Annotated in this window: 50 protein-coding genes (1 of these 50 cut by a window edge); 44 read left to right on the top strand and 6 right to left on the bottom strand. The window is 35.0% G+C overall.

Features of this window, described 5'->3' with window-relative positions; translation table 11 throughout:
• From BUB90_RS05885 to BUB90_RS23420, 12 genes are all read left to right on the top strand, one after another.
• Window positions 1-833, top strand: the 3' portion of a protein-coding gene (locus BUB90_RS05885) for an RsmB/NOP family class I SAM-dependent RNA methyltransferase (RefSeq protein ID WP_073284485.1). It extends 640 nt beyond the left edge of the window; only the last 833 of its 1,473 coding nucleotides appear in the window; its start codon lies off the left edge, out of view; the stop codon is at window positions 831-833.
• Window positions 833-1,546, top strand: coding sequence for a pseudouridine synthase (locus BUB90_RS05880; protein ID WP_073284482.1), 714 nt, complete (start codon window positions 833-835; stop codon window positions 1,544-1,546). Before BUB90_RS05885 ends, BUB90_RS05880 begins: the two co-directional genes overlap by 1 nt.
• A 332-nt stretch (window positions 1,547-1,878) precedes the next feature.
• Window positions 1,879-2,547, top strand: a complete 669-nt coding sequence (locus BUB90_RS05875; RefSeq protein ID WP_073284479.1) for an HAD family hydrolase — start codon at window positions 1,879-1,881, stop codon at window positions 2,545-2,547.
• Window positions 2,548-2,625: 78 nt separating this feature from the next.
• A complete protein-coding gene (locus BUB90_RS05870) occupies window positions 2,626-4,602 on the top strand; it encodes a YgiQ family radical SAM protein (protein ID WP_073284475.1) in 1,977 nt (658 codons plus the stop codon).
• Window positions 4,603-4,723: 121 nt separating this feature from the next.
• Window positions 4,724-5,320: a hypothetical protein gene (locus BUB90_RS05865; protein ID WP_073284471.1), complete on the top strand. Its 597-nt coding sequence runs from the start codon at window positions 4,724-4,726 to the stop codon at window positions 5,318-5,320.
• Between the two features lie 26 nt (window positions 5,321-5,346).
• The gene (locus tag BUB90_RS05860; RefSeq protein ID WP_073284468.1) at window positions 5,347-6,306 is read left to right on the top strand and encodes an RluA family pseudouridine synthase; all 960 of its coding nucleotides are present in this window, start codon (window positions 5,347-5,349) and stop codon (window positions 6,304-6,306) included.
• Between the two features lie 102 nt (window positions 6,307-6,408).
• Window positions 6,409-6,960, top strand: coding sequence for an ECF-type riboflavin transporter substrate-binding protein (locus BUB90_RS23220; protein ID WP_139241707.1), 552 nt, complete (start codon window positions 6,409-6,411; stop codon window positions 6,958-6,960).
• Window positions 6,961-6,963: 3 nt separating this feature from the next.
• A complete protein-coding gene (locus BUB90_RS05855) occupies window positions 6,964-8,700 on the top strand; it encodes an ABC transporter ATP-binding protein (RefSeq protein ID WP_139241706.1) in 1,737 nt (578 codons plus the stop codon).
• Window positions 8,693-9,517, top strand: a complete 825-nt coding sequence (locus BUB90_RS05850; protein WP_073284465.1) for an energy-coupling factor transporter transmembrane component T family protein — start codon at window positions 8,693-8,695, stop codon at window positions 9,515-9,517. The genes BUB90_RS05855 and BUB90_RS05850 overlap by 8 nt, the downstream gene beginning before the upstream one ends.
• 182 nt (window positions 9,518-9,699) lie before the next feature.
• Window positions 9,700-10,713, top strand: coding sequence for a hypothetical protein (locus tag BUB90_RS05845; RefSeq protein ID WP_139241705.1), 1,014 nt, complete (start codon window positions 9,700-9,702; stop codon window positions 10,711-10,713).
• Between the two features lie 24 nt (window positions 10,714-10,737).
• Complete coding sequence (locus BUB90_RS23425) at window positions 10,738-10,911, top strand: hypothetical protein (protein ID WP_170865444.1); 174 nt, start codon at window positions 10,738-10,740, stop codon at window positions 10,909-10,911.
• Between the two features lie 65 nt (window positions 10,912-10,976).
• Entirely contained in the window at window positions 10,977-11,144 is a 168-nt protein-coding gene (locus BUB90_RS23420; protein WP_170865443.1) for a hypothetical protein, read from the top strand.
• Between the two features lie 194 nt (window positions 11,145-11,338).
• On the opposite strand, the gene BUB90_RS05840 is transcribed toward BUB90_RS23420, so the two are convergent.
• Window positions 11,339-12,145, bottom strand: coding sequence for a hypothetical protein (locus BUB90_RS05840; RefSeq protein WP_073284459.1), 807 nt, complete (start codon window positions 12,143-12,145; stop codon window positions 11,339-11,341).
• Between the two features lie 203 nt (window positions 12,146-12,348).
• Complete coding sequence (locus BUB90_RS05835) at window positions 12,349-12,555, bottom strand: hypothetical protein (protein ID WP_073284456.1); 207 nt, start codon at window positions 12,553-12,555, stop codon at window positions 12,349-12,351.
• Window positions 12,556-12,911: 356 nt separating this feature from the next.
• Between BUB90_RS05835 and BUB90_RS05830 the strand changes: the two genes are divergently transcribed.
• The 4 genes from BUB90_RS05830 to BUB90_RS05815 all read left to right on the top strand — a co-directional run bounded on the left by BUB90_RS05830 (window position 12,912) and on the right by BUB90_RS05815 (window position 17,316).
• Window positions 12,912-13,442 carry a Holliday junction resolvase RecU gene (locus BUB90_RS05830; protein ID WP_073284932.1) on the top strand — a complete coding sequence of 177 codons (531 nt, stop codon included), beginning with the start codon at window positions 12,912-12,914 and terminating at the stop codon, window positions 13,440-13,442.
• Between the two features lie 139 nt (window positions 13,443-13,581).
• Window positions 13,582-15,018: a DEAD/DEAH box helicase gene (locus BUB90_RS05825; protein WP_073284453.1), complete on the top strand. Its 1,437-nt coding sequence runs from the start codon at window positions 13,582-13,584 to the stop codon at window positions 15,016-15,018.
• Between the two features lie 122 nt (window positions 15,019-15,140).
• Window positions 15,141-16,682, top strand: a complete 1,542-nt coding sequence (locus tag BUB90_RS05820; RefSeq protein ID WP_073284450.1) for a methyl-accepting chemotaxis protein — start codon at window positions 15,141-15,143, stop codon at window positions 16,680-16,682.
• 22 nt (window positions 16,683-16,704) lie between these two features.
• Window positions 16,705-17,316 carry an NUDIX hydrolase gene (locus BUB90_RS05815; protein WP_073284446.1) on the top strand — a complete coding sequence of 204 codons (612 nt, stop codon included), beginning with the start codon at window positions 16,705-16,707 and terminating at the stop codon, window positions 17,314-17,316.
• 85 nt (window positions 17,317-17,401) lie between these two features.
• Here BUB90_RS05815 and BUB90_RS05810 read toward each other — a convergent pair whose 3' ends face one another.
• Both BUB90_RS05810 and BUB90_RS05805 read right to left on the bottom strand, forming a co-directional pair.
• On the bottom strand, window positions 17,402-18,772 hold the full coding sequence (locus tag BUB90_RS05810; protein ID WP_073284444.1) for an MATE family efflux transporter: 1,371 nt from the start codon (window positions 18,770-18,772) through the stop codon (window positions 17,402-17,404).
• A 77-nt stretch (window positions 18,773-18,849) separates the two neighbouring features.
• Window positions 18,850-20,472 (bottom strand): glycoside hydrolase family 5 protein, encoded by a 1,623-nt coding sequence (locus tag BUB90_RS05805; protein WP_073284442.1) that lies wholly within the window; start codon window positions 20,470-20,472, stop codon window positions 18,850-18,852.
• A 204-nt stretch (window positions 20,473-20,676) separates the two neighbouring features.
• On the opposite strand from BUB90_RS05805, the gene BUB90_RS05800 reads away from it, so the two are divergent.
• Together BUB90_RS05800 and BUB90_RS05795 are read left to right on the top strand one after the other, a co-directional pair.
• Window positions 20,677-21,555 (top strand): AraC family transcriptional regulator, encoded by an 879-nt coding sequence (locus tag BUB90_RS05800; RefSeq protein WP_170865442.1) that lies wholly within the window; start codon window positions 20,677-20,679, stop codon window positions 21,553-21,555.
• Between the two features lie 244 nt (window positions 21,556-21,799).
• On the top strand, window positions 21,800-23,404 hold the full coding sequence (locus BUB90_RS05795; protein WP_084139117.1) for a YARHG domain-containing protein: 1,605 nt from the start codon (window positions 21,800-21,802) through the stop codon (window positions 23,402-23,404).
• A gap of 196 nt (window positions 23,405-23,600) precedes the next feature.
• Here the strand turns inward: BUB90_RS05795 and BUB90_RS05790 are convergent, their stop codons facing one another.
• Window positions 23,601-23,804, bottom strand: a complete 204-nt coding sequence (locus BUB90_RS05790; RefSeq protein WP_073284435.1) for a heavy-metal-associated domain-containing protein — start codon at window positions 23,802-23,804, stop codon at window positions 23,601-23,603.
• 265 nt (window positions 23,805-24,069) lie between these two features.
• On the opposite strand from BUB90_RS05790, the gene hisZ reads away from it, so the two are divergent.
• The 10 genes from hisZ (at window position 24,070) to trpS (ending at window position 37,106) form a co-directional block, all read left to right on the top strand.
• Window positions 24,070-25,329, top strand: coding sequence for an ATP phosphoribosyltransferase regulatory subunit (hisZ, locus tag BUB90_RS05785; RefSeq protein WP_073284432.1), 1,260 nt, complete (start codon window positions 24,070-24,072; stop codon window positions 25,327-25,329).
• 21 nt (window positions 25,330-25,350) lie between these two features.
• Window positions 25,351-25,989 (top strand): ATP phosphoribosyltransferase, encoded by a 639-nt coding sequence (hisG, locus tag BUB90_RS05780; protein ID WP_073284429.1) that lies wholly within the window; start codon window positions 25,351-25,353, stop codon window positions 25,987-25,989.
• 211 nt (window positions 25,990-26,200) lie between these two features.
• On the top strand, window positions 26,201-27,493 hold the full coding sequence (gene hisD / locus BUB90_RS05775) for a histidinol dehydrogenase (RefSeq protein ID WP_073284425.1): 1,293 nt from the start codon (window positions 26,201-26,203) through the stop codon (window positions 27,491-27,493).
• Between the two features lie 20 nt (window positions 27,494-27,513).
• Entirely contained in the window at window positions 27,514-28,104 is a 591-nt protein-coding gene (gene hisB, locus BUB90_RS05770; protein WP_170865441.1) for an imidazoleglycerol-phosphate dehydratase HisB, read from the top strand.
• Window positions 28,105-28,182: 78 nt separating this feature from the next.
• A complete protein-coding gene (hisA, locus tag BUB90_RS05765; protein ID WP_073284422.1) occupies window positions 28,183-28,905 on the top strand; it encodes a 1-(5-phosphoribosyl)-5-[(5-phosphoribosylamino)methylideneamino]imidazole-4-carboxamide isomerase in 723 nt (240 codons plus the stop codon).
• 101 nt (window positions 28,906-29,006) lie between these two features.
• Entirely contained in the window at window positions 29,007-30,269 is a 1,263-nt protein-coding gene (hisIE, locus tag BUB90_RS05760) for a bifunctional phosphoribosyl-AMP cyclohydrolase/phosphoribosyl-ATP diphosphatase HisIE (protein ID WP_073284419.1), read from the top strand.
• Window positions 30,270-30,389: 120 nt separating this feature from the next.
• Entirely contained in the window at window positions 30,390-30,512 is a 123-nt protein-coding gene (locus tag BUB90_RS24090; protein WP_278277262.1) for a hypothetical protein, read from the top strand.
• A 263-nt stretch (window positions 30,513-30,775) separates the two neighbouring features.
• The gene (locus tag BUB90_RS05755; protein ID WP_073284416.1) at window positions 30,776-31,666 is read left to right on the top strand and encodes a metallophosphoesterase; all 891 of its coding nucleotides are present in this window, start codon (window positions 30,776-30,778) and stop codon (window positions 31,664-31,666) included.
• Window positions 31,667-31,998: 332 nt separating this feature from the next.
• On the top strand, window positions 31,999-35,703 hold the full coding sequence (locus tag BUB90_RS05750; protein WP_073284412.1) for an InlB B-repeat-containing protein: 3,705 nt from the start codon (window positions 31,999-32,001) through the stop codon (window positions 35,701-35,703).
• 317 nt (window positions 35,704-36,020) lie between these two features.
• Window positions 36,021-37,106, top strand: a complete 1,086-nt coding sequence (gene trpS / locus BUB90_RS05745; protein ID WP_073284409.1) for a tryptophan--tRNA ligase — start codon at window positions 36,021-36,023, stop codon at window positions 37,104-37,106.
• Window positions 37,107-37,297: 191 nt separating this feature from the next.
• Here trpS and BUB90_RS05740 read toward each other — a convergent pair whose 3' ends face one another.
• Window positions 37,298-38,305, bottom strand: a complete 1,008-nt coding sequence (locus BUB90_RS05740) for a LacI family DNA-binding transcriptional regulator (RefSeq protein WP_073284404.1) — start codon at window positions 38,303-38,305, stop codon at window positions 37,298-37,300.
• A gap of 249 nt (window positions 38,306-38,554) precedes the next feature.
• Between BUB90_RS05740 and BUB90_RS05735 the strand changes: the two genes are divergently transcribed.
• The 16 genes from BUB90_RS05735 to proB all read left to right on the top strand — a co-directional run bounded on the left by BUB90_RS05735 (window position 38,555) and on the right by proB (window position 57,622).
• A complete protein-coding gene (locus BUB90_RS05735) occupies window positions 38,555-39,880 on the top strand; it encodes an extracellular solute-binding protein (protein WP_073284401.1) in 1,326 nt (441 codons plus the stop codon).
• A gap of 66 nt (window positions 39,881-39,946) precedes the next feature.
• Window positions 39,947-40,834, top strand: coding sequence for a carbohydrate ABC transporter permease (locus BUB90_RS05730; protein ID WP_073284397.1), 888 nt, complete (start codon window positions 39,947-39,949; stop codon window positions 40,832-40,834).
• Complete coding sequence (locus BUB90_RS05725) at window positions 40,835-41,680, top strand: sugar ABC transporter permease (protein WP_073284394.1); 846 nt, start codon at window positions 40,835-40,837, stop codon at window positions 41,678-41,680.
• 25 nt (window positions 41,681-41,705) lie between these two features.
• The gene (locus tag BUB90_RS05720) at window positions 41,706-43,523 is read left to right on the top strand and encodes a glycoside hydrolase family 13 protein (protein WP_073284391.1); all 1,818 of its coding nucleotides are present in this window, start codon (window positions 41,706-41,708) and stop codon (window positions 43,521-43,523) included.
• Between the two features lie 164 nt (window positions 43,524-43,687).
• Complete coding sequence (gene alaS / locus BUB90_RS05715; protein WP_073284387.1) at window positions 43,688-46,342, top strand: alanine--tRNA ligase; 2,655 nt, start codon at window positions 43,688-43,690, stop codon at window positions 46,340-46,342.
• Between the two features lie 127 nt (window positions 46,343-46,469).
• Window positions 46,470-46,646 (top strand): 30S ribosomal protein S21, encoded by a 177-nt coding sequence (gene rpsU, locus BUB90_RS05710; RefSeq protein WP_033166800.1) that lies wholly within the window; start codon window positions 46,470-46,472, stop codon window positions 46,644-46,646.
• 306 nt (window positions 46,647-46,952) lie between these two features.
• The gene (locus tag BUB90_RS23060) at window positions 46,953-47,321 is read left to right on the top strand and encodes a YabP/YqfC family sporulation protein (protein WP_084139116.1); all 369 of its coding nucleotides are present in this window, start codon (window positions 46,953-46,955) and stop codon (window positions 47,319-47,321) included.
• 15 nt (window positions 47,322-47,336) lie between these two features.
• Window positions 47,337-48,578 carry a sporulation protein YqfD gene (gene yqfD, locus BUB90_RS05700; RefSeq protein ID WP_073284383.1) on the top strand — a complete coding sequence of 414 codons (1,242 nt, stop codon included), beginning with the start codon at window positions 47,337-47,339 and terminating at the stop codon, window positions 48,576-48,578.
• Window positions 48,553-49,626, top strand: coding sequence for a PhoH family protein (locus tag BUB90_RS05695; protein WP_073284380.1), 1,074 nt, complete (start codon window positions 48,553-48,555; stop codon window positions 49,624-49,626). The genes yqfD and BUB90_RS05695 overlap by 26 nt, the downstream gene beginning before the upstream one ends.
• A gap of 3 nt (window positions 49,627-49,629) precedes the next feature.
• Window positions 49,630-50,133 (top strand): rRNA maturation RNase YbeY, encoded by a 504-nt coding sequence (gene ybeY / locus BUB90_RS05690; RefSeq protein ID WP_073284377.1) that lies wholly within the window; start codon window positions 49,630-49,632, stop codon window positions 50,131-50,133.
• 4 nt (window positions 50,134-50,137) lie between these two features.
• A complete protein-coding gene (locus BUB90_RS05685; protein ID WP_073284372.1) occupies window positions 50,138-51,241 on the top strand; it encodes a DUF3048 domain-containing protein in 1,104 nt (367 codons plus the stop codon).
• Window positions 51,242-51,264: 23 nt separating this feature from the next.
• A complete protein-coding gene (locus BUB90_RS05680; protein ID WP_073284368.1) occupies window positions 51,265-52,911 on the top strand; it encodes a putative polysaccharide biosynthesis protein in 1,647 nt (548 codons plus the stop codon).
• A 78-nt stretch (window positions 52,912-52,989) separates the two neighbouring features.
• A complete protein-coding gene (locus tag BUB90_RS05675; RefSeq protein ID WP_073284365.1) occupies window positions 52,990-53,616 on the top strand; it encodes a BofC C-terminal domain-containing protein in 627 nt (208 codons plus the stop codon).
• Window positions 53,617-53,661: 45 nt separating this feature from the next.
• Window positions 53,662-54,960: a BaiN/RdsA family NAD(P)/FAD-dependent oxidoreductase gene (locus tag BUB90_RS05670; protein ID WP_242952488.1), complete on the top strand. Its 1,299-nt coding sequence runs from the start codon at window positions 53,662-53,664 to the stop codon at window positions 54,958-54,960.
• A gap of 27 nt (window positions 54,961-54,987) precedes the next feature.
• The gene (locus BUB90_RS05665) at window positions 54,988-56,574 is read left to right on the top strand and encodes an NAD(P)/FAD-dependent oxidoreductase (protein WP_073284362.1); all 1,587 of its coding nucleotides are present in this window, start codon (window positions 54,988-54,990) and stop codon (window positions 56,572-56,574) included.
• Between the two features lie 190 nt (window positions 56,575-56,764).
• Window positions 56,765-57,622: a glutamate 5-kinase gene (gene proB / locus BUB90_RS05660; protein ID WP_073284358.1), complete on the top strand. Its 858-nt coding sequence runs from the start codon at window positions 56,765-56,767 to the stop codon at window positions 57,620-57,622.
• Window positions 57,623-57,671 lie beyond the last annotated feature (49 nt).

Below are 57,671 nucleotides of genomic sequence, written 5' to 3'. Positions count from 1 at the left end.
TTTATGCCGCAGATATGCTAAAACCAGGTGGATATATGGTGTATTCTACATGTACCTTCTCACCTGAAGAGAATGAAGGAACAATTCGTTATCTGTTAGAGAACCGTGAAGGTTTTACAGTTGAACCGATAGAACGAGTAGAGGGGCTAGGCTATGGACATCCAGAATGGATTGGTAGCGATGATGAACAACTTAAGAATTGTATCCGTGTATGGCCTCATAAGGTAGAGGGCGAAGGACATTTTGTAGTATTATTAAAGAAAAGTGCCGATGTGGGAACTATTTCTTATACGGGATATCCGTTTAAGAAGGTGGATCTATCTGCCGAAGCCGAAGATTTTTTAAAACAATTAGACATTGATTTTGATCCAGATCGATTTGAACTTCGTGATGAAAGATTGTATTATTTACCAAAAGGTCTTCCTAATCTGAAGGGTCTTCGTATTCTTCGTCTAGGTCTATATCTTGGTGATATGAAGAAAAACCGTTTTGAGCCAAGCCAAGCACTTGCCAATGCGTTGAAGATTAGTGATTATACGAATATATTGAATATCTTTAGTGATAGTAAAGATGCTGTGAAATATCTAAAATGTGAAACACTTGATATGTCGGAAAATTATATTACTTGTAAAAACAGAGAAGAATATGATATACTAGTTGCCGCTAAGAAAGCAGGTAAGGAAGATATGAAAAACTGTTCTGGTATTCTATTAGAGAAGAAAAAGAAAAATACTTGGTTCTTAGTATGTGTAGACGGATATCCCCTAGGCTGGGCGAAATACAGCAATAATGGCATGAAGAACAAATATCTTGCCGGTTGGAGATGGATGTAATGAAGGAATTAATGCGTTTGGATAAATACTTAGCAGATATGGGAGTAGGAACTCGCAGTGAAGTGAAAGTACTTATCAAAAAAAGAAGAGTACAAGTAGGTAATGAAGTTGTTAATGACCCGAATCGTAAGATTGCGATAGGAGTGGACTCTGTACGTGTTGATGGTAGAGAGGTTTCCTATGTTCATTACGAGTATTATATGTTGAACAAGCCTGCAGGGGTATTGTCTGCAACGGAAGATAAGCATGCAAAGACAGTAATTGATTTAATAGAAACATCAAAGAGAAAAGATTTATTCCCAGTAGGAAGATTAGATAAAGATACAGAAGGTTTACTTTTGATTACCAATGATGGCGGTTTAGCGCATTCGCTATTAAGTCCTAAAAAACATGTAGACAAAGAGTATTATGCAAAAGTTGAAGGTGTTGTTACTAATGAAGATGTAGAAGCTTTTGCGAAAGGGCTACAAGTGGATGAAGACTTTAAAGCAATGCCTGCTAAATTAACAATATTGTCACAAGGTGAATTTAGTGAGATTACTCTTATAATACAAGAAGGTAAATTTCATCAAGTTAAGAGAATGTTTGAAGCTATGGGGAAAAAGGTAGTGTATCTAAAGCGTTTGTCGATGGGATCGCTACAACTTGATGAATCTTTGCAACCTGGGGAATATCGAGAGGTTACACAAGAAGAACTTGCGTTATTGAAGTAATTAGGCCTGTAGACAATTGTGAAACTCAATTTATATTTATCAAAGCTTCTTGGCTAACATACTATAACACAAAACACACTTTACACCTAAGTACTTCTTTATGTGTACTGTGAGTTTATACAGTAGATACGGAACCGCCATCGATTCGGCATCCTGCCTCAGCTCAGGCTGGCTCGGCATCCATGCCTCACCTTCCTTGGCTATTATGTACACATAAGAAGTACTAGAGGTGTTTCGTTATCGTTTCTTTGTTATAGTACGTTTGCCATGAAGCGGTTGATATTTTAAGAGTTTCGCAATTGCCGGGTAAGTGTATAGAATAGGAGAGAATAATGTTAAACAATATAAAAGCAGTTATATTTGATTTAGATGGTACCTTAGTTGATTCCATGTGGATGTGGAGAGAGATCGATGTAGAGTACCTTAGTCAATTTGATATTGAAGTTCCAAGTGATTTACAACAAGCTGTGGAGGGAATGAGTTTTTCTGAGACAGCACAGTATTTCAAAGAGCGTTTTAATTTACCAGATCCTGTAGAAGTAATTAAAATGGAATGGAATAAAATGGCGTGGGATAAATATGGGAATGAAGTACCTCTTAAGAAAGGGGTTATAGAATTTCTTGAGGAATTACGTAGTAGAGGGATTAAAACCGGTATTGCAACAAGCAATTCAAAAGAATTGGTGGAACATGTATTAAAGAGTTTGAATATTACAGAATATTTTGATTCTGTACGTACTTCTTGTGAAGCGAAAAAAGGGAAACCAGCACCTGATATCTATCTTTTAGTAGCAGATGATTTGCAAGTAGATCCAAAGGATTGTCTAGTATTTGAGGATTTAGCTCTTGGAATTATGGCTGGTAAAGGCGCTGGTATGCGAGTGTGTACCGTGTTTGATCCGTATTCCGAAGACGACAGAGATAGAAAACGTAAGCTTGCGGATTATTATATCGATACTTATTTTGATATATTTGAAGACAAAGTAGAGAAACTTGCATAAAAACACATTGATATGTTTGTCGCTAGTATAAAGAGTTATACAATTCCCTATGAATTGTTATATATAGAAAGGTATGTCATGATAAGAGATTATTTACCAATATCCAAAGAGGATATGAAGAATAGAGGAATAGAGCAACTAGATTTTGTTTATGTTACAGGGGATGCCTATGTAGACCATCCATCCTTTGGTCCTGCAATTATTAGTAGGGTTCTTGAAGCGAATGGATATCAAGTTGGTATCATTGCACAACCAGATTGGAAAGAGGAAGAGAGTATTCAGATACTTGGAAAACCTCGTCTAGGTTTCTTGGTAAGTGCAGGTAATATGGATACCATGGTTAATCATTATACAGTTGCGAAGAAACATCGTAAAATGGATGCCTATTCACCAGGTGGTGTAATGGGTAAACGACCAGATCGTGCGACGATTGTATATTGTAATTTAATCCGTAAAGTATACAAGGATATTCCAATTGTTACAGGCGGAATTGAGGCGAGCCTTAGAAGACTTGCTCATTATGATTATTGGAGCGATAAAGTAAAACGCTCGATTCTTCTTGATTCAGGCGCAGATATCATATCCTATGGTATGGGAGAGCGTTCAATCGTTGAAATTGCAGAAGCGCTTGCAAGTGGGATTGCTGTATCGGACATTACATTCATTCCAGGAACGGTGTATAAGGCAAAGAATTTGGATTCTGTATATGATGCAGTCATATTACCAGATTACCAAAGTATCTTAGCAAGTAAAGAGGAATTCGCAAGAAGTTTCTATAAGCAGTACTGTAATACGGACCCATTTACAGCAAAACCATTGGTTGAGAAATACAAAGAGAATGAATATGTTGTACAAAACCCACCAGCAAAGCCACTTAACCAGGCGGAGATGGACCGTGTCTATGCGTTACCTTTTATGCGTGATTACCACCCGAGTTATGAAGCGCAGGGTGGAATACCTGCAATAGAAGAATTAAAATTCAGTTTAGTAAGTAATCGAGGATGTTTCGGTGGTTGTAGTTTCTGTGCTCTAACATTTCATCAAGGAAGAATGATTCAAACTAGAAGTCATGAATCAATTCTACAAGAAGCGCAGCATCTAATATGGGATAAGGACTTCAAAGGCTATATTAATGATGTTGGTGGTCCTACTGCTAACTTTAGACATACTGCTTGCGAGAAGCAGAAGACAAAAGGTGTTTGTGTTAATAAGCAATGTCTATTCCCTACGCCATGTAAGAATCTTAAGATTGATCACTCAGATTACTTAATATTATTAAAGAAGTTAAGAGAATTACCGAATGTTAAGAAGGTATTCATACGTTCTGGTATCCGTTTTGATTATCTGATTAATGATAAAGACCATACATTTATGAAGGAATTGTGTGAACATCATGTAAGCGGACAGTTAAAGGTAGCGCCTGAGCATATTAGTGATAGCGTGCTAAAACTTATGGGTAAACCATCAAACGATGTATATGAAAGATTTATTAAAGCATACAAAAAGACAAACGATGAGGTTGGCAAGAAGCAATTTGTCGTTCCTTATCTTATGTCATCTCATCCCGGTTCTACTATGAAAGAAGCGGTAGCTCTTGCGGAATACCTACGGGATCTTGGTTATATGCCAGAACAGGTACAAGACTTTTATCCAACTCCATCGACTATATCAACTTGTATGTATTATACAGAGTTAGACCCAAGAACAATGGAGAAGGTATATGTACCAAAGAATCCACATGAGAAAGCAATGCAGCGAGCATTAATTCAATATCGTAATCCAAAGAACTATGAACTTGTTGTAGAGGCATTACAAAAAGCTGGACGTACGGATTTAATTGGATTTGATAAAAACTGTTTAATACGCCCAAGAAACAATGACCGTTATGGACAAAATAATCAAAACGGACAGAATGGTCAAGGGAGAGCCAAGGGAATGGGTTCTGGAAAGAACACTGTTTCAGGTAAAGGAGCAAAAGGTGGATCAAATGGTAATTCCATTGGTAAACCTAAGAAGAAAAAAGCCATTCGTAATGTTCATAAAGCAAAGAAGTAATTGATTGATATATTTTTTGAAAAGAATGTTATCTGAGGATATTTTAACGAATGCATGATTTGCATTATATGAGATAGCCTTGACGTAACAAGAATAGATACACTAGCAGGGGGAAGGATACGTGGATAAGGGGACACACGGATATATTAAGTACAAGAAGAATAAACAATTACGAGATACAATAAGTATTGCACTTGTAGGCATAATTATCTTTGTTATAGGATATCTTTTGAATGATAATTCAAAAAACAATGTATTTACAATACTTGCAATCTTATTGGCATTGCCCGGTGCTAAGATGTTGGTCGGTTATATTGTAGTTGCACCTTATCAATCTATGAATGATAAAGAATATGAACAAGTTTGTAAGGTTATATCTCCTAGTATCGCAATGATATCTGATTTAGTAATTACTTCTCCTGATAAAGTAATGAATCTTGACGTTGTTGTTGTGGATGATTATCAAGTCATTGCATTACTGGGTAAGCAAGGACAAGACATATCTTATATTCAGACGTATCTAATGAGAACAATTAAAAATCAAGGGTATTCCTTTGAAGTAAAAGTTCTGACTGATTTTAGTGAATTCCTATTACGGGTGAAGACACTTGTTACCTCCAAAGAGCAGGTTCCAGCTAAAGAAGAACAAGATGGTGAGGACACTAACAATAGCGAACGAGATGAGATTATTAACTTATTGAAAACTTTGAATGTGTAAAAGTAAAGATTATGGAGTAAATAGCAATGCAAAGTATAATTGTATCAAAAAATGAGGCAAATCAAAGACTTGATAAGTTGCTTGCCAAATATCTGAATAAAGCGCCAAAGAGTTTCCTATATAAGATGCTTCGCAAGAAGAACATTACTTTGAATGGAAAGAAAGCGGATGGCAGCGAGAAATTATCGGAATGTGATGAAATCAAACTATTCTTAGCAGATGAGACAATAGAAAAGTTTAGTGAAGTATCAGTAGACGAAGTTGAGGAAGAGATTGAAATCATCTATGAAGATGAGAACATACTATTGATTAATAAAGAAGTAGGAATGTTATCACAAAAAGCGGAACAGACTGACATTTCCTTAGTTGAATGTATTATCTCTTATATGTTAAAGAGTAACCAATTAACAAAAGAGGAATTAAGAAGCTTTAAACCTTCCATCTGCAATCGACTTGATCGTAATACAAGTGGTCTTGTAGTGGCTGGCAAGACTTTAATAGGGTTACAGACTATGGCACAACTTTTTAAAGACCGTACCATAGATAAGTATTATCATTGTATTGTTAAAGGGAAAGTTGAGCATCAACAGAGGATCGAGGGCTATCTATATAAAGACGAGAAAACCAATAAAGTTTCGATTACAGACTGTCATGTAGAAGGAGCTGATCCCATTGCAACAGAATATGTACCACTTAAATCAAATGGTACGTATACCCTGTTACAGGTTAAATTAATAACAGGTAAAACGCATCAAATTCGTGCGCATCTGCAAAGTATCGGTCATCCAATCATCGGTGACCATAAATATGGTAATCGCAGTGTGAATGAACAGATGAAAAAACAATTTTCTTTAGAAAATCAATTATTACACGCGTATAGCTTAAGATTTCCTGAGTTAGAAGGCGCTTGTAGTAATCTGTCAGGAAAAGAATTTATAGCAGCAAGACCAACAATATTTGAAAAAATAGTTAATACAATGTTTTAAATCTTACTTTTCTTATGTTTATAGAAAGATAAGAAAAATTACTTTATAAAAGAAATATGTTATGGTATACTCTGTTTGAAACTATAAGAGGAGGATTAAAGTATGAAAAAGAAGTTTGGTATCAAAGAAGTTGTAGCAATAGGAATTGGTACAGCCCTTTTTGTTGCTTTAACAGAAGTACAGATTCCAATTGGTATTCCTAACACATACTTGCAACCTAGAATGGCCGTATTTGCATTCCTTGCAGCAGTGTTTGGACCAATTGTAGGTGGAGTAGTTGGATTATTAGGACATGCACTTGGGGACTTAGTATTCTATGGAAGTGTTTGGTGGAGCTGGGTTATACCAGAAGCTGTAATTGGTTTAGGGATCGGCTTGATTGCTAAAAAGCTTGCCATTAAAGAAGGAGGCTTTGACAAAAAAGCGATTATTACATTCAATGTAGTACAAGTACTAGCTAACGCAGTAGCTTGGATTCTAGTGGCACCAGCATTAGATATACTTATATATGTAGAACCAGCCAATAAGGTGTTTATCCAAGGAGCTTATGCTGCGCTTGGTAATATACTAATTATCGGTATTTTGGGTACTTTATTAGCAGCTGGTTATGCAAAAATTGGAGCAAAATCATCAAGCCTAAGTAAAGAGGACTAGGATATGGAACCTATTATCGAATTCAAAGAGTATACATTTAAATATCGATCACAGGTGGAACCTTCTCTTCGGGATATTAATCTTAAGATATATCCCGGAGAGAAAGTTTTGATTGTGGGACCGTCCGGATCTGGAAAATCAACACTTTCTAATTGCATTAACGGATTGGTTCCATTTTCTTTTCCGGGTGATAGTAGTGGTAGTTTAACGATTGATGGGAAAGACCCAAAACAATTAGGTATCTTTGGTATGTCAAAGATTGTTGGAACTGTTCTTCAGGATACAGATGGCCAATTCATAGGATTAACAGTCGCAGAGGATATAGCCTTTGCACTTGAGAACGATATGATGTCTCAGGAGAAGATGCATGCAAAGGTAGAGGAAGTAGCAGAGATTGTAGATGTGAAGAATCTGCTTAATCATGCGCCTAGTGAGCTATCTGGAGGACAAAAACAGAGAGTTTCTATGGCGGGCGTTTTGGTTGATGATGTGAAAATTCTGTTGTTTGACGAACCATTAGCAAATCTAGACCCTGCTACTGGTAAAAGAGCAATTGATATGATAGATAAGATACAAAAGAATAGAGATACTACAATCATAATTATTGAACACAGGTTAGAAGATGTATTGTATCGTGATGTTGACCGGATCGTTGTTATTAACGAGGGTCAAATTATTGCAGATATGGAACCAGATGAACTGTTAAGTACGAATGTATTAAAGGAACAGGGAATCAGAGAACCATTATATATCAGTGCATTAAAGCATGCAGGATGTAATCTCACGAAAGATACGAAACCTCAACATATAGAGAATATGAAGTTAGATACCTATGAAGAACAGGTGAGAACCTGGTATGATTCTGCTAAGAGAGAGATACCAAAGGTTCGAGAAGAATCAGTTCTTCGTATAGAGAATTTAGATTTCTCTTATACAGAAGAAAAACCGATTTTACAGGATATAAATTTTGATATAAAAAAAGGTGAGATGTTAAGTATTGTAGGTAAAAATGGAGCCGGTAAATCTACACTTTCCAATCTGATTTGTGGTTTTTATAAACCGCAGCAAGGGAAAATATATCTGCACAATCAAGATATATCTTTACTATCGATCAAAGAAAGAGGAGAAAAAATCGGACTTGTTATGCAAAATCCAAATCAAATGATTTGTAAACCTTTAATATATGATGAAGTTGCATTAGGGCTCAAAGTAAAAGGAGTACCCGAACAAGAGATAAAAGAGCGTGTGTATCAAACCTTGAAAATATGTGGCCTTTATCAATTTCGTAATTGGCCTATATCTGCTTTAAGTTTTGGTCAGAAAAAAAGAGTTACAATTGCTTCAATCCTGGTTATGAATCCTGAGATTATAATTCTTGATGAACCAACTGCTGGTCAAGATTATAAGCATTACACAGAAATCATGGAATTCTTAAAGGAAATTAATCTTAGATTAGGTATTACAATAATTATGATTACACATGATATGCATTTGATGTTAGAATATACGGATCGGGCCGTGGTTATAGCAGATGGAAAATTGATTGCCGATGACACTCCTTCCGCAATACTTACTAACGAAGAGATTGCGAATAAGGCTTACCTTAAGAAAACATCACTTTATGATTTAGCAATACGATGTGGAATTGAACAATCTTCTGAGTTTGTTGATCGTTTTATCTATTATGAGAAAAAAATACGAAGTAACAGTAAGAAAGAAATGGTGTTAGATTATGTCTAAGATATTAGCCTATGAACAAAAAGATACTTGGATACACGAACTTAGCGGTGTAACTAAATTAATATTCTTCTTAATATGGAGCATAGTTAGTATGCTAAGTTATGATACAAGAGTATTAGTTGTAATGGTTGTCTTTAGTTTGGTGATATTTTATATGTCAAAAACGAAATGGAAACAAGTTGGTGCGGTTTTTAACATGATTATGATTTTCCTTTTGCTAAATATCATAGCTGTTTTCATATTTTCTCCGTATCAAGGTGTTAAGATATATGGTTCTAGAACGGATTTATTCCATATAATTGGTCCATATACCATGACGGCAGAACAGTTATTTTACGAAGGAAACATGATATTGAAGTATTTTACAATTATTCCTGCCGCGTTAATGTTCTTTGTTACAACAGATCCAAGTGAATTTGCAGCCTCCCTTAACAAAGTTGGAATTCATTATAATATCGGTTATGCCATAGCGATTGCACTACGATATATTCCAGATGTACAAGGAGATTTCACCAAGATAAAACATGCGCAAGAAGCCAGGGGAATTGAGATGTCTGGAAAGGCATCTTTGATTAGTAGAATTAAGAATGTAGCTGCTATTATATTCCCGCTTATCTTTTCTAGTATGAGTCGAATTGATACAATTAGTAATGCTATGGAATTGCGTGGGTTTGGAAAACACAAAAAACGTACTTGGTATTATGCAAGACCACTAAAAAGAAACGATTATCTTACTATAGGAGTTGTTGTTATATTTGCAATTATTGGGCTATTTATTACGTTTCATAATGGCAGTAGATTTTATAACCCTTTTTAGTTAATATGGGTTGACCTTAAGAAAAAAGACTATACAGAAAGAAAAAATTGATGTATAGTATAATTATTGAAAAATATGTAAATACAATCGCCAACAATAATAACTAATCTACAATAATAAAATTAATATACTTAAGAAGAGACTATAATGCATATATTTATAAAGTATGGGCAATGGTCTCTTTGCTATTATTAGAATATAGTATTGAAGGTGATTGTATTAGGAGAATAAGAAAGTTTCTTTATTCCATATGGGGAAAGTTACTATTTTTACTATTAGGATTGGTTATAGGCGGGATTATAGGAGCTTGTTTTATTGATATTAAAAGCTTTCCATCGGTATTGTGTATGATGGCCTGTGTAATTTTATTAGGTATCTTCATAACAATAAGTTTTGAGATTGATATGTCTCGCTTTATGATTAAGGCAGATAAGAAAAGACGTAGTATTATATATGTATACTGGGCCTTTGCATTTATAATATTTGCATTATATTACACAATGAATTACAAGAAGTTCAAAGTAACATACAAGACAAATATTTTTGGAATTGATCAGATGCAGTACATATATCTTGTGAATTTTGCTATATTCCTTGTTCTTGGAATATTAATCTATCAGATTATCATACAACAATATAGCATTAAGAATATAGGGAAAGGTGGAGTAGAGCTAGAGAGGATAGTTACCAATGATGGTTTAGCAGCATTAGAAACGAATACGGATATGGTAAGCAGTATATGTAAACAATTAGGTGCACTAGATGAAATTGTACAGTACTTGTATTATCAAGGTTATGTAGATGATTTATTACCATATACAGATTATGTGGAAATCCTAGGAAGAATATTACTTCCGTTATCAGATAATCATGATGATGTTATAATTCAAACATTAACAGAATCGAGTTACTTAGAGTATCTTAATCATGAAAACTCCTTGTCAGTGGGGAGGATTAGAAAAATTACGTATGAATTAGATAAATACGCGATTCTTAAAGTGGAAGATACCATACATATTAAGTATAAGCTTGCGGCATTTCATGAATACAAGAGTCACCCATATGTATATATTGTTGTTAAACTTGGTCCCTTGTATGATATTAAGATTGGTGAGCTGATTTATGCGTATGTGAAATCATTTGAAGCACTATATTCCAAATACGTTATGTTGCTACTAGAGGAAAGAGATGAATAGCTTAGAAAGGGGCGTGATGCCTGTATGGATGAGAGAAGATTAGAGAATTTATTCGCTAACCTACAACCAAGAGAGAATGGAGGGGCGAAGGAAGTCAATAAGGAGTTCATAATGGATAGTTACATACCAACTGCAAATGGCACCAGTGTGGTTGATAAATTACGGAATCGACATATCTATACATATAATAATAGGTAGTTTGTATAGGAACCATTATATTTGCTAAGAATATTATAGTAATAGTAAGTAGTTGAGGTGGTTCTTTGAACGATAATATGAGTCAGTACATCAATCTTGAGGGGTTTGTTAAAAGAGATAATTCGATTCGTATAATAATTCCAACTCGATTTATCGTCGAGTATGAAGCGATACAATCCCAAGGGAAAGGAATCGTTCAGGAATTATTAGAGAAGTATCAGTTGGAAAAGTAAGATATCAAAATTCTATAGAATGTAGCAAAAAGGTAGGATTCTAAGAGATTGTATTAGTTTTGGTAATACATCTCTTATGAGTCGCACCTTTTCTTTTTGTTCATTAAGTATAAGTTCTATTGATGTGAAAGTTGTTCTGCTTGTAGTAGATAACCTGATAATGGCTCAAGGCAGCCATATTGATAAGATTCAATTTAGGAAAGTAGAGCAGTAACTTCCTCTACTTCTGAAACATATTTTTTTGCCAGTCTAGCTTTGCCCAGGTTTGATTTAATTATTTTTTTGATTTCTGGGTCTTCAATCTTTGCATACTTCTTTAATAATTCAAAACCTTTATCAGGTAAATCAGCAACAAAAACGCTGATAGCATACTGGAGTCCTTTTGACAGAACCTTAAATTCATCGGACTTGCGGCTTGCTTTGTCCACGGTCAATATCTCCTTCAAAATATCATCACTAATTTTAAGGCTGAATTTGGCAATCTCTTTATTTGTAAGAATTGGTGGATGCGCTAGTGTTGCAATAAAAGCCCTCTTCTCAGCAAAATTTGAATTTCCATACAATTGTGAAAAATAATTTTTAATCGGGCCGAAATCTCTTTCAGCAATTTTCTGAAGGCCCATGGCAGCACCTTCTTTAACGCGCCATCTTATGTCATTCATAGAGATTTTGAATTGTTCCATGATAAGTACTTGAGTGTTTTCTGGGGCAAAACAGTAATATGCACCCAAACATAGGATACCGCAAAATGATAGAAATTCTCTCGGATTGTTCGTAGGTGCATCTTCTGGTGATATATGTACCCAATCCACTAACAAGTTCACTAATTCGTCACTTATATCTTTTTTCTCAAAACTTTCCGCAAATTTGAATGCTAAAGTTAGATTACCTCGAGGTCCGGGAAGATTAGAATTAGTGGTCAAGTAATCTTCAATTTCATTGAATCTATCGGGAAATTCCAATAAGGGAATAATATCTTCAATAACACTATAACATTCCATTTGTGATTCTCCTTTACTTATTTTTTTAATATAAAAAATATAAAGAAAATAAAATTATTGAATTTATATTTAAAATCTCTTGCATAAATACTAATCTTTAAGGCGGTATATAGAATTTTTTAACTTAAAGTGTTGATTAACTTTTTTAAAGTAATACATAATTTAATAAAAAAAGATAAATATTATTTTCAACTAACAATGATTTAGCTTATTTTATTAAAAATAACAGTTTTTTCCTTGAGAGAAATTTTACCAACTTCATATCCGTAATCAATCGCTTCCTTTTTAAATTTTAAAAAGGAATGGTCTATTTCAATACCAGCGATTTCTTTAACTTCATCAAAAGAAAGCTTTATAGATGGGTTACCATTTGCTTGAACAGATCTCCATAAAGAATCATATTTACTCATAGTATCTCACTCCTTTTTATGTTGATATTATTTAGTTTATGTAATAAGTTTTAATTTTGAAAACTATTGCTTTTTAGATAAAATTAACATATTATGGTATTTTTTAAAACATACAATAGTTTTATGTAGTTGTCAAGATATTTTTAAATTCTTTAAGTTATAATTTTGTATTACTTAACTTGCCATGTCGAACAAATTTTCGTATACTATCTCTAATGAGAAGAAGTAAAACTTATTTAAAGGATTACAATAGTGTAAGATATAAATCCTTTAGAATACACAAGCTGAGGAGAAAAAAGAAGTTAATTCTTAAGCTTTGTATGTTATTAGACAGAAGTTACGAAAGGAATGATACTATGCCATCTTGGAATTCTAGAGGTCTTCGTGGATCAACGTTAGAAGAATTAATCAATCTAACTAACGAGAAATATCGTGCGAATCACCTTGCGTTGATTCAGAAGATTCCGACACCAATAAAACCAATTAATATAGATAAGACTACAAGACACATAACACTTGCTTATTTCGACCAGAAGAGTACGGTCGATTACATAGGTGCTGTGCAAGGAATACCCATATGTTTTGATGCGAAAGAATGTGCTAACGATACGTTTCCATTGCAGAATATACATGAGCATCAAATCGAATTCATGAAAGAGTTTGAACAGCAAGGGGGAGTTGCGTTCATATTGATTTATTATTCGAGTAAAGACTATTTCTATTATCTTCGCTTCAAAGAACTGCTTACCTTCTGGGAACGAGCACAGCAAGGAGGCAGAAAGAGTTTTCGATATGAAGAATTAACTCCTTGCTATGAAATCTCTACGAATAATGGAGTGTTTGTTCACTATCTCGAGATGGTGAATCAGGATCTCGCCAGTAGGTAGTGAAAGATATTATGAAGATATTGTGATCTAGCTTTTATGATATGAATCAAAGGCTAAACATTTCTTCATAGTATTTCAACATATTATATGCTATACTGGTATCTTACACGCAAAATACAATTAAGAAATGGAAGATAGAATGCAATTTAATGAAATAAAGTTATTAGACGAATTAATGAATACAATCAAGGAGATAGGTTATTCAGAAGCAACTCCTATTCAAAGTCAAACAATTCCCTTATTATTAGAAGGACATGATGTGTTAGCATGTGCCCAAACTGGTACTGGAAAGACGGCAGCTTACGTACTTCCTATGCTACAGAAACTATCGGGTTCAAAGAGAAAGAAGATTAAAGGATTGATCTTAACTCCAACGAGAGAGTTAGCAAATCAAATCCATGAGAATATCCTACAATTTGGGAAAGGACTAGGCTTAAGCTCGACGGTCATATATGGAGGCGTTGGACAGAATGCACAAGTTAATGCACTTAAAAGTGGGGTAGATATTCTGGTAGCAACCCCAGGTAGATTGAATGACTTAATCGGTCAAGGGTATATTAAGCTAGGTGATGTGGAGATGTTTGTGTTAGACGAAGCAGATCAGATGCTTGATTTAGGATTTATCCATGACATGAAAAAAATCATTCCACTGTTACCAAAGAATCGACAAACTCTATTATTCAGTGCGACGATGCCAAAAGAAATCGAGAAGTTGGCTAGTACAATCTTAAAATCCCCTCAAATTATTAAAGTGGATCCTGTAACAAGTACAGTGGAAGCAATCAATCAAACTGTTTATTATGTAGACCGACCGAACAAGATTTCTTTGTTAACGTATGTTATTAAAGAGAACAAGATGACGAGTGTACTTGTCTTCACGAGGACGAAGATTTTTGCTGATAAAGTAGCGCTAAAACTTAATAAGGCAAAGATTACTGCAATGGCTATTCATGGTGATAAAGGCCAGAATGCAAGAGAACTAGCACTTCGAAATTTTAAAGACGGAAATATTAAAGTACTTGTAGCTACTGATGTAGCGGCAAGAGGTATTGATATAGCTGAACTTAACTATGTAATTAATTATGATATTCCAGATACACCAGAGACATATATTCATCGAATTGGACGAACTGGACGTGCAGGTTATAGTGGTAATGCAATTAATTTCTGTAACTATGATGATATTGATTGCTTAAGAGATATTGAAAAACATATTGGTAAGGTAATTAAGGAAATACCTTCACGCTGGCCGATGGTAATACTTGAAAAGTCAGAACGTAAAGCAAGAAATCAAGTAGTTGCAAAATCAGAGAATAATAAACCGAAACATATAAATATGCAAGGTAAAGAAGTGGTTAAGAGTAAAGAAAAGCGTAAAGAAAAAGATAAAGGAAAGACTACTAGCAAACACAAAGCTATAAATAGTCAAATATCCAAACAAATAAATAAAGATAAAACCAACTCCAGAGGAAAGAGTAGCAAAGAATCTGGAACTTCACATAATGCTAAGACAGATGTGGGCTACAGAAAAAGCAAGAAAATCAATAAAAACAAAAGCTTCACCAAAAGCAAGTAATACCAGTCGATAAAATGGGAAAATATACAAAAAATATTGAATTATCAGTTATTAAGTGATACTATCTATAATTAGGTATATATGTAATATAGATATATTGATTAACAATTGAGGAGGCTAATATGAGTAATGAAAATGTAGGAATTAAGGTAAGAAAATATGATTCGAAGGAAAAGCGCTTCCGGTTGAATAACCTAATTTGTGTAATAATTATATCGATTATGGTGGTAATTGTTGCGGGTGGTATGATACTACAACAATTAACAAGTAGTATGGATAAACCTATTGAGGTGATTATTCCTTCCTTTTTTATGGTATTAAGTGCTGTTGTTGGTTGGGTTTTGTATTGTAAGAATCCATCTTGGAGATTATTATTAATTTTTCCGAATGCGTTGTATACGATTGGGTATGGTTATCTAGTTATTACGTCCAATAATTCATTTGTTATTATGTATGCTTTGCCAATCGCAATAGGTAATTTGCTTTACTTTAATAAGAAGTACATAAGTATAACGAATACAGTTATTATATTATTTAGTATAGTTCGTATTGCCTTAAGTTTTACCGGTGTCTATCCAGAAGCAAGGATGTCTACATTAATGTATTGTGGTATTGATGTTTTACTATGTGCCAATATTATTATGATAGGCTCCGTGTTGGTTCGCTATAATCATGACGCAGTTCATTCTGCTAAAGATCGAGAAATATTACAACAACAAATCTTAGATGATGTATTGAAGATATCTGTGACAGTTGATGAAGAAGCGAATGAAGTAAACAATGAATTGACTGAGTTAGAGAATTCTTCAAAGTTTGTTTCTAATGCAATGGATGAAATCCTAGAAAGTACTAAGACGACTGCAATCAGTATTGAGGAACAGACTTTGATGACACAGAATATTCAAGAGACAATACAAAAAACAGCGAATGTGTCAAAAGAAATGTTAGATGCTACCGATAAATCGAAAGCAGTTGTTACGGATAGTTTAGATGTTGTGAAAGACATGAAAGCACAAGTTGATATTATTGGTAATACGAATGAATCTGTAACAGAATCCATGGAGCGATTACAGAGTAAGACGAAAGAGGTAAAGGAGATAGCTAGCCTGATTTTCGGAATTTCCAATCAAACGAATCTGTTAGCATTGAATGCGTCAATTGAAAGTGCTCGTGCAGGAGAAGCAGGTAGAGGGTTTGCTGTGGTAGCAGAACAGATACGTTTATTAGCAGAACAGACGAGAAAATCAACGGAAGAAATTACAGTTCTCATTGGAGAGTTAGAAGAGAATGCTGGAGATTCCGTTAATAAAGTGAATGAATCTTTGGAGGCAACAACTAGACAGAATGATTTGGTTGTGAAGGCCTCTGAAAGTTTTGAAACAATTGATAAACATGTAGCTGTTTTAACAGATCATGTGAGCATAATGGACCAGATGATTTCTGATTTAAAGACTGCTAATGACAATATAGTTGATAACATAAGCCAGTTATCTGCAACGAGTGAAGAAGTTAATGCAAGTGCCGAGGAATCAGCGAGTACGACACATCAAAACGATGAAAGTACTAAGGCTGTAAAACAGAAATTCGATACAATGCGTGCATCGATTCGAGAAATTGATAAATATCTTCACATGGAACGTGAGAGCCAGAAATTAGATTCTTAAGATATACAACTGGAGGAATGACATGAGTAGAGTTAAGACTATTAAGAAGCAGACACAAAATAGATTTCTCAATCTATATGAACTAGAAGCGAAGCACCGAGATGGTAAGGTGTCTCCGTACTTTTTAGCATCGAGAGCAGAAGACGTTAGTGAACTTAAGATAACAACAGGAAAGAATATACCAGACGGAGTTGCTATCTATGGAATCTATGGAGAGAAAAAGGATAAAGTAGCCTTAGTTAGACAATTTCGTTATCCTATTAATGATTACATCTACGAATTCCCAGCAGGTTTAGTTGAAAAGGGAGAAGATGCGACAGATGCAGCAGTTAGGGAGATGTATGAAGAGACTGGTTTAACCCTTACACCGCTAAGTTGTGAAGAGAGATATACTCGTCCGTTCTTCACCACCATCGGAATGACGGATGAATCTTGTGCTACAGTATATGGATATCTAAGCGGGGAACCAACCAATCTTCACCAAGAAGAGGCTGAGGATATACAAGTTATATTAGCAGACCGAGAGGAATGTAAACGTATTCTTAAAGAGGAAAATGTGGCAATCATCTGTGCGTATATGCTGATGCATTTTATTCATTCAGAAGATGAGCCCTTTGGATTTTTGAAAGTGTAGATATTGTTATATAGTAAATTAATGGTATAGTTGAAAAAAGATGAACCTAGTAAATCAATACTATAGTTCATCTTTTTTGAGTAGTCTAAATATTTTGAGTTAAATTCCTCATCCATTTATATTTAATCGTCCGAGGAAAGCAGATGAAGAATTTCCCGATTTCATCAGCGGTGACCATAAGGAATACAATGTAAACGGGTGCCTTTAACACAACAGCACCTAAGAAGGCCATAGGCAAACCGAATAACCAAGTGCCACAAAAATTAGCCTTAAAACAATAGGTACTGTCACCACCAGCACGAAGAATTCCAACTATAATTGTGAAATTAATCGCACGAAATGGTAATTCAAAAGCTAGGATATATAGCATCTTTTGCGCGTATGATTGAGAAGATTGACTGATTTGGAACATATGCAATATCATAGGTGCGAATAGTACGAGTATAACCGCTACAGCAGCAGCTACTACAGGCGTAAAGATAAGATATTTTTTGCAAAAACGCTTTGCTTTTTCTAGTTGGTTTTGTCCAAGTAGATTACCAATGATGACACTTGCACTATTACCAACACCGATGGAAAGAACCAAAGCCATAGATTTTATAGAATTTACAATTTGTAATGCAGCTTGTGATTCTGTACCAGTGTATTTGTAAGCAATATTATATATGGAATTGCCAATTCCATATATAGCTTCACCAAGTATAATGAATGATCCATAGCGAAAATATTGTTTTACTGTCTGATATTCTATATGGAAGAAGCGTTTAGGATGTACAGCTACGGCAAGCTTTTTGCTATAGGTATAACCGACTATGAATAGGAATTCGATAATACGAGCGATTACAGTTGCAATTGCTGCACCATTAACTCCTAATCTTGGCATACCTACATTTCCAAAGATTAGGCAGTAATTCAACAGCAAATTACAGAGTAACGATAAGATAGTTCCTATCATTGGAACGAATGATATTTGAGTACTTCTTAAGGTTGCAACGAAGACATTAGTGAAAGCCGTAAAGAAATAAGAATAGCCAATGATTCGTATGTAACTCGCACCGATTTTAATAACAGAAGGGTCACTTGAGTAGATGCGAATAATTGTATCTGAAAAAAGGATAGAACAAGTTCCCATAATTGCTGCTAAGATGGCAACTCCGATTATCATAATACCCATGTATTGGTGGACTTTATCAATCTCCTTATTGCCCCAATGTTGTGAGATGAAGATGCTGCCTGCAGCAGTAATACCACCACATAGTAATATATAAACGAAAAACCATGAATTTCCGAGAGAGGTACTTGTGATAGCAACCTCTCCTAGGCTCCCAACCATAAAAACAGCGGTCATGTTCACTAAACTGTTGATTAGATTTTGTATAATTACTGGGATTCCAATTATTAGAATCCCTTGAAAAAATTCTTTTGTTTCATTTGTTGTCGTAGTAATTTGAGTCATAGTATTACCTAACTGTGCGTAGCGAATCGCACGGAGTATGATTGATACGCGTATTTACCAATCCATTAGTATTGAATTTAGTTGGTATGAAGAGAGTCGATTTTTATTACACCGGATACCACATGAAGTTTAATTTTTGCGCCCTCCGATTCCTTAAGTTTTATAGGTTCAAGGACCTCCAAGCCACTATTTTCAGCAAAGTTATATGTACCAAGTATTTCATCATTTTGATACACTTCTAAGACACCAGACTCTTCGCTGATATAGTGAACGAGGAGAGTAGAAGTATCTTTCACATCTTCAAGGGAATAGACAGCGAATTCTTCTTTCTCAAGCTCTAAGACAAATCGTTTAAACCCGCAGTCAAATCCAAATGCTTTTTCTAAATCCTTGTACTGTTCTACGATTTTCATGCCAGTGAGATAGCGGTAGCGTTCTAGATTAGTTTCATTACGAAGTCCGGTATAAGATACTCCTTTACCTGGGAAATGGTCAAAATCGGTACCTCGAATGATACATCCAGGTTGTCTTAATACGGCATTTGATACCGTTTCTAAGTGCTCACAGTTTTCAAGTTTGATATTTTCTAAGAATTCATCAAGTATATTTCTTGCAACCTCATAGCCTGGGTGTATACCACCTTTGGTGTAATCAATAATAGCATCCCAGTTACGTGGCTTATTAATTGAACATGGGGAATTGGAACAGTCCATCTTCTTCCAAGGCCATATATTATAACCAATGCCAAGTTCTGCAGCAAGGGGATACATGGCAGTGAACCATTCTGTATAGTTCTCACCTGTTTCACCTAACCACAATGGACAATCCCATTCTTTCGCTAGTGTTAAGAATTCGCTATAACATGAGATATCAGGTAAACATGCATAACGATGGAAATGAATAATCATCTTATCATCATATTTTTTACAGAATATATTCTTAGCTGAAGCCCAGTGATGCCCTTCTATTGAAATTAGGTGTTTCTTATCTATCTTACGGATTTCCTGAATGGCTACTTCATAAAATTCCTTTAATCTTGGTAAGAGATAATCGAAATCGGTATCATCAGCAAAGCGTTTTGGACGAATCGGTTCGTTTAGGAGATCATAGCCTGCAACGATATAGCGGTCACAGTAGCGGGTAGCTAGTTCCTTCCATAATGCAATACCTTTGTCAAAACAATCTTGATCTGTGAATAATCGCGGAACATCATCGATGGAATCATCAATATTATCTCCGGTCTGTCCACCAGGTGCGCCATGTAAATCTAAGAATACATAGATTCCATGTGTTTCACACCAACCGATACATTGATTAAGCAGTTGAAATCCTTCCTCAACCCAGTGAATTCCTTCACCCTCTTTCATAAAAAGGCGAGCATTTATGGGAATACGTACGGAGTTGTAGCCTAGTTCAGCCATATAACGGATATCAGCTTCGGTTATGTAATTCTGACGATAAGCTTTCCAGAATGAATTGGCATATTCCTCTCCAGTGAGTTCTTCTATAACAGCCTCTATCCTACGAGGGCGATCAAATCGTTTACTACCAAGCGCTTTCCACATATAACCTTCTTGTAATAACCAATTACCTAGCCCCCAGCCAGTTAATATAATCTCTTCTCCTAATTCATTAACGATTTTTTGACCATCTACGTCAAGAAATCCATTTACACGGTTGCGTCTCATATTTTCTTTCATTGAAATTCTCCTTTGTTAACTTTGGTAAAATTATTTGATTACGATTGACCATTTATATCGACTACTAAAATATTGAAACCTTTTAAAATTATAGAAACTTTATAATAATTTTGGGTTTTGTTATAGTTAGTATATAGAGAACTCTTTATAAATAAAATGATTAGAATGGTAGAATTTTTAACCGAAATGGTAGGTGAGGTATATATGTTAGATCAAATATTACAGGAGTATCCACAATTGCGACTCCAGAAGAACGAAGGAAGTTATTACCGAATTGGTGATGATTTTAATAACGGGGTAATGTCATGTGGTTTTATGCGAAAAGAAAAAGGTATAGATTCACAACATAATTTACAATTACAATTTTATAGTTGTTTCATATTATTATCTGGTAAGGGGATATATCGAGACAAAAACGGGAAGGAATATCCTTTACAAGCGGGTTCCTTGGTACAACGCATTCCTGGTGAATTACACACAACAGAGGTAGAAGGAGAAGAGTGGCTGGAGTTTTTTATTAATTTTGGTAAAAGTACATTTGAATATTTACACAGTATGAAACTACTGTCTATAGAAGAACCAGTACGTACGTGTGTAATTACACCAGAGGTAGTAAAGTATTTGATATTCCAACTGGAAAGTTTTAAGCGGGCACGGGTAGAAGAATTGCCAATTTATTTAGTAGAGCTGCAAAAAATGGTACTTCAACTACATAATAGTTGTATAACGAATACTTTGAGTAATCAAAAGATGCTAATGCTTCAGGCAAAGAATCTATTATCAAGCAATTTGGAAGAAGATATCTCGTTAGAATCTTTAGCAACAGAACTTAATATGAGTTATGAAAATTTTCGGAAAGTATTTCGAGAGACACAAGGAGTTTCTCCGATGCAATACCGAACAAGTCAACGGATGCATCGAGCAGAACTTATGATTCTTTCAGGAATTAGCATTAAAGAAACAGCTGCATTGGTTGGGTATTCAGACTGCTATGGATTTTCTAGACAATTCAAAAAAACGATAGGAGTGTCTCCGGCTGCATACCGTAATAGGAAGAGGTTGCCACTATTATTAGAGAATTAGTATAGTTGCAAAGGAAACAGGAAATCTGAAAAAGACTTTACATTCTGTGGTAAATGCATTCCAGTCTGCCCATACCCGTACTGATATCTTAGAATGAATAATGATGTACTAGAATACCAAGACAAAAAAAGTCGATAATCGTAAGAAAATATTAAGTAATATCAGTTTGACAGGTTAGATTTGAGAAACGTATAATGGCTATATATATGGAACTTGTTTTTGATTAAGTAGAAAGGAGATAGTTATGAGGAAAAATCTACTACTTGTATTACTTGGAATATGTTTTCTCTTAATGTTTATAAGTGGTTGTTCAAAAAATAAAGTTAGAGTAACGACAAGTCAGAATACGAAAATTGAAACAGAGCAAGAAGAAAATAACCAAAATGATAATCAAATGAAAGATACTACAGACAACAATGATGTTGATAATGCATTGAATGAAAATCAATCTTTAGATCAGGCAGTAGTGAATGAAGATAGTACATATACATGGGAAGAGATAACTGTCAAAGTTCCAGAGTCGTGGAAAGATAAGTATGTAATTCAAACTTCGGATGATGGATTTTACTTTTTTCAAAAATCTTCCTATGATATCACTGAAGGTATGGGATTCTTGTGTGGTTTCTTCCGTCGTAAAGTAGATGTATTTGATGGAATGGAGGCGACTCCTTTAGCATATACAAAGGATACCCTGTATTGTGCTTCTTATCCAACAGATGTGTCATATTACTACGAGAATGTAGAAATAGCAGATGAGTATATACAGATGTCAAAAGAACTTCCAGTGATGGAAAGATCAATTCATATTACCATAGAAAATGTTAACTACAATCCTAGCGAATATGTATTACCTATGAGTAATACGAAATTATATTCAAAGGAGTATTTAACCTGTTTTGATGATAACCGTTTATGGATTGCAAGAAATGAAATCTTTGCAAGATATGGACGTAAGTTTGATAATCTGTACTTGCAACAATATTTTGATTCTTGTAGTTGGTATGAAGGGACAGTAGCTACGGATAAATTTGATGAATCCATACTGAATGAAATGGAAAAAGCAAATTTACAGGCAATTAAAGGTGCTGAAGAAGAGTATATTAAGACACATCCATATCCTAAGAGATATAAACTCGGAGAACAATTAGAAGCAGATCTTGATGGAGATGGGAAGAAAAATAAGGTAGAGTATCAACTAAAAAAAGATAAAAATTCAGATGATTATAAGGCATATATAACGATTGATGGATCTGCATTTGATTTGGAGGACTTTGGAATCTATCTCATAACTCCAGAAGAGAAAGGTTTCTATATAACAGATTTAGCAGATTATAAAGATGGTCTTGAAATAGCGATTCTAGACTATGGGCCAAGTTATGATTTAGAAACTCATTTCTTTACTTACAATGGTAAGTTGGAACATATCGGTACGGTATCCGGTTTTCCTTTTAAAGAGTATAATGGGTATGATGGTTTGTCTAATCCGTTAACAGTCACAGGAACTATACGTGCAGATATTATTCATACTTGTTATGCGAATGCAGACTGGAGATATGACGTTGATAAGAATAAGTTAGTATTTCAAGAGGACGGATATTATCCATTGGTTGAAAACTCACATGAATTATATGTTGACTTACCAGTTTATTATGAAAAGAGCGAAGATTCTGTTACTAGCATCATTAAAGCGCAGCAAGAAGTTTTCTTTGTATCAACAGATGCAAAAGAATGGATAGAGGTAAAGGGAAAAGATGGAACAAGTGGCTATATGCATATTAAAGACAATAAAATTGTTCCGCTTGGTCGAGATGCTACAGAAGTATTCTCTAATTTGATTTTTGCAGATTAAGATATATTGAAGTAGACCTTTGAAAGCAATTTTTCATATGTTTTCTTGTTAGAAATAGTAAAGTTTACTCGCTGATAGAATCAACGAGTAAACTTTTTTGACATTCGAAATGTTCCTATTAAGAGTATTTCTATTGTCAGTTATGCGTATCTGATAAATAGTATATAATGATAATATACATACAACTTAAAAAGAGTTATTGGATTTTGCAACCAACATGTTCGATACAATTCGTTATTGAGTTTTGGTTTGTTTTGGAATTATATCCAACTTCTATGGAACCTCTACCAAGATCTACGTTTACCATGTTTACCCCATTAATTTTACTTAAGGCGTTTTTAACTTGGGTTTTCTTATCTTCATTAATTAAACCTGAAACGGAATAGTGTATTTTTTCCATAAGAACTCCTTTCGTTACTTTATTAGATACCTATTTAGTGTCTGGATAATGCAAACGAAATATACCAAAAGGATTGACATTAATATATGCTTAACGTATAATAAATAAAGATTTACTTTAGTAGCGAATTATCACTTTAAACTGATAAAGTGATAAAAACAATGATATCGGGTGAAAGAAGCAAATCTGAAAGAAAAAGAATGGATAAAGAAAGATAAGATAAGTAGTATATAAAGAAAGTATAGATTAGAAAGGGTGTTTGATTATGAATGATAAGTTATTACATACACCAGAAGGTGTTCGAGATATATACAATGGAGAATGTGAGAAGAAGTTAATTCTGCAAAATCGTATGCATGAGATATTGAAATTATATGGATTTAAGGACATACAAACCCCTTCCTTCGAGTTCTTTGATATCTTTAGTAAAGAAAGAGGAACGATTGCTTCCAATGATATGTATAAATTCTTTGACCGTGAAGGGAATACCTTGGTATTACGTCCGGATATGACACCAGCTATCGCCAGGTGCGTTGCCAAATACTATAGAAATGAGAACCTTCCAATTCGTCTTTGCTATATGGGAAGTACGTTTATTAACAATAGTAGTTATCAAGGTAAACTGAAAGAGACCACACAACTTGGCGCTGAATTGATTAATGATTCCTCTGTAGATGCGGATGCGCAGATGATTGCTATGTCTATTGAATGTTTAAAGAAGGTTGGTTTAAGGGAATTCCAATTAGAGATCGGTCATGTAGATTTCTTCAATGGTTTAGTGGAAGAAGCTTGTTTTGAAGAGGAAGAGATTGAACAATTGCGTGCAGCAATTGAAGATAAAAACTTATTCGGAGTTGAGGAATTAGTGTCAAGTAAGCCAATTACCTCGAAGTTAAAGGAAGTATTATTCAAACTCCCTGAGTTGTTTGGCAATGAGGATATCCTCGATTACGCGAATAAGATGATTAGCAATGAGAAAGCAAGAAAAGCAATTGAACGTCTGAAGGACGTATATGATATACTGAAGCTATATGGTCTAGGTAATTATGTTACGTTTGATCTTGGAATGCTTAGCAAATACAAATATTATACGGGTATTATATTCCGTGGCTTTACGTATGGTACAGGTGCCGCCATCGTAACGGGTGGTCGTTATGATAAATTAGTTTGCCAATTTGGCAAGGATTCAGCAGCAATTGGAGTTGCTGTTGTAGTGGACCAGTTAATGAATGCTTTATCTAGACAAAAGATTGATGTAGAACTATTAGAGAACAATACTTTGATTTTATATCGTGAAGAGTTCAGAAAATCAGCAATTACTTTAGCTGGATATTTTAGAAGCCATGGGATGAATATTGAGATGTTAACGGTAACCCCTTCTTTTGCAATTAATAATTATAAAGAATATGCAAAACGAATAGGCACAGGCGGTATATTGGTTATGGAAGATAGTGAGACCATTCAAGTAATCAATATGAAAGAAAATATAACAAACATCGTTAAGATGTCAGATCTGATTCAGTAGGGGAAGGAGTGTATAAGTAATATGAGATATTTAACATTTGCATTAGCTAAAGGTCGTTTGGCAAAGAAAACATTATCTATCTTAGAACGGATTGGAATTACCTGTGAAGAGATGAAAGATCCCAATTCTAGAAAATTAATCTTCGTAAACGAAGAATTGAAATTAAAGTTTTTTCTTTCCAAAGCAACAGATGTCCCTACTTATGTAGAGTATGGTGCAGCAGATATCGGTGTCGTTGGTAAAGATACCATTATGGAAGAAGGACGTAAGTTATATGAGGTAATTGATTTGGGGCTTGGGAAATGCAGAATGTGTGTGGCGGGTCCTGCCTCAGCAAAGGATTTGCTAAACCATGGAGAATTAATTCGTGTTGCTACCAAATATCCCAATATTGCAAAGGATTATTTCTATAATGTGAAGCATCAAACCGTGGAGATTATTAAGCTAAATGGTTCGATTGAGTTAGCTCCAATAGTTGGGTTATCAGAAGTAATCGTTGATATTGTGGAAACTGGTTCGACTCTACGCGAGAATGGATTAGAAGTGTTAGAAGAAATCTGTCCTTTATCTGCACGTATGGTGGTTAATCAAGTTAGTATGAAGATGGAGCACGAGAGAATTCAAAAACTAATTACAGATCTAAAAGGTGTTATCGGATAAAATCAAATTTTGATTTAGTTGCATGATTTTCTTGCGATAAGTTATATTATAGGAAAATAATACTAGGATTTTGTCAGCATTCATTGTAAAATAGATTATATCAATAAGTATGTTTGATTGAAGGACGTAGTCACGAATTGTTATAATAGAATTATGATAGATTTAAACTGAATTCCTAGTTTACATAGTTTGCAGTGAAGGAGAGAATTCCATGAGAATAGTGAAGATATACGAACAGTCAAAAAATAATATATTAGAGAATTTATTACAAAGAAGCCCAAGTCAATATGAAGAGTATTCTGATCGTGTGAATGCTATTTTGAGTGATGTTAGAACGAAAAAAGACGAAGCTCTATTTAATTATACAAAGCGTTTTGATGGATGTGAATTAACCCAGGATACCATTCGTGTATCAGAGTCGGAGATTGAAGAAGCGTATACAGTCGTTGATACCTCTTTATTAGATGTAATACGTAAAGCAATTGTTAATATTCGTAATTATCATGAGAAGCAAAAGCAATACAGCTGGTTTGATTCAACTCCAGAAGGAACTATTCTTGGACAGAAAGTTACAGCACTAGAGAGTGTAGGCGTATATGTACCAGGTGGGAAGGCTGCGTATCCATCTTCTGTATTAATGTGTGTAATCCCAGCCAAGGTAGCAGGAGTTGAACGAATCGTTATGGTTACGCCACCAGGTAAAGATGGAAAAGTTAATCCCAATACCTTAGTTGCTGCAAAAGAAGCGGGTGTTACAGAAGTTTATAAAGTGGGTGGAGCCCAAGCAATTGGGGCCCTTGCTTATGGAACAGAAAGCATTAAGAAAGTATGTAAGATAGTTGGTCCTGGTAATATATATGTTGCATTAGCAAAGAAAGCTGTTTTTGGCTATGTTAGCATCGATTCTATTGCAGGACCAAGTGAAATCTTAGTGTTAGCAGATGAGACAGCGAATCCAAGATTTGTTGCAGCAGATTTACTATCGCAAGCTGAACATGATGAATTAGCATCAGCAATCTTAGTTACAACTAGCAAAGAACTTGCAGAGAAAGTATCGGAAGAAGTAGAAGGATTTGTTAAGGTATTATCAAGAAAAGAGATTATTCAACAATCATTAGATAATTACGGATATATCTTATTAGCGGATACGATGGATGAAGCTATTGAAGTAGCGAACGAGATAGCTTCTGAACATTTGGAAATCATCACGAAGGACCCGTTTAATACCATGACAAAGATTCGTAACGCAGGTGCAATATTCCTTGGGAGTTATAGCAGTGAACCACTTGGAGATTATTTTGCTGGTCCAAACCATGTATTACCAACCAATGGTACAGCCAAATTCTTCTCTCCTTTAAGCGTAGACGACTATATCAAGAAATCTAGCATTATCTCTTATTCCAGAGAAGCGCTAGAGCCAATACACAAGGATATTATTAAATTCGCAACAGAAGAACAGTTAACTGCACATGCAAATTCCATTGCAGTTCGTTTTGAAAAATAGCATAAGAGAGGAAGATATCTATGATTAACAGAACATCGAAGATAAATCGTAAGACGAATGAGACGGATATTCAATTAGAACTAGACTTAGATGGATCAGGCGTTACAAAAATCGATACAGGAATTGGATTCTTTGATCATATGCTTAATAGTTTTGCAAGGCACGGATTTATGGATTTAAATCTCAGAGTATCTGGAGATTTACATGTAGATGGGCATCATACAGTTGAGGATACAGGAATTGTTCTTGGTCAGGCAATTAAAGAAGCAATTGGTGATAAGAAGGGAATTAAGCGGTATGGTTCTGTAATATTACCAATGGATGAAACCCTTATGTTATGCTCACTAGACTTATCGGGTAGACCTTATTTTGTATATAATGTTGAACTAACTACAGACCGAGTAGGATATCTTGATACTGAGTTAGTGAAAGAATTTTTCTATGCAGTATCGTATTCTTCAGGAATGAATCTTCATATTAAGCAGCTTGACGGAAGTAATAATCATCACATAATAGAAGCAATCTTTAAAGCGTTTGCAAAAGCCTTAGATGAAGCAACCAAATACGATGAACGTATAACAGATGTTCTTTCAACCAAAGGAGCTCTATAATCAACGAATAAGACTATGTTCATCATAGTCACCAAGTATAACAAACTCATTACACGCGACAAAACAAGGAGGTCAACTATGCAATTATATCCAGCAATCGATATTAGAAACGGGCAATGTGTAAGATTAAGACAGGGACAGTTTCATGATCAAGAAATCTATTCAAATTCACCGGCTAAAGTAGCTAAACAATGGGAAGATCAAGGCGCAACGTTTATTCATCTGGTTGACTTAGATGGTGCTTTACATGGTCATGGTGTGAACGAAGACGTGATCAAAGAAATTACGAATACAGTTTCAATCCCGGTTCAAGTTGGTGGTGGAATTCGTACGATCAAAGATATAGAGAATAAGATCAATCTTGGTGTAAACCGTGTAATTATCGGAACAAAAGCAGTTGAGAATCCAGCATTTATTAAAGAAGCAATCAGTATGTTTGGGGCGGATCGTATTGTTATTGGTATTGATGCCAAGAATGGTATGGTGGCAATTGAAGGTTGGGAAAAGATTAGTAGCTATAATGCGGTGACTTTAGCTATTCAGATGAGAGAACTTGGAGTTAAGACAATTGTTTATACAGATATTGCAAAAGATGGTATGTTACAAGGACCAAACGTTGAATGCACGAAAGAAATGGTAGACGCTACAGGTTTAGATATCATTGCTTCTGGTGGTGTATCTTCGCTGAAAGACTTAGAGTCAGTAAACCAAGTTAACGTACATGGAGCAATTATTGGTAAAGCATTATATGAAAATCGTATTAATCTCGAAGAAGCAATTATGCTATTTGAAAAGAAGTAATTGTATAATTAAGTTATAATTGTTAATAAGTATAGCTAAGGTAATTATACAGTTCTGGGGCGATATACTTGAGATTGGTATAAATAGTAGGAGGAATAAGGATGGCATGTAAGAAAGTTATCCCATATATGAATATAGAGAATGAAGTAGTAGCCAATGTGCTGACTGCGTCAGAGAAGTATGCAGCAGAGGGTGCTGATGAATTATTTATCTTTGATTATTCCGTGGATGAGTATTCAAAAGAAGAGTTATTACGAGTAGCAAAGACCTTAGCGAAGACAGTTGATGTACCTTTCATTCTAGGTTTACATGTTAAGAGATTTGAAGACGTAAAGAAAGCAATGTATACAGGAGCTTCCTATGTTATGTTGAAACACTCTTGTATTGAAGATTATTCTGTGGTTAAGGAATCTACAGAACGATTCGGCAAGGATAAAGTAATTATCGAAATCGATTCAATCAAACAATTCAGAGAACCAGGATATATCGACAAGTTGATTGAATGTGGTGTATCTGCGATTATGTTAAAGCATCTTACCATGAATGATGAATTAGCAAATGAGATTGCAAATTGTTCCTTACCAGTAATGATTCGTGATAGTTTAACTAGAAACGATATCAAAGATCTTATGCGAGTAGATCAGGTTTTTGCCGTATCAACCAATTACTTCGAGAATAAGGATCTAATGAAAGTAAAATACTATCTAAAGGAACAAAATATTGAAGTAAATACTTTCGAAAGCACCATTGCCTTTTCTGAATTAAAACTAAACGAAGATGGTTTGATTCCTGTAATCGCACAAGATTATAAAACAAGTGAAGTTTTAATGCTTGCTTATATGAATGAAGAGGCGTTCAATCAAACGGTTAAAACAGGAAGAATGACTTATTACAGTAGAAGTCGTAGAGAACTTTGGTGTAAGGGTGATACTTCAGGTCATTATCAATATATGAAAGCGTTAGATTTAGATTGTGACAAAGATACGATTTTAGCAAAAGTCCGTCAAGTGGGTGCAGCTTGTCATACTGGAAGTCGTTCTTGTTTCTATACGGAGATTGTTAAGAGAGAGTATGATGACACGAATCCTCTTACTGTATTCTCACAAGTTTATGATGTGATTATGGATCGTAAATTGCACCCAAAAGAAGGTTCCTATACGAATTATCTGTTTGATAAGGGAATTGATAAGATTCTCAAGAAATGTGGAGAAGAAGCAACAGAAATCGTAATTGCTGCTAAGAATCCAGATTCAGAAGAACTAAAGTATGAGATATCAGATTTCTTATACCATATGATGGTTTTAATGGCGGAATGTGGGCTTGATTGGAATGATGTTGTGAAAGAATTAGCACATAGAAGATAGTACGGCCTTACCGTGTATTATAAAAGATACAATTATTTTTACTATTTATTTGTATATTTTGATTTCATATTGTATAATCTTATTAGTATTACAAAGGAGCACCAATAAGGAGGCATTATCATGGTATTTTTAGGTCATTTATTAACTGCAATTGTAGAATTCATTGTAATTGCTGGAGTAGCCGTAGGTGGAATATTCTTAGGCAAATTCTTAAGTGAGAAAAAGCGTGGCAAAGCTAATTAATAGTTATTGCATCTAGCACAAATCCTTTTATAAGGTTATATAAACGATACAATTATGTATATTGAATGTGGAGTGCACCCCACATGTTAGATAAAATATTTAACATGTGGAGGTGCATTTTATTATGTAATTAAAATGCCAAAAGGTATTATGTATCGAAAGATAATTGCTTAATACAGTATAAAATAATTTTGTAAATAATGCATACACTATAAAATATTGAACGATGGTAATAATTATGTATATTTACAAGGAGCTGCCTTATGAAAACGAATGAAAGGCTTACTGAAGCATACAAACATGCAAAACAAATGAATATTGATGAAACTTCCAAATACATCTTTTTTAGTGATCTTCATCGTGGGGATGATAGCATCTCAGATGAATTTGCAAGAAATCAAACATTAATGGTAAGTGCATTACAATATTATTATAAGAATGGTTATACGTATGTTGAAGTGGGAGATGGTGATGAATTATGGGAACATTCGAATTTCAAACATATCCGTACTGCGCATACGGATGTATTTACAGTGTTAAAGGAATTTTATAAGGATAAACGATTTATTATGTTATATGGGAATCACAATATATATCTCAAGAGTCGTCATTATGTTATGATGAACTATTATTTTTACTATGATGAATTTACGGAATCAGAAGAGGAATTATTCGTTGGACTTAAACCAAGTGAAGCATTGCGGTTATCCTATACACCAACGGGGCAGGAGATTCTAGTCATACATGGGCATCAAGGGGATTTCTTAAATGACCAATGCTGGTTTTTATCAATGATTGCTCTTCGTTATTTCTGGAAGTTTATGCGCCTTGTTGGATTTCGAAATCCAGCCAGTCCAGCTAAGAATCAATCGAAACGACATAAAATAGAAAAAAACTTTACAAAGTGGATAAAAAAACACAATGTTATGTTGATTTGTGGCCACACACATCGACTAAAGTTTCCTCATAAAGATCAACTGCCATACTTTAATACGGGGTGTTGTATTCATACCAAGGGTATTACAGGAATTGAAATTATTAATGGTGAAATTATGTTGGTTCAGTGGAGAATTCATGCAGATCTTGATGGAATTTTACGTGTAAAACGTATGGTTATTAAGGAAGGGCTGCCAATAAAAGATATTCATTTCTAATATACAATTTGAAATTTACAATTCAAAAATGCAATAGATAAATAACGACAAAATCCGTTATAAGTTGATATGTTTTTCGTAATATGGTACTATTAGATTATTGGATATGGTAATATTTACATGTTATAATATAACTTATGGTATACAACGTAGTTGTTTCTAGGGGTACACGAAGTGTAATCCAGTAGCAAAGTCAAGAGAATTGACTTGAAAGAGCCATAAGTTAACTTGAGAAATTACAAAGTGATTTCTCAGGTTTATTATTATTAGATTCTAATGTTTAGGCTAGGAAGAGAAACAACGTAGTTCAATAAGATGATGGAGTGGTGAGGATGAAGAAGAAAAGAAAGGTACTAGCGTGTTTATTAATTATCATATTAGTTACGCAAATTTCGATACGGAATATATCTGATGCAAAAACTGTAGCTGATACAAAAACTGTAGACAAAACTGCAATCCAAACAGCGGACGGTTTGAATGGCGGTGATTTATTACCAATTGCAATTACGGAAGTAACTAAGGAACAGATTAAGGAGGTTCCGACCTATAATCAAAACATAAAAAAGAGGAATTTGACATTCGCAACAACGAAAACCTCATATTCATCAACGTATGGGTATGACCTGCTAGCGAATGATACATATAAGGGTGTGTATCAAGATTTGGTGGCTGCGTGCGAAGTGTTCACGAAGTCAGACAATGATGCGACTTTAGTATCTGATAATATATATGGAGCACTTACTGTGACAGTAGAAGAGAATACATTGCGTACATCTGAACTGGATGCGATACTTTGCTCCTTATATTATGATCACCCAGAGTTTTATTGGTTAGATTCATTTGCTTATACACATAATGCAAACTATATTGTTTCTATTACAGCTTTTTGTTCTAATGAGTATCGATTAGGAACAACTAGAACTGCATTAAACACTAAGATGGATACAGAAATTAAACGGTATTTAAATCTAGTGAATGGAGTGAGTAGCGATTACAAGAAAGAGTTAATTATCCATGACGAGATAATTAACCAAGTACAGTATGCTTTTGATAATAAGGGAAATCCTAGTGTAGAAAAATGGGCACATTCCATAGTTGGTGTGTTTGATACAAGTTATAACAGAGTGGTTTGTGAAGGATACGCAAAAGCGTTTCAGTTACTTATGAATGCATGCGGTATTGAATGTATCTATGTACCGGGTACAGCAAATGGGTCTGGACATGGGTGGAACAAAGTTAAATTAGATGGGGATTGGTATAACGTGGATGTTACATGGGACGATCCTACAAGTGGGAATGGTACACCTATATTATCACATGACTATTTTAACGTGACAGATGCCAAGTTATTAACCAATCATACGCCTGGTAATACTATGTCTACAGGAATCAATAGTTGGTGTTATAGTCTTCCGGTTTCTAATGCAATCATCTACAAATACGTGAATTCAGATAGTAGTCAAAAATACACGATTAAGTATAATCAAACAGCAAATGCTACTGTAACATTATATAATCAAGGAGCGGTAGTTGCAACAGACAGTGCAGTTGCCTCGGGAAGCGCAATTACGGTAGAAGCAGTACCTAAGGATCAAGATAATACATATATAGCAACGTATAGCATTAATAACCAATCTGCTATCACCATGAATGAAAAGATCGATCAGACTTCAGGAAAAATATCATATTCTAATACCTTCGTTATGCCAGAGTCTGATGTTAATGTTGCTGTCACCTTAACACAGGTAGTAAAGAAATATTCGGTAACATTTAATTCAAAGGGTGGCAGCGCTGTTCAGAAGATAACTGATATTGTGGAAGGTTCCACGATCACGTTACCTACAGAGCCTAAATACAAGGGATATGTATTCGGTGGTTGGTATGAGGATGAGGAATATAAAGTTGTCTTTAATGAATCTTCTGTTGTAAATAAAGATATGACACTCTATGCTAAATGGATTGCTTCAGAACTTGTTAAAATAGAAGCTAACTATTCCGGAATTAACTTAATTGTGGGAACCGGAATTAATAAATCGGATATTGATGTATTTGCTGTTTATGATGATGGTAATCGTGAGTTGTTATCAGCTAGCAAATTCTCAATATATCCAGAAACGATTGATAATACTGGAAATAATACAATCGAAGTAAGTTATAGTGGTAAAACTGCCAATGTTATCATCTATGGAGTTGAAGAATCAAGATTATGTACGGTGTCATTTGATTCTCAAGGGGGTAGTAGTGTGAGCCCGATTAAGAATGTAAAGCATGGTGACAAAATCACTTTACCAACAAATCCTACTATGAATGGCTATTTCTTTGGAGGCTGGTACACGCAGAAAGCCTGTTTAACTAAATTTATTTCGGATTCTGAAATTACCTCGGATATTACACTATATGCGAAATGGGTTTCTCTATTAAGTGATCCGAAGAATACGATTAAGAACATTAGTGCTACCTATACGGGTAACAGTATCTTAGTTGGAAATTCTATTTCAAAATCAGATGTCAAAGTTACAGTAACAGATATGAATGGTGTAAAACATAGTGTTACAGATTTTACCATACCAAATTATAAGATAACCGTTGTCGGGAATAATACATTAACAGCAACGTTTGGTGGTTTCTCCACAAACTTCACGGTTAAAGGTATTAGCACACAAAGTGGTGGAAACGATAATTATAAATATGTAACATTTATATCGGCTGGTTATTACGGTGGCCCGGTTGAAGTGGGTTCAAGTGTTGATCCGAATAATATCACAGTTATCGCTGCGTATAATGATAACTCCGTTGCGTATATTACTGATTTTTCACTTTCGAATACAGTAATTACTTCATTAGGTACGAATACGATTTACGTATATTATTCAGGTTATACAGCCACGGTTACCGTTACTGGTATAGCAAAAGGTTCCTCTACGCCGACTACACCTGTACAGCCACCGACCTCTACAACAGTAATAGCAGCTTCATCTTCCATAAGTACGTCTGTAATTAAAGGTGGATATCAAGGTATTGTATTTCCAAGAATTAGTTTAACTACGAATCCAACGTATTCAACCATTACTGCTGAGATTGAAGAGAAAGTGTTAGCATCTGCAATTGCAGGTAAAGACCTTGGTAATACAAATATTTTACAACTTACACTAAATAGTATTGGATCGCAGGTGTTAACGCAGTTGTATCGTGCCAATGTAAATGAAGTGTATGTGAAGGTTTGCATGCCAATCCAATATTATGGAAGGAATGATATTCAAATTTCGAATATTGCATTTGACAATGCTACGTTAACTCGAATTAAAGATAGTAGTAAGAGTGTGTATATTCAATATGTTGGTTCATCGTATAGTACAGAAACCGGTAAGACATATTATACAAATCCTATTTGTACCCTAACGCTAAAAGGAAAAGAATTTCACTCGACTGCTAATACTAACGTTGCATTACGAGTTACTTCATTAGAGAAGGATTATCAAATAGAATCTGCCGTAAATCAATATCTGAAAGCAGAAGACAGAGGCAACGGTATAGTCGTTACATTAGGACAGAATGGAGAGTTAAATAATTTTGGATCGGTAACAGTTGATGTAGGTGGTTCTTTAGGGAAAGAAAGTGGCGATAAAGTTTACGTATATGGATATAATGCGTCTACGAAGAAGTTAGAAGAACTACCGATTACAAAGTATACGGTTGACAAGAATCAAAATATATCCTTAGCGGTTTGCACATATTCTAAATATGTAATTCTAAAGGAGGAAACAGATCAAAAGGTTACTACGATTGCTAGCCGTTCAAAAGTTAGTAAATCACTTACGATGAAGAAGGACAATAACAAGCAGCTTATAATTACATTAACGCCGGATATCAGTAAAGATGACGTGAAGATTACATATAAATCTAGTAATTCGAAAGTTGCGTATGTATCCAAAGTTGGAAAAGTGTACGGTAAGAAAAAGGGAAACGCAGTGATTACAACAACTATTACATATGGTAAAAACTCGAAGAAATTCACTACTAAGATAGTTGTAAAATAATACTCAAAGCGTATATTTCGTAAATGGCTTGACAATTTATTATATTTCTATATACTAGAATGTATGAGAAAACCGATGATTAAGAAGAGTAGACAAAGGGTAGAAATTACAGAGAGCTGTATAGGGTGAGAGTACGGTATTTTGAATTTGTTGAATGGGCTTATGAGGGCAACCCGAACGATGAAGTAGGCGTTGACGGAAATCCTAACCGTTATAATGGAAGCATATGATAGTATGTGAAACAATGGTGGCTATATAAGATTATTAGACTCTTATCCTTTGTTGGGTAAGGGTCTTTTTTTAGGAGGAAATTAGTTATGGAAAAGACGATATTAACAGGAGATCGCCCTACGGGGAAATTACATTTGGGACATTATGTAGGTTCATTAAAAGGAAGAGTTGCATTACAGAATTCTGGTGAATATAAGAATATATTTATCATGATTGCAGATGCACAAGCATTAACAGACAATGCAGATAATCCTGAGAAAGTAAGACAGAATATTATAGAAGTTGCACTAGATTATCTTTCAGTAGGACTTGACCCTTTGAAATCAACTTTATTCATTCAATCACAAATCCCTGAATTATGTGAATTAGCATTTTATTATATGAATCTTGTAACGGTATCCAGATTACAAAGAAATCCTACAGTGAAGTCTGAGATTCAGATGCGTGATTTTGAAGCAAGTATTCCGGTTGGATTCTTTACGTATCCTATTAGCCAAGCTTCTGATATTACAGCGTTCAAAGCAACAACCGTACCAGTTGGTGAAGATCAACTTCCGATGTTAGAACAAACAAAAGAAATTGTTCGTAAGTTTAATTCGGTATATGGAGATACCTTAATTGAGCCAGATATCTTATTACCAGATAATAAAGCTTGCTTAAGACTTCCGGGTATAGATGGTAAGGCGAAGATGAGCAAATCCCTTAATAACTGTATCTATTTATCAGATTCTGCTGAAGAAGTTCGTCAGAAGGTTATGAGTATGTACACTGACCCAGATCATATTCAAGTCTCTGATCCAGGTAAAATTGAAGGAAATTGTGTATTCATTTATCTTGATGCATTCTGTAAACCAGAACATTTTGAAAAATACCTTCCAGATTATCAGAATCTAGATGAGTTAAAGGCACATTATAAACGTGGTGGTCTTGGTGATGTTAAGGTTAAGAGATTCCTTATTGCGATTCTAGAAGAAGAATTAACTCCAATCCGTGAGAGAAGAAAAGAATTAGAAGCAAGAATTCCAGAAATCTATGATATCCTTAAAGAAGGAAGTAAAAGAGCAAGAGAAGTTGCTGCTAAGACATTAGATGAAGTTAAAAGTGCAATGAAGATTAATTACTTTGATGATATCGATTTTATCAGAGAACAAAGTGAGAAATATGCAAAATAAATAACGTAAATGCAATAAAATGTAAACTATAAAAGACAGTCTTACCAAAGTTTTTATGAAACACGGATTGTGATATCCGAGAATTCGTATAAACCTAGGAAAGATTGTCTTTTTATTGTTGAGAGATGCATTATGATTAGAGTGTAAAAACTCTTTTATATTATGAATCACTCTAACCAGCTAATAATCTTTTAAGTAGTTTGCCCTTCAAGTATTACTGGTATTGTTGTATAACTCTGTACCAATAAGGAGGGATTCTCAAGTTTTCTAATCATCATATTACCTGCTTGTACACCCATATCGTATACATTGATATCTATAACTGTCGGTTTAGGATCAATGATTTGGGTATATGGATATGCATCAAAGGTTAGGAATGCTATATCTTTTGGTAATGTGAGCCCGGATTGTTCAATAGCTTTCATTGCTCCGACGGCTAGCGTATTATTTTCACAAACTATTCCACGAGGGCGTTTTGACTCGTGAAGTATCTTAAGTGTAGTTAGATAACCTTCTTCCGATGTTGAGTTGCTATAGAAGATTCTTTCATCAGGTACTTGGTAACCGTATTGATACATCGTACCTAGGAAGCCTTTTTGACGTTGAAAGGATAGCTCGTCCGTCTTTTGTCCACCGATAAAAGCAATAGACGTATAACCGCGTTCTACCATGTGTTGAGCAGCCAAATGCCCAGCTAAAGCATGGTTGGTGTCTACCCAACAGAGTCTACTTTCAAAGCCAGGATGACCAATTATAATATGTGGAAAGTTTTGCTTGATAATTGTTTCAGCGATGGAAGCGTTAATAGCAGAGCCATGTATGATTATTCCGTCACAACTCTTTGTTGACAGTAGGCGTGATACGCTTTCGCCTTTGACTGTATCTTTTGAAATATCTTGTAAGGTCATAGTATAGTCGTGTCCCGATAGTTCGTTATATGCACCACACATGATATCAAACATGTGTGGATTCAAATAAGCGCTATCTTTCTCTAGGTAGGTAAGAAATACTATGTTTTTGGTAGATTTCCTTGCAAAACTTACAGCTCTTGCATTGGGGATATAATTTAATTTCTCGATTGCTTGGTGTACTCGTGTTGCAGTTGCAGGGGAGATGGTAGTCCAGTTATTCAGTACCTTTGAGACGGTAGAAGTAGACACCCCGGCTTCTTTTGCAACATCATTAATTGTTATAGGCATTCTAATTCCTCCTTACTAACTCAACATATTTGTTTTAATTAAAATTGTTGCTTTAAGAAAACGCTTTCCTAAACTTATACAAATATATGATTATAGTATAGCGTTTTCCTAACAAAGTCAACAGAAATTTACATAGGTTAATTGACGTTTCGATGATAAAATGGTAAAACATAGATAACAACAAGTACAGCTGATTTGTTGAATATGTAAAGGTTAGGAAAACAGTTTCCTAAAATGGAGGGATTCGAAATGAAAAAAAGAAGAAGTTTCGCTTTATGTTTAGTACTAATCCTGATAGTGGGATCTTTAGCAGGGTGTGGTAAAAAGAATTCAAACAAAGACACGTCAAGCAATTCAAAAGATAACGCAGTAGAAGCAACAACAGACGATACATCTACTGATCAGACAAAAGAGGCAGATGAACAGACAACAGAAGAAACAAAGCCAGTTTCTATTACAGTTTGGCATGATGGGAATGAAGCTATCATGCAAACAATACAAGATTACATAAACAATAAGCTAGTAGAAGACAAAATAACTGTAACTTTTGAAAAGAAAACTGGTTTAACGGATCAATTAAAACTATATGGCAATGATTCGAATAATGGTCCAGACATGTATTTCTATGCACATGATTCTTTAGGAATGTTTGCTGAGATGGGAATTCTTTCACCAGTTACCGATGTAGTAGATACGTCGGCAATGAGTGATTTGCTACCAATGACTGTTGATGCTTGTACATATAAAGATACACAGTATATGATTCCTGTTTATTTTGAAACATTATTATTCATGTATAACAAGGATCTTTGGGAAGGTGATATGCCAACAACTACTGATGCCTTATATGATTACATGGTAGCTCATACAGATACGAAAGCCGGTACTTATGCTGTTGTTAATCAACATTCCACTGCTTATAATGTAGCACCATACATTAACGGTTTTGGTGGATATATTATTGACAAAGATGCAAAAGCAGGTTTGAATGAACAAGCTACAAAAGACGCAATTACATATAATAAGAAGTTTGCGGATTTAGAAGCAGATGGTGACTACAATACAGTAACAACGCTGTTTAATGAGTCAAAAGCAGCTGCTATAATCGGTGGACCATGGTTAGTTTCTGGAATTAATGATGCGGGTATTAATTTAGGAATCAAGTCATTAGCTAGTTTTACACTTCCAAACGGTAACGCACTTGCACCATATTCAGGAGTACAAGGAATTGGAGTTTTAAAACATGCAGTAGATAGTAAGAAAGAAGCATTAGCTAAAGTATTAACGGCTATTACAGATATGGATTTAGGTATTGCATTAGCCAAAACAGCAAATTGTGCACCATCCAATACTACATCATATGATGACGCAGAAGTAGCAGCGAACGAAATGGTAGTTGCAATGAAGGAAACTGCTGCTACAGCAGTACCAATGCCAAACATACCTGAAATGAGTGCGATGTGGGGACCAACTGAAAGTTTACTAGCAGCTGTTAACAAATCAGGAGAAGATGTGAACAAGGCTGCAGATACGTATCAAGAGAATGCAATAACAGCAATCAAAGATATGCAATAATTTTATGAGACTGTTGATGGTTGAGAGGCTCAACGATTAACAGTCTCTAAGAAGGAGAAAGACAGTATGAAAAGTAAAAAGAAAATAACCCCTTGGATTTATTTTACACCAGCATTGATTCTTATTAGTGTAATTATTGTCTTCCCGATTCTGTATACAGGATATATTTCATTGACCAACATGAATGTCTTCCATTGGTTTGACTATAAGATAATTGGATTTGATAACTACCAAAGAGCACTACTTAAGATTGATTCTGGCTTTATCAAAGCTGTTTTTACAACATTCATCTGGACTGCACTTAATATGGTTATTCAAGTTGTTGTCGCTTACTTAATTGCAGTGGGACTTAATACACCAGGACTTAAACTTAGTAGATTATATAAGACACTATTGATGTTTCCATGGGCAATGCCAGCATATGTGTCAATTCTACTTTGGAGAGTTGGAATCTATAATACGGAATTTGGTTTGTTGAATAAGATATTCGTATCGCTTGGACTTGGAAAGATGAATTTCTTATCAGAGAATGTACCAGCATTTATAGCGTGTATGGTTTTGAATCTATGGATGGCGTTGCCTTTTATGATAATGATGATTGATGGAGCACTTCAAAGTGTGGACCGTTGTTATTACGAAAGTGCAACACTTGATGGAGCTGGTTTTTTAGTTAAGAATATATACATAACGATACCATCTATTAAGCAAATTATAGCTCCAGCAGTGATAATGACTACATTTACAACCTTTAAACAGTTCGACATTATCTACCTATTGACTTTGCAAAAGGGGTCTTTAACAGGTTCTACCTTACAGACGATTATAACATACGCACATCAGAATGCATTTGTATCCAATAATTATGGTTTATCCTCAGCAGTTTCGATTATCATATTCTTGATAATTATTGTATGCTCTTTGGGTACGAATCGTGGTGTAAAGGAGGAAGTATAGATGTCAACGAAGAAAATAAAGAAAAGAATTGGATTATTTACTTTGAATGTGTTCTTTATAATAATTTGCTTTGTCGGTTTGGTGCCTATATTATATGCCTTTACCTTATCTGTGAGTGGGGATGGAGGAGCATTAACCTCTAAGATGTCGATACTGCCAACCTCGTTCACATTGAAGAATTACGCGGCAGTTTTTCGGGAAAAACCGTTCTTATTATGGTTTAAGAACTCGATGGTCCTTAGTATTGGAACGATGATCATCGCAATGGGTTTTGCAATAATAGCGGCATATGCATTCTCTAGATTTCAGTTTAGAGGGAAGAGAAAGGTATTACTATTATTACTCTTATTGAATGCTTTCCCACAGATATTATCCATGTTTGCAATCTTTCGTTTGTTCAAAACTTTGAATCTTATCAATTCGCAAATGGGATTAATTCTTATCTATGCTGGGAGCATGTGTATCTTTAGTATCTGGAATATGAAAGGATACTTCGATACCATACCAATTGAGATAGAGGAAGCTTCCAAAATCGATGGAGCTAGCAATGGACAATTGCTTACCAAAATCATATTACCATTGGCGTTGCCGGCTATTATTGTGACTTCTGTCATGGTGTTAATATTTGTATGGAATGAATATCTATTCGCTACTACATTCTTACTTAATGATAAGAGCTACTCATTAGCAGGCGGTTTATATCAGTTACAAGCAGATGATTATACTAGAAGTTGGCCGATGTTTACAGCGGCAGCAATAATGGTTTCTACACCAATACTTGTAATCTTCTTCGCGATTCAAAAGTATATGGTATCAGGTTTGACAGCAGGTGGCGTGAAAGGATAATAATTAACAGAAAAGGAAGAGTCATATGAATAAAAGTGCAATTTTACATATCCCGTTATCACAATATGCATTCGCCACGGGTGAACATAATTTAACGATTCGAATTCGTACAGGAAAGAATGATTTAACTGCATGTACACTTTATTATGGAGATCGAGCTTGCAATTGTACACCAGTACGTTTTTATCCATTACCAATGAAAAGTATTGGAGAAGATAACTTATATACGTACTATGAAGCAAATGTGGAAAGCGATTATAATCGGATATGTTATTATTTTAAATTAGAAAAAGACGAAGAATGGTATTACTATTATGCGGATCAATTTACCCATAAATTAGCTGATATTAAGCTTGATGATCATATTATAGAAGGACGTAGTGAATATTATCAATATCCGGTTATTCTACGTGAAGAGATACCAGATGTACCGGAATGGTTTAAGAATGCTATTGTATATAATATATTTCCTGATAGTTTTGCTAGTGACAAAAGAGAATTGTCAGGTGAATCAAGAGTAGTTGAAGTTGAATTAGGAAGTGCTGTTCAAGAACTAGAAAAAGTTAGTAATCAAGAGGGAGCATATAAGACGACTTGTAAATCTCGCCTAGGGGGAACAATTAATGGAATTAGAGAGAATCTAGATTATATCAGTAATCTTGGATTTACGTGTATCTATCTGAATCCGATTTTTGTTGCAGGGGAGAGTCACAAGTATGATATATTAGATTATTTCCATATAGATCCTTGTTTTGGAACGGATGAAGAATTCCGTTGTCTTGTGGAGGAGATTCACAGAAGAGGTATGAGAATTATCATTGATGGTGTTTTTAATCATTGCAGTTGGTATTTCTTTGCCTTTGACGATGTAGTAAAGAATGGGGAAAACTCAAGATATAGAGATTGGTTTTATGATCTCACCTATCCGGTTGTTCGACCAGAAGATGAGAAAGACCTTCCTAATTATGCTTGCTTTGCTTATGAGAGAAAGATGCCAAAGTTGAATACTTCAAATCAAGAAGTACAAGATTACTTTGCTAGTGTTTGTGAGTATTGGTTAAGGGAATTCAAAGTGGATGGCTGGAGACTCGACGTGGCTAACGAGGTCGATCGTAATTTCTGGCGCAGATTCAGACAGACTGCAAAGAAAGCAAACAAAGAATCTGTATTAATCGGTGAAGTATGGGAGGACTCTTCAAGTTGGTTAAAGGGTGATGCGTTTGACTCCACGATGAATTATGATTTTAGAAAACATTGTAGAGAGTTTTTTGCTCTTCGTGAAATAGACGGTAGAAGCTTTAGAGAGTGTATGTTACAGATGTATCTTCGTTATCCGGTGAATATTGCACTAGGGCAATTGAATCTGTTAGACAGTCATGATGTACCAAGGTTTTTGTCCTTGTGCCAAGGTGATATTAGTAGGTATCAACTAGCTCTTGTGTTTTTAATAATGTATCCAGGGGTACCGAGCATATTCTATGGAGATGAGAAGGCTATACAAGGAATTACGGAGAGTGAATATAGAAGTCCAATGCCTTGGAATAAGACAGAGGATATAGAAGTACTGATGAGGGAACTTATATATATAAGAAAGAAGTATCTTAAACCTAGTGATACATTTTGTTTTCGTGATATAGTCGATAGTGACGAGGTTATTTGTCTTGAGAGAATCACAGATACGGGAAGGGTATTAGTCTGGTTGAATGGTTCTAAGGAAAGTATTGGTATAAGTGATTCTATCAGCAATTGTATTACCGAGGAGTCAGTCCTATTAACGAATGGTTTCGAACAAGGTGAGTTAAACACAAATTCTTACGTTATACTGTTTATTCCTATTATATAGTGATTACAACGAGGTTGTTGCAAATGCAACAGCCTCGTTTGTCACTTTAGTTGACAAAAATTATAGAACAATTTATAATAGATTACTAGAATAAGGACTAGTGTTGCGTTTGTGGTTGATAGAACACATACCAATATAATATATATACGCAGGAGGCAAACACAGTGAAAGTGTATGGACTTAACGAATTAAGAAGAATGTATTTAGAATTTTTTGAAAGCAAAGATCATTTACGATTAAACAGCTTTTCTTTAGTACCACAGAATGATAAAAGTTTATTATTAATCAATTCAGGTATGGCACCACTGAAACCATACTTTACAGGACAAGAGATTCCTCCAAGAAAAAGAGTTACCACTTGTCAAAAATGTATCCGTACAGGGGATATTGAGAATGTTGGAAAGACTGCTCGTCACCTTACTTTCTTTGAGATGCTTGGTAATTTCTCTTTCGGTGATTACTTCAAGAAAGAAGCGATTGCGTGGTCATGGGAGTTTCTAACAGAAGTTGTTGGACTAGATGCGGATCGTTTGTATCCTTCTATTTATTTTGAAGATGATGAAGCATTTGATATCTGGACGAAAGATATGGGAGTAGCTGGAGATAGAATTACTCGTTTCGAAAGAGATGAGAACGGTGATTGTGATAACTTCTGGGAACATGGTGCAGGTCCATGTGGTCCATGCTCTGAAATCTATTATGATCGTGGTGAAAAATATGGTTGTGGTAGCCCAGATTGTAAAGTAGGTTGTGAATGTGATCGTTTTATGGAAGTATGGAATAACGTATTCACACAATTCGAAAGTGATGGCAATGGCCATTATACAGAATTAGTTCAAAAGAATATCGATACTGGTATGGGACTTGAACGTTTAGCAGTTGTAGTTCAAGATGTGGATACGGTATATGATGTAGATACAATGAAAGCAATTCGCGATAAAGTATGTGAAATCGCAGGAGTAACATACCAAACAAATGAAAAGAATGATGTTTCTATTCGTTTGATTACAGATCATATCCGTTCTGTAACATTCATGATTTCTGATGGTATTATCCCTTCGAATGAAGGTAGAGGCTATGTTCTTAGAAGATTACTTAGAAGAGCTGCTCGTCATGGTAAATTACTAGGAATCAATGATAAGTTCCTTGCACAGTTATGTAAGACGGTTATTGATGAATCGAAAGACGGTTATCCAGAATTAGAAGATAAGAAAGAATATATCTTAAAATTATTAACAATTGAAGAGGATAACTTTAATAAGACGATTGACCAAGGTCTTAGTATCTTAGCTGATTTAGAAGAAAATCTTGTAAAAGTAGGTAAGAATACATTAGACGGAGAAGATGCATTCAAATTATATGATACGTACGGCTTCCCACTTGATTTAACAAAAGAAATCTTAGAAGAAAAAGGTTTCTTTGTAGATGAAGAAGGATTCCAAAAAGCGATGAATGTACAAAGAGAAACTGCAAGAAGTGCTCGTGAAGTTACTAATTATATGGGTGCTGATGTTACTGTATATCAATCAATTGATCCAGCAATCACATCTACATTTGTAGGATATGATCGCCTATCACATGATAGTAAAGTTACTGTACTTACGACAGAATCAGACATCGTAGAGGAATTAGTAGCTGGTCAAACAGGTACAATAATTGTTGACGAAACTCCATTCTACGCAACAATGGGTGGTCAGTTAAACGATGCCGGAGTGATTAAGACTGCAAACGCTACATTCGTTGTTGAAGATGTTATCAAATTACAAGGTGGCAAAGTAGGTCACGTAGGTAAGATGGAAGAAGGAATTATTAAAGTTAACGAAACTGTTACTTTAGTAGTTGATGAAGATAGAAGAAACTCTACAGGCAAGAATCATACAGCTACACATTTACTTCAAAAAGCACTTAAGATGGTACTAGGAAATCATGTTGAACAAGCAGGTTCTTATGTAAGTAAAGACCGTTTACGTTTTGACTTTACGCATTTCTCAGCTTTAACAAAAGAAGAGATTGCAAAAGTAGAAGCAATTGTTAATGAACAAATTGAAGCAAGCATTGCAATTCAAACGAATGTTATGACAATCGAAGAAGCTAAAAAATCGGGTGCAATGGCATTATTCGGTGAAAAATATGGGGATACTGTACGTGTAGTATCTGCAGGAGATTTCAGTAGAGAATTATGCGGTGGTACACATGTTGGCAATACAAGTACAATCGCTGCTTTCAAAATCATTGCTGAGCAAGGTGTTGCAGCAGGTGTTAGAAGAATTGAAGCTTTAACAGGTAAAGGTGTATTCGAATATTATAACCATATGGAAGAAACACTGAATGAAGCATCAAGAGTTGCTAAGACAGAACCTTCTATGTTATCTAAGAGAATTGAAACTATGCAAGAGGAAATCAAGGCTCTTCAAGTAGAAAATGAAAAACTTAAAAACAAATTAGCAAAAGATGCTCTTGGCGATGTTATGAACCAAGTAGTAGAAGTAAAAGGTGTGAAGGTACTTGCTACGAAAGTACCTGATGTAGATATGAATGGCCTTCGTAATTTAGGAGACCAATTAAAAGAAAAATTAGGTGAAGGTGTAATTGTACTTGCATCTGCACAAGATAGTGATAAGGTAAACTTAATAGCTATGGCAACTGATGGTGCTATGAAGCAAGGCGCACATGCAGGTAACTTGATTAAAGCAATCGCAGCAATCGTTGGCGGTGGTGGCGGTGGCCGCCCTAACATGGCACAAGCCGGTGGAAAGAATCCTGCTGGCATTGATGAAGCAATTGCTAAAGTGACAGAAGTGTTGGAACAACAATTATAAGAAATTTTGCAAAATAATGTTGACATTTATAGTTATTAATACTATAATCATAATAGTGCTATTCAAATTATACCCAAACAGTTGTATAGGCACAATACACAACTGGAGGGAGGTTAGGTGTGAGACTATGTCAAATGTAATTGTTAAAGACAATGAAACTTTAGATAGTGCTCTACGCAGATTCAAAAGAAACTGTGCTAAAGCAGGTATCCAACAAGAAATACGTAAAAGAGAGCATTATGAAAAGCCAAGCGTAAGACGTAAGAAAAAATCTGAGGCTGCTCGTAAACGTAAATTTAAATAGTTAAAAAATAGTGTAGCATACACTACGTAAAAGCCAATAAACCCTTAATCATTTTATGATTAGGGGTTTTTTACGATTGTTTAGACTGTATTTTAATGGAAAAAGATTGGCTTATTAAGGATACGATTTACTTTTTTGAAACTGATTTGAAATTGGTAATAAACTGTGTATATACTTTTTGTCTTCAAACATATACTGTTATAGTACTACTATGTACGAGAGCTTAATTTGGAAAATATTATTTTCAACTTAGGAATTGTTCTTGTGCATAGTCTCCAGATCTTCGAAAGGAGTAAGTTGGTTTATATGGGTAAAAGTTTGAAATCAAGTCATGATACATTCAAAAAGAAGTCCAAAAAGACTCTCTATAAACAGTTTGATAATTCCAACAAGAAAGTTTCACCGGAAGAAAAGGAAACATATCTGGAATCCCTTTCTAATAGTTTGCATTTACCCGGAGATATGATTGTGGGTGCGCCAATCATCACAACAACAGGGCGTTGTAGTCTATGTATAGAGAATTATAAAGGGATTATAGAGTATAATTCTCAAGTTATAAAGGTACAGACGAAAACAGGTAAGATTTGTGTGGAGGGAACTAACCTTACAATAAAATATTTTACGAATGACGAGATGAGAGTTTCTGGGATTGTACATTCGATCAAATATTGTTAGTAAGGAGGTTTTCGTTTGCTGATTCGAATCGTAAAATGGTTTCGTGGATACCTTCTCGTACGTATTAAAGGGTATTCACCGGAACGTTTCGTTAATCTTTGTAGTGCGAAAGATATACTTATCTGGGATTTAAAGCAGGTTGGGGAGGGCTATGAGTTTTTTATTAGTGTACAGGGTTTTCGGCAGTTAAGACCGATTGTAAAGAAAACAAAGACAAGGCCATATATTAAAAAGAGATATGGATTACCCTTCTTATTACATAGATACCGTAAAAGAAAAGTGTTTGCCATTGGAGTGGTATTATGCTGTGTACTAGTGTATATCATGTCATTATTCATCTGGGAGATTAGTATTTCGGGTGAACTAAAACATACAGATGAGGCTATTTTAAAATTCCTTAGGAATAATAATGTGTATACAGGAATACAGAAAGAGAAAGTAAGTTGCCAAGAGATAGAAGATAAGATTCGTGCCATGTACCCGGATATTGGTTGGGTATCAGCAGAGATTCGTGGAACAAGGCTATTGATTAAGATAAAAGAAACGAATATGCCTAAGACAGTTGAAACAAGAACAGAACCATGTCATATTGTTGCGAATAAGGATGGGATTATTACTTCAATTATTACACGTAATGGTATCCCGCAAGTAAAAACAGGAACAGTAGTGAAAAAGGGAGATGTTTTAGTCTCGGGAGTTGTAGATATTATGGGTGACTTTGATGTCTTAATCAGAAAAGAACCAGTTGTATCAGATGCAGATATACAGATGAAGACTTTTTATGAATATTCAGACCGATTTGATTTAAAATATATTAAGAAGCAATATACAGGTGAAGAGAAAAAAGCGTATAGTATGTCGATTAATGAAAATAAAATATTTTTATATAGTCCTTTAAAAGTCTATAAGAAGTATGATATAATTGACAATGATGAAAAATTAAGGATAGGAAAGAACTTTTATTTACCTATTTCATTCACAACTACCTGTTATAAAGAATATGAAATGATTCCTTCAACTTATACGCAAGAAGAAGCGAATCAGATTGCTAAAGAAAAGTTGCAACTCTACATCGACAAATTAGTAGAAAATGGAGTTACAATTTTAGAAAATAATGTTATAATCGAGTTCAAAGGTGCGAAATGTGTGGCTTCTGGCAAGCTCATTGTTGAAGAAAGCGCTACGACCTTTCAATCGATAGATGACAGCGAGTGGAGGAATATAGAGACTGATGAGTATAGTGGAAACGATGATTGACATACCAGTAGAACATACCAAGAATGTCTTTGGTCAGTTTGACTCTTATATTAAGATTATAGAGAAAACATTAAATGTTACAATTGTAGCGAGAGATGGAGCGCTTAAGGTGATTGGTCAAGATGCTAAAGTAACCAAAGCGAAAAGTGTATTCTCGCAACTATTAGAACTCTCAAGAAGAGGAAATGAGATTACAGAGCAGCAAGTGAATTATGCACTTGCTCTTGGTATGGACGATAATGAACATGCTATCGTCGAGATTGACACAGATTTAATTTGCCACACAATTAACGGAAAACCAATTAAACCAAAAACAATAGGACAAAAAACATATATCGACGCAATACGCAAGAAAATGATTGTATTTGGTATCGGACCCGCTGGAACGGGCAAGACTTATTTAGCGATGGCAATGGCAATTACAGCATTCAAAAACAATGAAGTAAATAAGATTATAATGACTCGTCCTGCAATTGAGGCGGGAGAGAAATTAGGTTTCTTACCGGGAGATTTACAAAGTAAGGTTGATCCGTATCTGAGACCGTTATATGATGCATTATATCAAATCATGGGTGCAGAATCCTATGTAAGAAATTCGGAGAAAGGTTTAATTGAGGTTGCTCCGTTAGCGTATATGAGAGGACGTACCTTAGATAATGCATTCATTATACTGGATGAGGCGCAGAATACAACACCAGCACAGATGAAGATGTTCTTAACACGAATCGGTTTTGGATCAAAAGTTATTATTACAGGCGATTTATCACAAAAGGATTTACCAGTAGGGCAGAAATCAGGTTTGGATCATGCAATTAAAGTACTAAAGAAGGTTGACGATCTTGGTTTTTGTTATTTAACAAGTCAAGATGTTGTTCGTCATCCATTGGTACAAAAGATTGTTAAGGCTTATGATGATTATGAAGCAAAAGTTCAGACGACACAAAAGGTTAACCGTGATTCACAGGAAGTAAACAAGTCTACGAATAGATCAAGCAATGATGAGAAGCGTGATAACTATAAGAAGAAAACCAGAAAGGTAAGGTCTTAAGGAATGACAATTAACTTTGAATATGAGACAGAGATACCATTAGACCTTGATTATGAGAAGATTATAACCAGTGTTATAGAAATGGCATCTGACTATGAAGAATGTCCATATGAGATTGAGGTAAGTGTTGTGCTTACGGATGATGAGACGATACGTCAAATCAATGCGGTGAATAGACAGATTGATAAGGCAACAGATGTACTATCCTTTCCTATGTTAGAATATGAAGCTCCCTCTGATTTTACTGCGATAGAAGAGGAAGAACCGGATTATTTGTTTAATCCGGATTCAGGTGAACTAGTTCTTGGAGATATTGTTATCTCTGTTGAGAAGGTAATGGAACAAGCTGAAAAGTATGGACATTCAAATAAAAGGGAACTCGCATTCTTAACAGCACATAGTATGTTGCATCTCTTTGGATACGACCATATGGTTGATGAAGAACGCATGGTTATGGAAGAAAAACAGAATGAGATATTGAATAAACTTGGAATCGTAAGGGAGTAAATTTATGAGAAAATACAAAAGTATCATAGTAATGCTTCTCGTTGCGCTGCTATTAGTAGGTTGTAAGAAAAAAGCAGAGAAGCAACCAGATGAGATAAGGGAAGAAACAACGGAACCTGAGGTACCTGTGGAAGAGGAACCAGAAGAAGAACCTGTAGTAGAGGAAAATCATGAGGGTATGGTAATTAGTAAACTTACAGGGGAGTGGGTACCGGAAGAAGTAGGTACTAGACGTCCTTATGCGATTATGCTAAACAATATTAAGTATGCATCCCCTCAAAGTGGTACGTCGGAAGCATCAATACTATATGAGGCAATTGTTGAAGGCGGCATCACTAGGTTAATGGGAATTTTCGAGCAGTTCTCTTCTGACCGAATTGGCTCGACTCGAAGTGCAAGACATTATTTTGTAAGCTTTGCAGATGAATATGATGCGATTTATGTACATTTTGGACATACCAAGTATGCAACTGCAAAAATTAAGGAATTAGGAATAAATAACCTGAGTGGTTTATCAGGAATTGGGACAACAGTATTCTACCGAGATAATTCCATTAAGGCTCCTCATAATGCGTTTGCTAGTTATGAAGGAATCAAAAAAGGAACTGAGAAATTAAAATATCGTACCGAATATAGTGAGAATTTTGAAAATCACTTTACGTTCTATACAGAAGATACGGATTTAAAGAGTGATACGATTGCAAACAAGGTAACTTTGAATTTTTCAAATTCAGCAAAGCCTTATCTAGTATATAATAATGATGATAAATTATATTATCGTTATCAGTTCGGTGACAAGCATATTGATTATAATACGAAGGAACAATTAACTTTTAAGAATATTATTGTTCAATATGTAAAAGAGTGGGATATTGATAAAAATGGCTATCAAACGATGGATATTGAGAATTCGTCAGGAAGTGGCTATTATATAACAAATGGGAAAGCAGTTCCTATAACATGGAAGAAGAATGAATCTACTAAAAAGATGCATTACTACGATGAAGATGGTAATATTCTAACAATTAATCCTGGAAAGACTTACATTGCGATATTCCCAACAGATCGTCAAAGTGATGTGGTTTTTACGGATAAAACATCTGAATAGTTTACCAATGATAGGAGCATATTATGAGACATGCAACAAACAAAAAACAGAATAATTTCATTGTACAAGGAAGTATCCTAGCGATTGCTTCCTTGTTAAGTCGTATTATCGGCTTGTTGTATCGTGTTCCAATGACCAATATTATTGGTGACGAAGGGATGGGGTACTATTCCAATGCTTTTATTATCTACAATATTGCATTGATAGTTTCTTCCTATAGTATGCCGCTAGCAGTTTCTAAATTAGTTGCGGCATATACGGTGAAGAGAGAATACAAGAATTCATATCGTGTTTTTAAAGCTGCGACCCTTGTTGCTGCCATTTCAGGATTAGTGGTATCCTTAATCATTTTTTTTGGTGCTGATTTCTTTGCGGGAGTGATTTTTAAGAGTCCTAGAAGTGCTATTCCATTACGAATGGTAGCTCCGAATATATTTCTGATGGCGATAATAGGAACACTAAGAGGGTATTTCCAAGGTAAGAATACCATGATGCCAACCAGTGCATCACAATTAATAGAGCAAATTGTTAATGCGTTTATTAGTGTATTTGCAGCATATAATTTCATGGTTGCGAATAGTGCATCTGCGAATATTGCTGCTTATGGTGCGGCTGGTGGAACATTAGGTACGGTCGTTGGATCTGGTGCTGCATTAGTTTTCTTAGGACTAGTTTATTTTGCGTATAGCCCAATTATTAAGAAACAGAATAGAAGAGATACTATGTCTCCAATCGAAGAATATCCAGACATTTATAAGATGTTACTGTTAACAATTGCACCAGTAATTCTTAGCCAAACTGTATATCAGTTAAGCGGATTACTTGATAATGCAATATTCGGTAATATTATGGATTCGAAGGGATTTACATCTGAAGAACATGCCGCATTACTCGGTATCTATTCTTCAAAATACAGTCTATTAGTAAACGTGCCTGTTTCTATTGCTTCAGCCATAGCAGCATCTATGGTTCCGGCAATTGTTAGAGCACGAGTACAAGGTGCACATAAGGAAGTTAAGAAGAAAATACATGTTGCTATCAAATTCAATATGATTATCGCGATACCATCAGCTGTTGGTATGACAGTATTAGCGCAACCGATACTTAATATGTTATTCCCTACGAAAGATGAAGATTCTGCTAGGCTAGCAATTCGCTTATTAATGATTGGTTCTATAGCAATTGTATTCTATGCCCTATCAACTATTAGTAATGCGGTATTACAAGGAATTAATAAGATGAGTATACCAGTAAAACATTCTGCAATATCACTTGCTATTCATGTTGTCCTAGTAGCTGTCTTATTAAAATATACTGATATGGGAGTTTACGCTCTTGTAATAGGAAACATAACATTTCCATTAGTAGTTTGTGTACTTAACTGGATTTCAATAGGAAAATTATTACGTTATCAGCAGGAACTATTACAAAGTTTTATTATTCCTACGATATGTTCCTTCTTAATGGGGCTAGTTGCCTTCTTGGTTTATAAAGGCACGCATTTGATAATTCCATCAAATGCTTTTGCAACTGTTATAGCTATAAGTTTAGCTGCAGGTTCTTATTTTGCATTGTTAATTCTATTCAAAGGTATAACAGAAGATGAATTATATGGACTTCCAAAAGGCCATCTTATTATAAGATTAGCAAAGAAATTCCATTTGATGTAAAACAAGAGGGTTCTTTCGGTTATAACTGTATAATTTTTGAAAAACTGGTAATAACTTTATCCAAAGGAGTGAATACACATGAAAAGGATATATGTTATTATCAGTGGTTTTTTTTCATTAACAATTATATTTACTTTATGCTTTTATTTAAGCTATACTGCTGCGCTTAGGCAATTTAACCGGAATGCCAATGAGATGAATATGCTGTCTGTAAAGAGCGATGTAGGCGAATATGCCAAAACTGTAGACACAGCAAAGATTGATACTATAACTCCATTTACCAATATAGTTATAGAGCAATATGACATTGCAACAAATACGACTACCACAACCAATCAGAATGTGAAAGAAGAGCTGCTTGGCTACACTAGAGAGGATTTAGCCTTGTATTGCGAACGTTATATGAGAAATATTCCAGTTGACGAACAAAGTCAGGGGTTGATATCTTTTAAGGTAGAATCATTTTCAGAAAATAAAGTAGTATTAAGAAAAAGTTATAATAGTAAGAATACGCAGTATAAATTCTATATGGCAATCCAAAATGGATTTATAACCGTATTTTACAGTGATAAAAAGACAGTTTTTGAATATACCAATATTGAAATGAAAGACTTACCACAAGAAGAGATTGACAAATTATATGTGGGAGTCTATGTAAAAGACGAACAGGAACTATATACGATACTAGAAGGGTATTCTAGTTAAACCGAGAAACACACTGACTTTATATGCATAGGCAGGAGGTACTGCGTGAAGAAAGAAATTATAATTATCGGTGGTGGAGCTGCTGGTATGGTAGCAGCTATTTCCGCCGCTAGGAATGGTGCAAAGGTAACCATTCTAGAACATAAAGAGAAATTAGGAAAGAAAATATTGGCTACAGGTAATGGTAAGTGTAATTATACAAATTTACATCAAAGCATTGACTGTTATAGAAGTGAGAATATTCCTTTTGTTGAGGAGGTATTCTCACATTTTAATGAAAAGGATACGATTGAATTCTTCAAACAATTAGGAATTTATCCAAAGTCTAGAAACGGCTATATGTATCCCAATAGTGAACAAGCTTCTTCTATTGTAGATGTATTAGTAATGGAATTGCATCACTTACAAGTGGAGGTTCGTTGTAATGAAGTCGTGAAGAAAATTAAAGCGATGGATGAAGGGTATCAGATTGATACTATAGTGACGGTTACAGAGCCTAAGAAGGGGAAAGATAGGAATAGTAAGAATACCTCCAAGAATAAAAGTGAGAAACGAGTGGCGGTAGAGACGTTCCAAAGTAGCTATCAAGCCGAGAAGGTAATTATAGCAACAGGAGGTATGGCCTCTAGTAAATTAGGTTCCGATGGTAGTGGTTATTATCTAGTAAAACAACTAGGACATACTATAATTCCCGTTGCCCCAGCTTTAGTGCAATTAAAAGCCGAAGGTGAGTTTTTTGAACTGGTGGCAGGTGTTCGTTGTGATGTGTTATTACAGATCTTCATAGAAAAAACACTTATTGCATCTGAAGAAGGTGAATTACAGTTAACGAATTATGGTATATCAGGAATACCTGTATTCCAAATCAGTAGATTTGCAGCAAAAGCGTTACTTGAGAAGAAAGAGGTAAGCGTTGTAATCGACTTCCTTCCTCAAATGACGACTTCCGAACTTATAGAATTACTTAAACAACGTATTAATAATTCAGAATATAAAACGGCTGAAGAAGCGTTGATTGGCTTATTAAACCAGAAATTAATACAGATGTTGATGAGTCAGTTAGATAAACAACATAGTAAACATATAGACATTAACAGATTAGCAAGTCTACTTAAAGAATTCAAGGTAAAGATCTTAGATACGAACTCCTTCGATAATGCACAAGTATGCGCAGGTGGTGTAGACACTAAGGAAATTGCAGGTTACAGATTAGAGTCCAAGTTGCACCGAGGCTTGTTTGTGGTAGGTGAACTACTTGATGTAGACGGAATATGTGGTGGCTATAATCTACAATGGGCATGGGCTACCGGTTATCTTGCTGGTGAGGCAGCTTCAAGAAAATAGTAACCTTAAAGAAAGGATATAGGTACCATGATTAAGATAAATCAATTAAAATTAAGTATTGAACACTCGAAAGAGTCGTTAGAAGATAAGATAGCGAAGACGCTAAAGATACCAAAGGAACAAATCTTACATTATGAGATTGCAAAACGTTCAATTGATGCAAGAAAGAAGAATGAGATTTTATACATCTATTCGATTGAAGTAGAAGTAACAAACGAGAAAAAGATAATTGATCGTTGTAAGAATCAAAATGTCGTGCTGACTAAGAAAACTGTGTATCAAACAATCAAAGATGGAACGCAACCAATGAAACATCGTCCTGTAGTGGTGGGAACTGGCCCTGCGGGGATCTTCTGCGCATTAAAACTTGCTGAAGATGGATTTAAACCAATCGTTATTGAACGTGGCGAAGATGTAGATAAACGTGTGGAGACAGTGAATACATTTTGGAAAGAAAATAAACTGAACAACGAATCAAATGTTCAATTTGGTGAAGGTGGAGCTGGTACATTTTCAGATGGTAAGTTAAATACCTTAGTCAAAGATGTAACGGGAAGAAACACCGAAGTCCTTCGTATGTTTGTTGAACATGGAGCTCCAACGGAGATTCTATATCTTAATAAACCCCATATAGGAACAGATCGATTACGTGGCGTGGTAAAGGCTATGAGAAATCGTATTATCCAATTAGGTGGAGAAGTAAGATTTAAAACAAAGCTAACGGATATTCAATTTGAAAAGGACCAAGTAACTTCCATTGAGGTAAATGGTAGGGAAACGATACCTTGTGATGTACTTGTATTAGCGATTGGTCATAGTGCAAGAGACACCTTTGAGATGTTATATAAGAAGCAATTTGATATTAAGAGTAAACCTTTTGCAATTGGTGTTCGTATGGAACATCCACAAGAGATTATTAGTAAGTCTCAATATGGTGATAGTTATACGAAGTTACCAGCGGCGGATTACAAGGTAACCCATCAGACAAGCAATGGAAGAGGGGTATATTCATTCTGTATGTGCCCAGGTGGATTCGTAGTGAATGCGTCTAGTGAATCAGATAGATTGGTAGTTAACGGTATGAGCAACTATGACCGTGATGAGAAGAACGCAAACAGTGCTATTATAGTTACCGTTAATCCAGAAGATTTTGATGAAGATTCACCACTTGCTGGTATGGAGTTCCAAAGAAAATGGGAGCGTCTTGCTTATGAAGAGGGCAAGGGGAAAGTGCCGGTACAATTATTTGGTGATTTTGAAGCAAATAGACCAAGTACTAAATTGGGAAGTATGACACCTAATTTAAAAGGCGAATATACATTGGGTAACGTGCGCAATTGCTTGCCGGAGTATGTATGCGAATCCATTATTGAAGGGGTACATGCATTCGATAAGAAGATTCATGGATTCAGTAAAGCAGATGCTATTATGCTTGGTGTTGAGACAAGAACTTCTTCACCAATTAAGATGATACGTAATGAAGCTTTCGAATCGAATATTGCAGGGGTATATCCGTGTGGTGAAGGCGCTGGCTATGCAGGGGGTATCACATCAGCAGCAATGGATGGAATTAAAGTTTATGAGATGATTGTGCATAAATATAAGTCTTTGTAACAGTTATGAGTTGCGAGTGTTTTATCAATGTGTTATTATGGTAGGTAGCTATTCAGTTAACTAGCCTATTAGAGCTAGTAGTAACAAACTGATAAATATAATTTGGCGCTGGCTAACTCGAAAAAGTAAGTTTTTCTCGAAGTTTCTATATAGTTATGTGCTAAACTATGGGGGAAGGAATTGCAGAAGAATGAACAAGAGAGAGTTTCTAAGAGATAAAAAACGAATTGTTATTAAAATAGGATCGTCAACAATTACCCATCCAACTACGGGTAGCTTGAATCTAAAGAAGATGGAGCAGTTAGTTCGTGTATTAACTGACCTTAGAAATCAAGGTAAAGAAGTCGTATTAGTTTCTTCAGGGGCTATTGCAGTTGGACGTAAGACATTAGGTCTTATAGAAAAACCCACGCAAACGAAGACAAAACAAGCATGTGCTGCTGTTGGTCAAGCAAATTTGATGATGGTATACCAAAAACTTTTTGGAGAATATAATCAAGTACCTGCTCAGATATTGATGACGAAGTATACAATGATTAATGATATAAGTAGAACGAACGCAAGAAATACATTTGAAGAATTATTACATTATGGAGTAATTCCTATTGTAAATGAGAATGATACAGTTAGTACTGATGAATTAGAACTAGAATTCGGGGATAATGATACATTATCTGCTATTGTTGCATCTGTAATCGATGCTGACTTATTAATATTAATGTCTGACATTGAGGGATTATACACAGATGATCCACATAAAAATCCAGATGCCAAATTCATTGATGTGGTAGAAGAATTAACAGAGGAATTATGTTCCATGGGAAAAGGTTCTTCTAGTAGTGTCGGAACTGGAGGAATGGCAACGAAGTTATCAGCTGCGAAGATTGCAACTAATTCAGGAACAGATATGCTTATAGTTAATGGAGAGAATGTCTACATTATTAATGATATCATGGAAGGCAAATCTGTTGGAACATTATTCAAACAACACAAGAGCGAACAATTTAACATACTAGATTATATAGCAACAAAACAATATAGCTTATAAGAAATAGCGAAGCTATTTCTAGGGATTACACGAAGTGTAAGGCCGCACT

Origin of the sequence: Anaerosporobacter mobilis DSM 15930 (genome assembly GCF_900142955.1) — a bacterium.
Taxonomy (GTDB): domain Bacteria; phylum Bacillota; class Clostridia; order Lachnospirales; family Lachnospiraceae; genus Anaerosporobacter; species Anaerosporobacter mobilis.
The sequence above is the reverse complement of the archived record's forward strand: the minus strand, read 5'-3'. Positions and strand labels throughout refer to the sequence as shown.

What these genes read in the sequence shown, in the direction of transcription:
- BUB90_RS05880 (WP_073284482.1), top strand. Translation starts at nt 833, where the DNA reads ATGAAGGAATTAATGCGTTTGGATAAATACTTAGCAGATATGGGAGTA.
- BUB90_RS05875 (WP_073284479.1), top strand. Translation starts at nt 1,879, where the DNA reads ATGTTAAACAATATAAAAGCAGTTATATTTGATTTAGATGGTACCTTA.
- BUB90_RS05870 (WP_073284475.1), top strand. Translation starts at nt 2,626, where the DNA reads ATGATAAGAGATTATTTACCAATATCCAAAGAGGATATGAAGAATAGA.
- BUB90_RS05860 (WP_073284468.1), top strand. Translation starts at nt 5,347, where the DNA reads ATGCAAAGTATAATTGTATCAAAAAATGAGGCAAATCAAAGACTTGAT.
- BUB90_RS23220 (WP_139241707.1), top strand. Translation starts at nt 6,409, where the DNA reads ATGAAAAAGAAGTTTGGTATCAAAGAAGTTGTAGCAATAGGAATTGGT.
- BUB90_RS05855 (WP_139241706.1), top strand. Translation starts at nt 6,964, where the DNA reads ATGGAACCTATTATCGAATTCAAAGAGTATACATTTAAATATCGATCA.
- BUB90_RS05850 (WP_073284465.1), top strand. Translation starts at nt 8,693, where the DNA reads ATGTCTAAGATATTAGCCTATGAACAAAAAGATACTTGGATACACGAA.
- BUB90_RS23425 (WP_170865444.1), top strand. Translation starts at nt 10,738, where the DNA reads ATGGATGAGAGAAGATTAGAGAATTTATTCGCTAACCTACAACCAAGA.
- BUB90_RS05840 (WP_073284459.1), bottom strand. Translation starts at nt 12,145, where the DNA reads ATGGAATGTTATAGTGTTATTGAAGATATTATTCCCTTATTGGAATTT.
- BUB90_RS05835 (WP_073284456.1), bottom strand. Translation starts at nt 12,555, where the DNA reads ATGAGTAAATATGATTCTTTATGGAGATCTGTTCAAGCAAATGGTAAC.
- BUB90_RS05830 (WP_073284932.1), top strand. Translation starts at nt 12,912, where the DNA reads ATGCCATCTTGGAATTCTAGAGGTCTTCGTGGATCAACGTTAGAAGAA.
- BUB90_RS05825 (WP_073284453.1), top strand. Translation starts at nt 13,582, where the DNA reads ATGCAATTTAATGAAATAAAGTTATTAGACGAATTAATGAATACAATC.
- BUB90_RS05820 (WP_073284450.1), top strand. Translation starts at nt 15,141, where the DNA reads ATGAGTAATGAAAATGTAGGAATTAAGGTAAGAAAATATGATTCGAAG.
- BUB90_RS05815 (WP_073284446.1), top strand. Translation starts at nt 16,705, where the DNA reads ATGAGTAGAGTTAAGACTATTAAGAAGCAGACACAAAATAGATTTCTC.
- BUB90_RS05810 (WP_073284444.1), bottom strand. Translation starts at nt 18,772, where the DNA reads ATGACTCAAATTACTACGACAACAAATGAAACAAAAGAATTTTTTCAA.
- BUB90_RS05805 (WP_073284442.1), bottom strand. Translation starts at nt 20,472, where the DNA reads ATGAAAGAAAATATGAGACGCAACCGTGTAAATGGATTTCTTGACGTA.
- BUB90_RS05800 (WP_170865442.1), top strand. Translation starts at nt 20,677, where the DNA reads ATGTTAGATCAAATATTACAGGAGTATCCACAATTGCGACTCCAGAAG.
- BUB90_RS05795 (WP_084139117.1), top strand. Translation starts at nt 21,800, where the DNA reads ATGAGGAAAAATCTACTACTTGTATTACTTGGAATATGTTTTCTCTTA.
- BUB90_RS05790 (WP_073284435.1), bottom strand. Translation starts at nt 23,804, where the DNA reads ATGGAAAAAATACACTATTCCGTTTCAGGTTTAATTAATGAAGATAAG.
- hisZ (WP_073284432.1), top strand. Translation starts at nt 24,070, where the DNA reads ATGAATGATAAGTTATTACATACACCAGAAGGTGTTCGAGATATATAC.
- hisG (WP_073284429.1), top strand. Translation starts at nt 25,351, where the DNA reads ATGAGATATTTAACATTTGCATTAGCTAAAGGTCGTTTGGCAAAGAAA.
- hisD (WP_073284425.1), top strand. Translation starts at nt 26,201, where the DNA reads ATGAGAATAGTGAAGATATACGAACAGTCAAAAAATAATATATTAGAG.
- hisB (WP_170865441.1), top strand. Translation starts at nt 27,514, where the DNA reads ATGATTAACAGAACATCGAAGATAAATCGTAAGACGAATGAGACGGAT.
- hisA (WP_073284422.1), top strand. Translation starts at nt 28,183, where the DNA reads ATGCAATTATATCCAGCAATCGATATTAGAAACGGGCAATGTGTAAGA.
- hisIE (WP_073284419.1), top strand. Translation starts at nt 29,007, where the DNA reads ATGGCATGTAAGAAAGTTATCCCATATATGAATATAGAGAATGAAGTA.
- BUB90_RS24090 (WP_278277262.1), top strand. Translation starts at nt 30,390, where the DNA reads ATGGTATTTTTAGGTCATTTATTAACTGCAATTGTAGAATTCATTGTA.
- BUB90_RS05755 (WP_073284416.1), top strand. Translation starts at nt 30,776, where the DNA reads ATGAAAACGAATGAAAGGCTTACTGAAGCATACAAACATGCAAAACAA.
- BUB90_RS05750 (WP_073284412.1), top strand. Translation starts at nt 31,999, where the DNA reads ATGAAGAAGAAAAGAAAGGTACTAGCGTGTTTATTAATTATCATATTA.
- trpS (WP_073284409.1), top strand. Translation starts at nt 36,021, where the DNA reads ATGGAAAAGACGATATTAACAGGAGATCGCCCTACGGGGAAATTACAT.
- BUB90_RS05740 (WP_073284404.1), bottom strand. Translation starts at nt 38,305, where the DNA reads ATGCCTATAACAATTAATGATGTTGCAAAAGAAGCCGGGGTGTCTACT.
- BUB90_RS05735 (WP_073284401.1), top strand. Translation starts at nt 38,555, where the DNA reads ATGAAAAAAAGAAGAAGTTTCGCTTTATGTTTAGTACTAATCCTGATA.
- BUB90_RS05730 (WP_073284397.1), top strand. Translation starts at nt 39,947, where the DNA reads ATGAAAAGTAAAAAGAAAATAACCCCTTGGATTTATTTTACACCAGCA.
- BUB90_RS05725 (WP_073284394.1), top strand. Translation starts at nt 40,835, where the DNA reads ATGTCAACGAAGAAAATAAAGAAAAGAATTGGATTATTTACTTTGAAT.
- BUB90_RS05720 (WP_073284391.1), top strand. Translation starts at nt 41,706, where the DNA reads ATGAATAAAAGTGCAATTTTACATATCCCGTTATCACAATATGCATTC.
- rpsU (WP_033166800.1), top strand. Translation starts at nt 46,470, where the DNA reads ATGTCAAATGTAATTGTTAAAGACAATGAAACTTTAGATAGTGCTCTA.
- BUB90_RS23060 (WP_084139116.1), top strand. Translation starts at nt 46,953, where the DNA reads ATGGGTAAAAGTTTGAAATCAAGTCATGATACATTCAAAAAGAAGTCC.
- BUB90_RS05695 (WP_073284380.1), top strand. Translation starts at nt 48,553, where the DNA reads ATGAGTATAGTGGAAACGATGATTGACATACCAGTAGAACATACCAAG.
- ybeY (WP_073284377.1), top strand. Translation starts at nt 49,630, where the DNA reads ATGACAATTAACTTTGAATATGAGACAGAGATACCATTAGACCTTGAT.
- BUB90_RS05685 (WP_073284372.1), top strand. Translation starts at nt 50,138, where the DNA reads ATGAGAAAATACAAAAGTATCATAGTAATGCTTCTCGTTGCGCTGCTA.
- BUB90_RS05680 (WP_073284368.1), top strand. Translation starts at nt 51,265, where the DNA reads ATGAGACATGCAACAAACAAAAAACAGAATAATTTCATTGTACAAGGA.
- BUB90_RS05675 (WP_073284365.1), top strand. Translation starts at nt 52,990, where the DNA reads ATGAAAAGGATATATGTTATTATCAGTGGTTTTTTTTCATTAACAATT.
- BUB90_RS05665 (WP_073284362.1), top strand. Translation starts at nt 54,988, where the DNA reads ATGATTAAGATAAATCAATTAAAATTAAGTATTGAACACTCGAAAGAG.
- proB (WP_073284358.1), top strand. Translation starts at nt 56,765, where the DNA reads ATGAACAAGAGAGAGTTTCTAAGAGATAAAAAACGAATTGTTATTAAA.